The sequence below is a fragment of the Roseomonas nitratireducens genome (genome assembly GCF_017813355.1).
In the GTDB taxonomy this organism is placed as follows: domain Bacteria; phylum Pseudomonadota; class Alphaproteobacteria; order Acetobacterales; family Acetobacteraceae; genus Neoroseomonas; species Neoroseomonas nitratireducens.
Genome location: NZ_JAGIYZ010000016.1, coordinates 1 through 53,805, shown reverse-complemented (window position 1 = coordinate 53,805; position 53,805 = coordinate 1). Strand labels below are relative to the sequence as shown.

56 protein-coding genes (1 of these 56 only partly in view) are annotated in these 53,805 nt (G+C 72.8%); 29 read left to right on the top strand and 27 right to left on the bottom strand.

What is annotated here, in order from left to right; translation table 11 throughout:
• Nucleotides 1-537, bottom strand: the 5' end (the start) of a protein-coding gene (locus tag J5Y09_RS16375) for a mandelate racemase/muconate lactonizing enzyme family protein (protein WP_209352890.1). Its footprint begins 537 nt before the window's first position; only the first 537 of its 1,074 coding nucleotides appear in the window; its start codon is at nt 535-537; its stop codon lies beyond the left edge, outside the window.
• An 83-nt stretch (nt 538-620) separates the two neighbouring features.
• Here J5Y09_RS16375 and J5Y09_RS16370 point away from each other — a divergent pair, with 83 nt between their 5' ends.
• Together J5Y09_RS16370 and J5Y09_RS16365 are read left to right on the top strand one after the other, a co-directional pair.
• Nucleotides 621-1,589 (top strand): Bug family tripartite tricarboxylate transporter substrate binding protein, encoded by a 969-nt coding sequence (locus J5Y09_RS16370; RefSeq protein ID WP_209352889.1) that lies wholly within the window; start codon nt 621-623, stop codon nt 1,587-1,589.
• Nucleotides 1,586-2,602 (top strand): hypothetical protein, encoded by a 1,017-nt coding sequence (locus J5Y09_RS16365; protein ID WP_209352888.1) that lies wholly within the window; start codon nt 1,586-1,588, stop codon nt 2,600-2,602. Before J5Y09_RS16370 ends, J5Y09_RS16365 begins: the two co-directional genes overlap by 4 nt.
• Here J5Y09_RS16365 and J5Y09_RS16360 read toward each other — a convergent pair.
• On the bottom strand, nt 2,589-3,014 hold the full coding sequence (locus J5Y09_RS16360) for a WapI family immunity protein (RefSeq protein WP_209352887.1): 426 nt from the start codon (nt 3,012-3,014) through the stop codon (nt 2,589-2,591). The genes J5Y09_RS16365 and J5Y09_RS16360 overlap by 14 nt on opposite strands.
• Nucleotides 3,004-4,407 carry a glutamate--tRNA ligase gene (gene gltX / locus J5Y09_RS16355; protein ID WP_209352886.1) on the bottom strand — a complete coding sequence of 468 codons (1,404 nt, stop codon included), beginning with the start codon at nt 4,405-4,407 and terminating at the stop codon, nt 3,004-3,006. The genes J5Y09_RS16360 and gltX overlap by 11 nt, the downstream gene beginning before the upstream one ends.
• Nucleotides 4,408-4,648: 241 nt before the next feature.
• Between gltX and J5Y09_RS16350 the strand changes: the two genes are divergently transcribed.
• Nucleotides 4,649-6,766 (top strand): ComEC/Rec2 family competence protein, encoded by a 2,118-nt coding sequence (locus J5Y09_RS16350; RefSeq protein ID WP_342451493.1) that lies wholly within the window; start codon nt 4,649-4,651, stop codon nt 6,764-6,766.
• A 9-nt stretch (nt 6,767-6,775) separates the two neighbouring features.
• Here the strand turns inward: J5Y09_RS16350 and lexA are convergent, their stop codons facing one another.
• A complete protein-coding gene (gene lexA / locus J5Y09_RS16345) occupies nt 6,776-7,492 on the bottom strand; it encodes a transcriptional repressor LexA (RefSeq protein WP_209352885.1) in 717 nt (238 codons plus the stop codon).
• A 197-nt stretch (nt 7,493-7,689) separates the two neighbouring features.
• Between lexA and J5Y09_RS16340 the strand changes: the two genes are divergently transcribed.
• Entirely contained in the window at nt 7,690-8,529 is an 840-nt protein-coding gene (locus J5Y09_RS16340; RefSeq protein WP_209352884.1) for a glycosyltransferase, read from the top strand.
• 3 nt (nt 8,530-8,532) lie between these two features.
• On the opposite strand, the gene J5Y09_RS16335 is transcribed toward J5Y09_RS16340, so the two are convergent.
• The gene (locus J5Y09_RS16335) at nt 8,533-8,748 is read right to left on the bottom strand and encodes a hypothetical protein (RefSeq protein WP_209352883.1); all 216 of its coding nucleotides are present in this window, start codon (nt 8,746-8,748) and stop codon (nt 8,533-8,535) included.
• 199 nt (nt 8,749-8,947) lie between these two features.
• Between J5Y09_RS16335 and rpsD the strand changes: the two genes are divergently transcribed.
• The 6 genes from rpsD (at nt 8,948) to J5Y09_RS24640 (ending at nt 14,697) form a co-directional block, all read left to right on the top strand.
• A complete protein-coding gene (gene rpsD / locus J5Y09_RS16330; protein WP_209352882.1) occupies nt 8,948-9,565 on the top strand; it encodes a 30S ribosomal protein S4 in 618 nt (205 codons plus the stop codon).
• 303 nt (nt 9,566-9,868) lie between these two features.
• Nucleotides 9,869-10,597 carry a cysteine dioxygenase family protein gene (locus J5Y09_RS16325; RefSeq protein WP_209352881.1) on the top strand — a complete coding sequence of 243 codons (729 nt, stop codon included), beginning with the start codon at nt 9,869-9,871 and terminating at the stop codon, nt 10,595-10,597.
• Between the two features lie 86 nt (nt 10,598-10,683).
• Nucleotides 10,684-11,574: a DMT family transporter gene (locus J5Y09_RS16320; protein ID WP_209352880.1), complete on the top strand. Its 891-nt coding sequence runs from the start codon at nt 10,684-10,686 to the stop codon at nt 11,572-11,574.
• Nucleotides 11,571-12,878, top strand: coding sequence for an NAD(P)/FAD-dependent oxidoreductase (locus tag J5Y09_RS16315; protein WP_245217181.1), 1,308 nt, complete (start codon nt 11,571-11,573; stop codon nt 12,876-12,878). Before J5Y09_RS16320 ends, J5Y09_RS16315 begins: the two co-directional genes overlap by 4 nt.
• The gene (locus J5Y09_RS16310) at nt 12,865-13,722 is read left to right on the top strand and encodes a hypothetical protein (protein WP_209352879.1); all 858 of its coding nucleotides are present in this window, start codon (nt 12,865-12,867) and stop codon (nt 13,720-13,722) included. The genes J5Y09_RS16315 and J5Y09_RS16310 overlap by 14 nt, the downstream gene beginning before the upstream one ends.
• Nucleotides 13,723-13,728: 6 nt before the next feature.
• Nucleotides 13,729-14,697 carry a hypothetical protein gene (locus tag J5Y09_RS24640; RefSeq protein ID WP_209352878.1) on the top strand — a complete coding sequence of 323 codons (969 nt, stop codon included), beginning with the start codon at nt 13,729-13,731 and terminating at the stop codon, nt 14,695-14,697.
• Nucleotides 14,698-14,731: 34 nt separating this feature from the next.
• Here the strand turns inward: J5Y09_RS24640 and cysN are convergent, their stop codons facing one another.
• Nucleotides 14,732-16,582 carry a sulfate adenylyltransferase subunit CysN gene (gene cysN / locus J5Y09_RS16300; RefSeq protein WP_209352877.1) on the bottom strand — a complete coding sequence of 617 codons (1,851 nt, stop codon included), beginning with the start codon at nt 16,580-16,582 and terminating at the stop codon, nt 14,732-14,734.
• Nucleotide 16,583: 1 nt separating this feature from the next.
• Complete coding sequence (cysD, locus tag J5Y09_RS16295; RefSeq protein ID WP_209352876.1) at nt 16,584-17,507, bottom strand: sulfate adenylyltransferase subunit CysD; 924 nt, start codon at nt 17,505-17,507, stop codon at nt 16,584-16,586.
• Between the two features lie 110 nt (nt 17,508-17,617).
• Here cysD and cysQ point away from each other — a divergent pair, with 110 nt between their 5' ends.
• The gene (cysQ, locus tag J5Y09_RS16290) at nt 17,618-18,400 is read left to right on the top strand and encodes a 3'(2'),5'-bisphosphate nucleotidase CysQ (RefSeq protein WP_209352875.1); all 783 of its coding nucleotides are present in this window, start codon (nt 17,618-17,620) and stop codon (nt 18,398-18,400) included.
• Here cysQ and J5Y09_RS16285 read toward each other — a convergent pair.
• Nucleotides 18,369-18,809 (bottom strand): PaaI family thioesterase, encoded by a 441-nt coding sequence (locus J5Y09_RS16285; protein ID WP_209352874.1) that lies wholly within the window; start codon nt 18,807-18,809, stop codon nt 18,369-18,371. The two genes, cysQ and J5Y09_RS16285, sit on opposite strands and share 32 nt — an antisense overlap.
• A 90-nt stretch (nt 18,810-18,899) precedes the next feature.
• On the opposite strand from J5Y09_RS16285, the gene J5Y09_RS16280 reads away from it, so the two are divergent.
• From J5Y09_RS16280 to J5Y09_RS16270, 3 genes are all read left to right on the top strand, one after another.
• On the top strand, nt 18,900-19,649 hold the full coding sequence (locus tag J5Y09_RS16280) for an SDR family NAD(P)-dependent oxidoreductase (RefSeq protein ID WP_209352873.1): 750 nt from the start codon (nt 18,900-18,902) through the stop codon (nt 19,647-19,649).
• Nucleotides 19,650-19,669: 20 nt separating this feature from the next.
• A complete protein-coding gene (locus J5Y09_RS16275) occupies nt 19,670-20,494 on the top strand; it encodes a GNAT family N-acetyltransferase (RefSeq protein ID WP_209352872.1) in 825 nt (274 codons plus the stop codon).
• A gap of 82 nt (nt 20,495-20,576) precedes the next feature.
• Nucleotides 20,577-22,070, top strand: coding sequence for a hypothetical protein (locus tag J5Y09_RS16270; RefSeq protein ID WP_209352871.1), 1,494 nt, complete (start codon nt 20,577-20,579; stop codon nt 22,068-22,070).
• An 8-nt stretch (nt 22,071-22,078) separates the two neighbouring features.
• On the opposite strand, the gene J5Y09_RS16265 is transcribed toward J5Y09_RS16270, so the two are convergent.
• The gene (locus J5Y09_RS16265) at nt 22,079-22,609 is read right to left on the bottom strand and encodes a lipocalin family protein (protein WP_209352870.1); all 531 of its coding nucleotides are present in this window, start codon (nt 22,607-22,609) and stop codon (nt 22,079-22,081) included.
• Nucleotides 22,606-23,505: a polysaccharide deacetylase family protein gene (locus tag J5Y09_RS16260; RefSeq protein WP_209352869.1), complete on the bottom strand. Its 900-nt coding sequence runs from the start codon at nt 23,503-23,505 to the stop codon at nt 22,606-22,608. Before J5Y09_RS16260 ends, J5Y09_RS16265 begins: the two co-directional genes overlap by 4 nt.
• A 95-nt stretch (nt 23,506-23,600) precedes the next feature.
• Between J5Y09_RS16260 and cydD the strand changes: the two genes are divergently transcribed.
• Entirely contained in the window at nt 23,601-25,277 is a 1,677-nt protein-coding gene (cydD, locus tag J5Y09_RS16255; protein WP_209352868.1) for a thiol reductant ABC exporter subunit CydD, read from the top strand.
• Nucleotides 25,277-26,947, top strand: coding sequence for a thiol reductant ABC exporter subunit CydC (gene cydC, locus J5Y09_RS16250; protein WP_209352867.1), 1,671 nt, complete (start codon nt 25,277-25,279; stop codon nt 26,945-26,947). Before cydD ends, cydC begins: the two co-directional genes overlap by 1 nt.
• An 8-nt stretch (nt 26,948-26,955) precedes the next feature.
• Here cydC and J5Y09_RS16245 read toward each other — a convergent pair whose 3' ends face one another.
• A complete protein-coding gene (locus J5Y09_RS16245) occupies nt 26,956-27,354 on the bottom strand; it encodes an Hsp20/alpha crystallin family protein (protein WP_209352866.1) in 399 nt (132 codons plus the stop codon).
• A gap of 201 nt (nt 27,355-27,555) precedes the next feature.
• Between J5Y09_RS16245 and J5Y09_RS16240 the strand changes: the two genes are divergently transcribed.
• The 3 genes from J5Y09_RS16240 to J5Y09_RS16230 all read left to right on the top strand — a co-directional run bounded on the left by J5Y09_RS16240 (nt 27,556) and on the right by J5Y09_RS16230 (nt 31,212).
• Nucleotides 27,556-28,515 carry a radical SAM protein gene (locus J5Y09_RS16240; RefSeq protein WP_209352865.1) on the top strand — a complete coding sequence of 320 codons (960 nt, stop codon included), beginning with the start codon at nt 27,556-27,558 and terminating at the stop codon, nt 28,513-28,515.
• 246 nt (nt 28,516-28,761) lie between these two features.
• Nucleotides 28,762-30,555, top strand: a complete 1,794-nt coding sequence (gene recQ / locus J5Y09_RS16235) for a DNA helicase RecQ (protein ID WP_245217179.1) — start codon at nt 28,762-28,764, stop codon at nt 30,553-30,555.
• Between the two features lie 87 nt (nt 30,556-30,642).
• Nucleotides 30,643-31,212, top strand: coding sequence for a hypothetical protein (locus J5Y09_RS16230; RefSeq protein ID WP_209352863.1), 570 nt, complete (start codon nt 30,643-30,645; stop codon nt 31,210-31,212).
• Nucleotides 31,213-31,280: 68 nt separating this feature from the next.
• Here J5Y09_RS16230 and grxD read toward each other — a convergent pair whose 3' ends face one another.
• From grxD to purB, 11 genes are all read right to left on the bottom strand, one after another.
• Nucleotides 31,281-31,619, bottom strand: a complete 339-nt coding sequence (grxD, locus tag J5Y09_RS16225) for a Grx4 family monothiol glutaredoxin (RefSeq protein WP_209352862.1) — start codon at nt 31,617-31,619, stop codon at nt 31,281-31,283.
• Nucleotides 31,616-31,864, bottom strand: a complete 249-nt coding sequence (locus tag J5Y09_RS16220; RefSeq protein WP_198376500.1) for a BolA family protein — start codon at nt 31,862-31,864, stop codon at nt 31,616-31,618. The genes grxD and J5Y09_RS16220 overlap by 4 nt, the downstream gene beginning before the upstream one ends.
• A complete protein-coding gene (gene purL / locus J5Y09_RS16215; protein WP_209352861.1) occupies nt 31,864-34,086 on the bottom strand; it encodes a phosphoribosylformylglycinamidine synthase subunit PurL in 2,223 nt (740 codons plus the stop codon). The genes J5Y09_RS16220 and purL overlap by 1 nt, the downstream gene beginning before the upstream one ends.
• 43 nt (nt 34,087-34,129) lie before the next feature.
• Nucleotides 34,130-34,690, bottom strand: coding sequence for a transposase (locus J5Y09_RS16210; RefSeq protein ID WP_209352860.1), 561 nt, complete (start codon nt 34,688-34,690; stop codon nt 34,130-34,132).
• Between the two features lie 161 nt (nt 34,691-34,851).
• Entirely contained in the window at nt 34,852-35,547 is a 696-nt protein-coding gene (gene purQ, locus J5Y09_RS16205) for a phosphoribosylformylglycinamidine synthase subunit PurQ (protein ID WP_209352859.1), read from the bottom strand.
• Between the two features lie 119 nt (nt 35,548-35,666).
• Nucleotides 35,667-35,885, bottom strand: a complete 219-nt coding sequence (locus J5Y09_RS16200; RefSeq protein ID WP_209352858.1) for a hypothetical protein — start codon at nt 35,883-35,885, stop codon at nt 35,667-35,669.
• 1 nt (nt 35,886) lies between these two features.
• Nucleotides 35,887-36,126: a phosphoribosylformylglycinamidine synthase subunit PurS gene (gene purS, locus J5Y09_RS16195; protein ID WP_209352857.1), complete on the bottom strand. Its 240-nt coding sequence runs from the start codon at nt 36,124-36,126 to the stop codon at nt 35,887-35,889.
• Nucleotides 36,127-36,157: 31 nt separating this feature from the next.
• Nucleotides 36,158-36,922 (bottom strand): phosphoribosylaminoimidazolesuccinocarboxamide synthase, encoded by a 765-nt coding sequence (gene purC / locus J5Y09_RS16190; RefSeq protein WP_209352856.1) that lies wholly within the window; start codon nt 36,920-36,922, stop codon nt 36,158-36,160.
• A gap of 112 nt (nt 36,923-37,034) precedes the next feature.
• Nucleotides 37,035-37,784 (bottom strand): NRDE family protein, encoded by a 750-nt coding sequence (locus J5Y09_RS16185; RefSeq protein WP_209352855.1) that lies wholly within the window; start codon nt 37,782-37,784, stop codon nt 37,035-37,037.
• A 43-nt stretch (nt 37,785-37,827) separates the two neighbouring features.
• Nucleotides 37,828-38,130 (bottom strand): hypothetical protein, encoded by a 303-nt coding sequence (locus J5Y09_RS16180; RefSeq protein ID WP_209352854.1) that lies wholly within the window; start codon nt 38,128-38,130, stop codon nt 37,828-37,830.
• An 83-nt stretch (nt 38,131-38,213) separates the two neighbouring features.
• Nucleotides 38,214-39,551 (bottom strand): adenylosuccinate lyase, encoded by a 1,338-nt coding sequence (gene purB / locus J5Y09_RS16175; protein ID WP_209352853.1) that lies wholly within the window; start codon nt 39,549-39,551, stop codon nt 38,214-38,216.
• A 157-nt stretch (nt 39,552-39,708) separates the two neighbouring features.
• Between purB and J5Y09_RS16170 the strand changes: the two genes are divergently transcribed.
• Together J5Y09_RS16170 and J5Y09_RS16165 are read left to right on the top strand one after the other, a co-directional pair.
• Nucleotides 39,709-40,527 (top strand): TerC family protein, encoded by an 819-nt coding sequence (locus J5Y09_RS16170; RefSeq protein ID WP_209352852.1) that lies wholly within the window; start codon nt 39,709-39,711, stop codon nt 40,525-40,527.
• A gap of 136 nt (nt 40,528-40,663) precedes the next feature.
• Nucleotides 40,664-41,185, top strand: coding sequence for a hypothetical protein (locus J5Y09_RS16165; RefSeq protein WP_209352851.1), 522 nt, complete (start codon nt 40,664-40,666; stop codon nt 41,183-41,185).
• 15 nt (nt 41,186-41,200) lie between these two features.
• Here J5Y09_RS16165 and J5Y09_RS24635 read toward each other — a convergent pair whose 3' ends face one another.
• The 4 genes from J5Y09_RS24635 to J5Y09_RS16145 all read right to left on the bottom strand — a co-directional run bounded on the left by J5Y09_RS24635 (nt 41,201) and on the right by J5Y09_RS16145 (nt 44,943).
• Nucleotides 41,201-42,259: a S1C family serine protease gene (locus J5Y09_RS24635; RefSeq protein ID WP_209352850.1), complete on the bottom strand. Its 1,059-nt coding sequence runs from the start codon at nt 42,257-42,259 to the stop codon at nt 41,201-41,203.
• A 76-nt stretch (nt 42,260-42,335) separates the two neighbouring features.
• Nucleotides 42,336-43,094 (bottom strand): RadC family protein, encoded by a 759-nt coding sequence (gene radC / locus J5Y09_RS16155; RefSeq protein WP_209352849.1) that lies wholly within the window; start codon nt 43,092-43,094, stop codon nt 42,336-42,338.
• A gap of 61 nt (nt 43,095-43,155) precedes the next feature.
• Nucleotides 43,156-43,968 carry a type I methionyl aminopeptidase gene (gene map / locus J5Y09_RS16150; RefSeq protein ID WP_209352848.1) on the bottom strand — a complete coding sequence of 271 codons (813 nt, stop codon included), beginning with the start codon at nt 43,966-43,968 and terminating at the stop codon, nt 43,156-43,158.
• An 87-nt stretch (nt 43,969-44,055) separates the two neighbouring features.
• Nucleotides 44,056-44,943: a methyltransferase domain-containing protein gene (locus tag J5Y09_RS16145; protein ID WP_209352847.1), complete on the bottom strand. Its 888-nt coding sequence runs from the start codon at nt 44,941-44,943 to the stop codon at nt 44,056-44,058.
• Nucleotides 44,944-45,044: 101 nt separating this feature from the next.
• Between J5Y09_RS16145 and J5Y09_RS16140 the strand changes: the two genes are divergently transcribed.
• The 5 genes from J5Y09_RS16140 (at nt 45,045) to J5Y09_RS16120 (ending at nt 49,936) form a co-directional block, all read left to right on the top strand.
• Nucleotides 45,045-46,634 (top strand): rhodanese-like domain-containing protein, encoded by a 1,590-nt coding sequence (locus J5Y09_RS16140; RefSeq protein ID WP_209352846.1) that lies wholly within the window; start codon nt 45,045-45,047, stop codon nt 46,632-46,634.
• Nucleotides 46,635-46,638: 4 nt separating this feature from the next.
• A complete protein-coding gene (locus J5Y09_RS16135; RefSeq protein ID WP_342451492.1) occupies nt 46,639-47,430 on the top strand; it encodes a double zinc ribbon domain-containing protein in 792 nt (263 codons plus the stop codon).
• Between the two features lie 31 nt (nt 47,431-47,461).
• Complete coding sequence (gene grxC, locus J5Y09_RS16130; protein WP_209352844.1) at nt 47,462-47,719, top strand: glutaredoxin 3; 258 nt, start codon at nt 47,462-47,464, stop codon at nt 47,717-47,719.
• Nucleotides 47,720-47,803: 84 nt separating this feature from the next.
• A complete protein-coding gene (locus J5Y09_RS16125; RefSeq protein ID WP_209352843.1) occupies nt 47,804-48,319 on the top strand; it encodes a DUF1178 family protein in 516 nt (171 codons plus the stop codon).
• Between the two features lie 75 nt (nt 48,320-48,394).
• A complete protein-coding gene (locus J5Y09_RS16120; protein WP_209352842.1) occupies nt 48,395-49,936 on the top strand; it encodes an autotransporter outer membrane beta-barrel domain-containing protein in 1,542 nt (513 codons plus the stop codon).
• A 13-nt stretch (nt 49,937-49,949) separates the two neighbouring features.
• On the opposite strand, the gene ubiG is transcribed toward J5Y09_RS16120, so the two are convergent.
• Nucleotides 49,950-50,675 carry a bifunctional 2-polyprenyl-6-hydroxyphenol methylase/3-demethylubiquinol 3-O-methyltransferase UbiG gene (gene ubiG / locus J5Y09_RS16115; protein ID WP_209352841.1) on the bottom strand — a complete coding sequence of 242 codons (726 nt, stop codon included), beginning with the start codon at nt 50,673-50,675 and terminating at the stop codon, nt 49,950-49,952.
• A 136-nt stretch (nt 50,676-50,811) separates the two neighbouring features.
• Between ubiG and J5Y09_RS16110 the strand changes: the two genes are divergently transcribed.
• From J5Y09_RS16110 to J5Y09_RS24855, 3 genes are all read left to right on the top strand, one after another.
• Complete coding sequence (locus J5Y09_RS16110) at nt 50,812-52,035, top strand: aspartate kinase (protein ID WP_209352840.1); 1,224 nt, start codon at nt 50,812-50,814, stop codon at nt 52,033-52,035.
• A 50-nt stretch (nt 52,036-52,085) separates the two neighbouring features.
• Nucleotides 52,086-53,078 carry an NAD(P)H-dependent flavin oxidoreductase gene (locus tag J5Y09_RS16105; RefSeq protein WP_209352944.1) on the top strand — a complete coding sequence of 331 codons (993 nt, stop codon included), beginning with the start codon at nt 52,086-52,088 and terminating at the stop codon, nt 53,076-53,078.
• 78 nt (nt 53,079-53,156) lie between these two features.
• Nucleotides 53,157-53,805, top strand: a 649-nt coding sequence (locus J5Y09_RS24855; protein WP_209352839.1) for a helix-turn-helix domain-containing protein, incomplete at its 3' end; no start/stop codon positions are given.

Below are 53,805 nucleotides of genomic sequence, written 5' to 3'. Positions count from 1 at the left end.
GGCGGCGCGGATGCAGGCGAGGTCGACCTCGTGCAGCTTGATGTGCCGGTAGCCCAGCGCCAGCGCGCGTTCGACGTTGCGCGCCACGTCGTCCGGCCGGCCATAGCGCAGCAGGCTTGCATAGGCCGGCACGGCAGGCCGCGCGGCCGGGCCGAGCAGCGCGTGCAGCGGCTTGCCCGCCGCCTTGGCGCGGATGTCCCACAGCGCGATGTCGATCGCCGAGATGCCGAAGGTGACCGGCCCGTTGCGGCCGAAATTGTGGAAGCGGCGCGCGAGCATGCGCGTGAGGCCGGCGATGTCGCCCGCATCCTGCCCGATGCAGGCCGGGCCGATCAGCCGGTCCACCGCATCCTTCGTCGTCTCGGCCACCGTGAAGCCGAAGCCTTCGCCCCAGCCATGGATGCCGGCATCGGTCTCGACGCGCACCAGCAGCGTGTCCATCGCGCGCAGATGCAGGTTGCCGCCCGCGCCCTGGGTGCTCGCGCCGAAGGTGAAGCCGGTGCGGTGGTGGTGCGTGGTGACGCGGGTGATCTTCATGGGCGTTCCCTTCCGCGCGCGGCGCGTTCGGCCGATACTGCCCCTTCGCCGCGGCGCGCAGAAGCCGGGCAGGGAGAAGACGGATGGATCGCAGGACGCTTCTGGGTGGACTCGGCGCGCTGCCGCTCGCCGCGCCGGCGCTGGCGCAGGCGCCGTTCCCGGACCGGCCGCTGCGCGTCATCGTGCCCTTCGCGGCCGGCGGGCCGTCGGACATCGTGGTCCGCCTGATCGCGCCGAAGCTGACCGCGACGCTGGGCCAGCCCGTGGTGGTGGAAAACCGCGCCGGGGCGGGCGGGGTGACGGGCGTGGACGCGGCGGCCAAGGCCGCGCCGGACGGGGCGACCATCGCGCTCGGCAGCGCCGGCGGGCTTGCCATCTCGCCGCGGCTCGACCGCGGCACGCCCTATGACCCGCTGCGGGACCTCGCGCCGCTGACCCTCGGCGTGCTGGTGCCCGAGCCGCTGGTCGTGCCCGCGGCGACGCCCTTCCGCACGGTGGCCGAGCTCGTCGCCGCGGCGAAGGCTAGCCCCGGCCGGCTGAACTACGGGTCGGCCGGATCGGGCAGCATGCCGCACCTCGCGGGCGAGTTGTTCCGCCTGGCCGCCGGCATCGACATCACTCATGTCTCCTATCGCGGGGGCGCGCCGCTCGCCACCGCGCTGCTGCAGAACGAGGTGCAGCTCGGTTTCGCGGACCTGCCGATCCTGCTGCCGCATATCCGCTCCGGCGCGCTGCGCGCGCTGGCCGTCGGCACCGAGCAGCGCCTGCCCTGGATCGCGGAGGTGCCGACCATGGCGGAGGTCGGCCTGCCGGGCGTGGATGCGAACAACTGGCACGGCTTCGTCGCCCCCGCCCGCGTGCCGGAACCGATCCTGGAGCGCTGGCACGCCGCGCTGGCCGGCGCGCTTAACGACCCCGAGATCCGCCGCGCGCTGCACGAGCAGGGCGCGATCCCGGGCGGGGATTCGCGGGCTTCCTTCGGCGCCTTCCTGCGGCGCGAGAACGAGAAATGGGGCGAGGTGATCCAGCGCGCCGGCGTGCGCGCGGATTGAGCGCGACCCCGCCGGCATCCGCCGCCGCCTCGGACGCGGTGGGCGAGTGGTACCACGCCTGGTTCACCGGGGCCGTGCTTTCGGCCGTCATCCGGCGCGGCGAAGCGGATGCCGCCGCGCTGGTGTTCCGCGTCTTCCGCCGCCAGCAGGCCGAGACCTTCCTGCCCGGCCTGCGGAAACTCGGGCTGGATGGCATGCCGCCGGCCATCGCCGCGGCCCGCTACCACTACCTGTCCAACTTCATCGGCGGCGTCGGCGTCGAGTATGTCGAGGAAGGGCCGCGCAAGGCCTGGATCCGCTATCCGCCGCCGCGCTGGATCTGGTCCGGCACCGCCATCTGCGGCATCCCGCGCGTGGTGAACGAGGCGATGCTGCGCGGCTGGCACGCCAACAACGGGATCATGCTCGGCTGCGCGCGGCTCGCCTTCGTCTGCACGGGCCAGACGGTGGCCGGGGATCCGGGGCTGGAGGGATACTTCACCGAGGATGCGCGCGACCTCGATGAGCCGGAGCGGCTTCGCTTCGCGCCCGGCGAGGCCATGCCACGCTTCGACCCCGCCGCCGCGCCGCGCCTGCCCGCCGCCGATTGGCCGGCCGAGCGCGTGGCGCGTGCGAAGCGCAACTACGCCATGACCTATTGCCGCACGCTGCTGCGGGAAGCCGTCGCGCTGTTCGGCGCGACGGAGGGCGGCACGCTGCTCGGCCATGCGGCGCGGCTCGTCGGCATGCAGCATGTCCATGCGACGGCCGCCGCGCTCGGCGCGACGGGCTTCGCGGCATTCATGGTCGCGCTGGCCCAGGCGGAAGGCGACGAGGCCGAGGCCGCCGCGCAGGACGATGGCAGCGTGATCGTCACGCGGCGGGGCTGCGCGCTGCTCGACGGCATCGCGGAGGCCGATCCGGCGATGCACGAGGCCTGGGAGGGCCTGCTGGCGGGCGGGCTCGCCGCCTGGGATCGCTTCGCGCGGCTGGAACCGGTGGCGCCCTGCGCCTGGCGCGTCATCCCGGGCTGACGGGCGGAACGCGGCGCAGGATGCGCCGCAGCCCGGCCAGCGCCGGCGGAAGGTCGCTCTGGTCGATGGCGAAGTCGAAGCGGTGCGCCTGGGTGGACGGGTCCGGCGTGATCTCGACCGTCATGGCGATGTCCCCGCGCGGCCCGCAGCGCATGTCGATCCGCAGCATCGGCTCGATGCAATGCAGCGCGGCCGTGCCGCGCAGGTCGCGGTGCATCAGCGCCAGGTCGTGCAGCAGCGCGCCCAATTCCGCGGCGCGCAGCCAGGTGCCGCGCACTTCCACCACGGCGCCAGGGGCCTCGACGCGCGCATGGGCGTCGATCCAGTCTTCGTAGGGCGCGCTGCCCGCGACGCCGAAGGCGCGCAGCGTCAGCCCGCCGAGGCGGACGCCTGGCGCGTCCTCATCCTCCATCGGCCGCCGCCGCGGTGATCCGCAGCAGGCTCTCGTCGCGCCCGAGCGCCCAGAGCACGGCGTTGATCGGCGGGCTCGTCGTGCTGCCCGAAAGGGCGACGCGCAGCGGCTGCGCCACGTCCTTGAGCTTCGTCTGCTTCACATCCGCGTAGTCGCGCAGCCATTGCTCGAGGTCCGCCTTCTCCCACGGCGCATCCGCGAGGAACTCGGCGAGGTCGGCGAGCCGCGCCTTGGCCTCGGGCGTCAGCAGCGCGAGCGCCTTCGCCTCCATCGCCGGCGGGCCTTCATGCGCGGCGAAGGCGGCGGCCCCCGCCAGTTCCTCGATCGTGCGCGCGCGCTCCTTGAGGTCGGGCATCAGCATCCCGACGCGCGCCGCGCCATCCGTGCCGAACAGCACGCCGCGCCGGCCAAGGATCGTCAGAACCTCCCGCGTCAGGCGCGCATCGTCCGCCTGGCGTAGATAGACGCCGTTCACATGGGTGAGCTTCGCGTAGTCCATCCGCGACGCGGCGCGGCCGACATCCTTGATGTCGAACAGTTCGACCGCGCGGTCGTGCGGGACGATCTCCTCGTCGCCATGGCCCCAGCCGAGGCGGAGGAGGTAGTTGCACACGGCCTCCGGCACGTAGCCCTGCTCGCGGAAGTCGAGCACCGAGACGGCGCCGTGCCGCTTGGACAGCTTCGCGCCGTCCGCGCCGTGGATCAGCGGGATATGCGCGAAATGCGGCCGCCGCCAGCCCATCGCGTCATAGACCATGCACTGGCGGAAGGTGTTGGTCAGGTGGTCGTCGCCGCGGATCACGTGGGTGATCTGCATGTCGTGGTCGTCCACCACGACGGCGTGCAGGTAGGTGGGCGTGCCGTCGCTGCGCAGGATGATCATGTCGTCCAGCTCGCCGTTGGCGACGCGGACTTCCCCCTGCACGAGGTCGGCGACCACCGTCTCGCCCTCGAGCGGCGCCTTGATGCGGATGGCGAAGGGCTTGCCCTCCTGCTCCGGGCCCGGCTCGCGGTCGCGCCAGCGGCGGTCGTAGCGGGGCGGGCGGCCCTCGGCGGCGGCGCGCTCGCGCATCTCGGCCAGTTCCTCGGGCGTCGCCCAGCAGCGATAGGCCTTGCCCATGGCAAGCAGGGCCTGCGCGATCTCGGCGTGCCGGGCTTCGCGGCTCGCCTGGAAGACGGGGGGCTCGTCCGGGGACAGGCCGAGCCAGGCGAGGCTTTCGAGGATCTGGTCCACCGCCGCCTGGGTGGAGCGTTCCTTGTCCGTGTCCTCGATGCGCAGCAGGTAGGCGCCCTTGTGGTGCCGCGCGAACAGGTAGTTGAACAGAGCGGTGCGCGCCCCGCCGATGTGCAGGTAGCCGGTGGGCGAGGGGGCGAAGCGGGTGCGGACGGACATCGTGCGTTCCATGAGCCTGGCGCCCGCTTCCTAGAGCAATATCCGATCGGGCGAAATCACCTGATCGGATGTCCTGTTCTTGAAACCATTGATTCTACAGCACGAAATCCGATCGTGCGGGGTCCGCGCGATCGGGTGGCGCCGCGGGGCAGTGACCTGCCGGGAGGAACAGCCGCCCTGGCCGGGATGGCGGATGCGCCGATGATTGTTGTTGCGACACCGCGACGTTAGGCTCGGCGCCGTGGCGGCCCTTTCCGAACCCGCGCCGCCTTCGCCGCTGGCGGCGCTGCTGCTGGCCGAACGGGGACGCCTCGCGCCCTGGCTCGCCGTCGCGATGGCCTTCGGCGTGGCCGGCTATTTCGCGCTGCGGGCGGAACCTTCGACATGGTTCGTCGCGGCGGCGCCGATCCTGCTGGCGATGGCGCTGATGCTGGCGCCGCGACATGCGCATGCGGCCTGGGTCGTCGGCCTCGCGGCGGCGGCGGCGCTCGGCTTCGCATCCGCCCTGCTGCACGCCCGCGCCGCTCCCCCGCCGCTCTCGCCGCCGACCCGCGCGGTGATGCTCAGCGGCATCGTGCAGGATGTCGACCTGCTGCCCGAGGGGCGGCGCGTGACGCTCGGCGAGGCACGCTTCGGCCCCGATGAGGCGCCGCAGCCGCGCACGATCCGGCTGCGCCTGCGCGCGAGCGACCCGGCGCGGCCCGCACCGGGGGACAGGATCAGCGTCCGCGCCCTGGTCCGCCCGCCATCGGCGCCGGCCTATCCGGGCGCCTGGGATTTCCAGCGCGCCGCCTTCTTCGCGGGGCAGGGCGGATCGGGCTTCGCGATCGGCCCGGCCGAGCTGCTGCCCGGTGCGGGCGAGGCGCCGCCGCTCGCTGCCACCCGCTCGCTGATGGAAGCGCGGGTCGATGCCGCGCTGCCCGGCGCCGCGGGCGCGGTCGCCGCGGCGCTGCTGACCGGCGGGCAAAGCGCCATCCCGCGCGAGGACCTGGTCGCGATGCGCGATTCCGGGCTGGCGCACCTGCTCTCCGTCTCCGGCCTGCACATCGCGATCGTGATGGGCGTCTGCTTCTGGGTGGTGCGGCTGCTCATCGCCGGCATCCGGCCCATCGCGGTCCGCACCGACGGCAAGGTGGCGGCGGGCTTGGCGGCGCTGGCCGCCGGCGGCTTCTACATGCTGCTGACCGGATCGCAGGTGCCGATGCAGCGCAGCTTCGCGATGGCCACGCTCGTCACGCTCGCGCTGCTGGCCGGGCGCAACGCCATCTCAATGCGCGGCCTCGCGCTCGCCGCGGCGGCCGTCATGCTGGTCGATCCCGCCGCGCTGCTCGGGCCGTCCTTCCAGATGTCCTTTGCCGCGGTCATGGCGCTGATCGCGGGGTGGGAGAGCCTGCGCGGACCGCTGCGGCGCCTCGCCGGGGATGGCAGCTGGTGGCGCCGGGCGCTGGTGGCCGCGGCGGGGCTGGTCCTCACCTCCCTGCTGGCGGGTGCGGCGACGGCGCCCATCGGCCTCGCGCATTTCGGGCGGCTGCAATGGTACGGCGTCATCGCGAACGCGATCGCCGTGCCGCTGACCTCGGTCCTCGTCATGCCGGCCGGCATGGTGGCGGCCGTGGCGATGCCGCTCGGGCTGGAGGCACCGGCGCTCGCGGTGATGGGCTGGGGGGTGGAGGGGGTGCTCGCCGTGGCGCGGGAGGTCGCATCCTGGCCCGGTGCCGCGACCGGCGCGCGGCCGCTGCCCGGCTGGGGGCTGGTGGCCTTCATGTCCGGGCTGACCTGGCTGTGCCTCTGGGCGCGGCGCTGGCGGCTGCTGGGGGTGCCGCTGATGCTGCTCGGCATGGCCAGCGGGGCGCTGCACCGGCCGCCGGACCTCCTCGTCTCGGGCGATGCGCGGCTGATTGCCGTCGCCGCGCAGGACAGGTTGTGGCTGCAGCGCCAGCCCGGTGCCTCGGCCTTCCTGCGCGACCAGTGGCTGCGCGCCCATGGGCTGGCCCAGGCTGACGCGCTGCCGGCATCGGGGGAGGAAGCCGGCGGCGCGATCCGCTGCGACGCCGCCGCCTGCCTGCTGCGCCCGCACGCCGATGGCGCCGTCGCGCTGCTGCTGCGCCGCCCGGCCGAGGCTTCGCCCTGCGGGCGCGCGGCGCTGCTCGTCGCCGCGGAGCCGATCCGCCTGCGCTGCCCCGACACCGTCGCGATCGACCGGTTCAGCGTGTGGCGGGATGGGCCGCATGCCGCCTGGCTCGGCCCGGAGGGCGTGCGCGTGGTCTCGGACCGCGCCTGGCGCGGCGCGCGGCCATGGGTGCCGCCGCCGCCGCGCCCCCGTGTGCGGGAGGAGATGCCGCCCGCGCCGGTGGAATAGGCGGCCTTTTCAGTACCGGCGCAGCAGCCCCACCAGCTGGCCCTGCACGCGCACGCGGTCGGGCCCGAAGATCCGCGTCTCATGCCGCGGATTGGCTGGTTCCAGCGCGATCGAATTGCCGCGCCGGCGGATGCGCTTCAGCGTCACCTCGTTCTCATCCACCAGGGCGACGACGATGCTGCCGTTCTCGGCGGTGTCGGACCGGCGGATGATGACCGTGTCGCCGTCGAGGATGCCGGCATCGACCATCGAATCCCCGGCGACCTCGAGCGCGTAGTGCTCGCCGCCGCCGAGCAGGGCGGCCGGAACCTCGATGTTCGCGCCCTGGTCGCGCAGCGCCTCGATCGGCAGGCCGGCCGCGATCCGGCCGAACAGCGGCAGGGTGACGGGGGCGGCTTCCGGCGGCGGGGCAGGGCGCGCCTGCGCGCCGCCGAAGGGCCCGCGGATGACGTTCGGCCCGAGCGGGGCCTCGGGCGCCTTGGGCGGCGCGGCACGTGGCCTCGGCGCCAGGTTCTCGGGCAGGCGGATGACCTCGAGCGCCCGGGCGCGATGGGCGCGGCGGCGGAGGAAGCCGCGTTCCTCGAGCGCCGTGATCAGCCTGTGGATGCCGGATTTGGAACGGAGGCCGAGGGCGCCCTTCATTTCCTCGAAGGATGGCGAGAAGCCCGTTTCGCGCAGGTGGCGATCGATGAAGATGAGCAGCTCGTGCTGCTTGCGCGTGAGCATCCGTTCCCCTCCAGGGCCGGTCCACGAGCTCCTTGGGGACAACCACGAGTCCCTTGGAACAAACCGGCAACCTCGCTGGTGTTCTACTTAGGTTCCTGAGTCACGGTCAAACGCTTTCCGCTGTGGATGTTTCTGTGGATGAAAGGTGTTGCCGCCCTGCATCGCCTCGCCGGGAGGTTCCTGGCAGCATGGGTCTGATGACGCCGCCCGACCTGTCGATCCTGATCGCCGCATACCGCCTGCGCGACGAGGTGCCGGTCGCCGTCGCCTCCGCCCTGGACCGGGCCGCGGGGGCAAGCGTGGAGGTCATCGTCGCCTCCGACGACGGCACCGACTACGCACCGCTGCTGCCGGCCGACCCGCGGCTGCGGTTCACGGCTGTGGGGCCGGTCGCGACGGGCGCATATGCGGCGCGCAACCGGGCGCTGGCCATCGCGAAGGGGGATTTGGTCCTGATCCTCGACGGCGACGACGCGCTGGAAGGGCCGCCGGATGCCGTCGCGCGCGCGGTCAGCGCGGCACGCGGCGCCGGCGCGGTCGTGGTGCCGAGCCTGGTGCGCGACCCGGATGGCAGCCTGGTGCGGCGTGTGCCCGCGCCCGGCGCGGCACGCTTCGGGCTGGCCGAGTGGCGGGACGCCTTTGCCTCGCTCCATGTGCTTGCGCCGCGCGGCCGTGCGGCGCCGTTCCGGCCCTTCCGCCTGCTCGACGACGTGCTGTTCGACCTTGCCGCCCTGGCGGCGGCGGGCGGGGTCGCGCCGGTCGCGGAGGCGCTCTGCTACCGCTACCAGCTCCGCCCCGGCCAGGCGACGGACACGGCCGGGGCGCGCTTCGACGCGGAGTATGCGGCGGCGCTGGAGATCGCAGGGGCGGGCGGCTTCGGCGGGGCCTCGGCCGCGGTCGCGGCGGTGCTGCGGCGCTGGCGGGCGATGAACCGGCTGGTCGGCGGCGGGGGCGGCCGGCCCGGCCTTGGCGACTACCACCGCGCCGTCGCGGCCTATCTCGATGGCGCCTGGCCGGCCGGTCGCCGCCGGGCGTGACCTTCAGCCGCCTTCCGGGCCCGCCTTCGCGGCGAGGCGGCGCGCCAGCAGCAGGCCGAGCCCGCCGCCCGCCGGGGCCGCGGGCAGGGCCAGCAGCCAGCCCGCATGGCTGCCCGCCATGACCAGCGCGAGGCCGGCATAGAGGAGGAGGCCGCCCACGAGGCTGCCCACGATGCCGGCCGTCAGGCCGAGGACGAGGATGTCGGAACGGGAGACCATGGCGCGCGAGTAGGGGCGTGTGCCGTGGTTTGACAAGCCCGGCCCCGCGCCTTATTGCGCCGCCACCTTCCGGGAACGAGGACGGGCCTTCGGGGCCTGCGCCCGCCCCAGCCGGCGACCGGCCGGGGCCTACCGGGACAACAGCCCTCCGGGGCACAGCGAAGAAGGGCCGCGGCCGAAGGGCAGCGGCGAGCAGCGCATGACGAAGCGCGCCGAAAGCAAGTACAAGATCAATCGCCGCCTGGGCGTCAACCTGTGGGGCCGCGCCAAGTCCCCGGTCGCCAAGCGCGAATACGGCCCGGGTCAGCATGGCCAGCGCCGCAAGCAGAAGCCGACCGACTTCGGCGTCCAGCTGATGGCCAAGCAGAAGCTCAAGGGCTACTACGGCAACATCGGCGAGAAGCAGTTCCGCAAGTACTACGAGGAAGCGGTGCGCCGGAAGGGCGACACCTCGGAGAACCTGATCGAGCTGCTCGAGCGTCGCCTCGACGCCGTCGTCTACCGCATGAAGTTCGCGGTGACCCCCTTCGCCGCCCGCCAGTTCGTCAACCACGGCCACGTGACCGTGAACGGCAAGCGCGTGAACATCCCCTCCTACCTCGTGAAGGACGGCGACCAGGTCGAGGTGAAGGAGAAGTCGAAGCAGCTCGCGGCCGTGCTCGACGCGGCGCAGAGCGGCGAGCGCGACGTGCCGGAGTACGTCGAGGTCGACCACCGCGCGATGCGCGGCAAGTTCCTCCGCGCGCCGAAGCTGACCGACGTGCCCTATCCGGTGCAGATGGAACCGAACCTCGTGGTCGAGTTCTACAGCCGCTGATCGTCGGACGGGCCACGCCGGCCCCGTGTTGGAAGCGCCGCCCCGCAAAGGGCGGCGCTTTCGCGTTTCGGGGGGCGGCGCGCGCACCGGCGATGCCGCCGCGCCAGTCGATCGGATGTGGCGGCGTCACCGCGCCTGACCGCCTCGCGGCACCGGTGCCTGCTTCGCGATCCGGTCGTCCGATGCGGTCTGACTGAACCTTGCGCCCCTGGACAGAAATCGTTATCGCGTCCGTTATGACCGGCAGGGATCCGGCGTGAAGCGTGGGCAGGGCGAGCATGACGCGGTGGCGGCGCGTCGCCCTTGCTTGCCCTGCGCAAGCGTCGTCGAAGCGCCGGGCGCGTTCCGCATGGAAGGGATCAGGCGGAACAACCATCAAGGCTGACGGAACGCGCGGCGCTTGCGCGACCACAAGGGGCGGTTCCGGCAATCGTGGTATCGAAAATCCTCAGCGAGGCAAGGCACGGAAAGTGCCGGCAGGTGAGGGTCGGGCAGCAAGGGGCGACGTCGGTGGAACCAGTGGCGGATCGTGGCGGCTTGCAGCCGATGATCGACGCGATTTCGTCGGCGATCGCCGCGGGGAAGGCTTCGCCGGCCGCTGGCGTCGCCGCCGCGATGGCGCCGTTCCTGGGCGACCCGTCGCTGCTCGCCGGGCGCTCCTGCCCAAGCGCCCCGGACACCTATGTGCGCCACATGATCCACGACGATGCGGCGGGCGGATGGTCGCTCGCGGCCCTTGTCTGGCGGCCCGGGCACATGTCGCCGATGCACGCGCACCGCGCCTGGTGCGCGATCGGCTTCTACCGGGGCAGCCTGACCGAGGTCGGCTATCGGCTTCCCGAAGGCGGCGGCGCGCCCGTTCCGAACCACACGGCCCTGCGCCGGTCCGGCGATACCAGCCACACCGGGCCCGATCCGGGTGCGATCCATCGCCTCGTGAACATCGGCAGCGAGACGGCGATCAGCCTGCATGTCTACGGCCTGCCCTTCGACCGCCTGGGCACCGACCTCAACACCGTCTACGCGGACTGAGCGCGCGCCGCGCCTCCCTTCCCGCCGGACCCAGACAGGCATCTTCGGCATACCCGGCGGCGGCCGGAGCGTGCAGGGTGGGCGGGATGAATCCCAAGATCGCGCTCGGCCTCGCCCTCGGCGTCGCTTCCTCCGTCATCTGGGGCGGGCATGCCGTCGTCGCGCGGCCCGCGCTGGCCGGCCAGGGCTTCCATCCGCTCGACCTCGCGGCCTTCCGATACGCACCCGCGGCGCTGATCCTCGCGCCGCTCGCCTGGGCGGCGCGGGATGCGCTGGCCCGCATCGGCTGGAAGCGGATGGTGGTGCTCGCGCTGTTCGGCGGCGCGCCGAACCTGCTGCTGTTCCTCTGGGCGCTCGTCTACGCGCCGGCTTCCCATGGCGGGACGATCGCGCCGATGACGGTGCCGATCGCGGGCGCGCTGCTCGCCATCCCGATGATCGGCGAACGGCCGAGCCGCGGGCGCGGGCTCGCGCTGCTGGTGATGGCGGCGGGCGTGCTGATGATCGGCTGGGACGGCGTCGCGGGCGCGCATCCGGGCGCCTGGCGCGGCGACATCCTGCTGCTGCTCGCCGGATCGACCTGGGCGGTGTTCACGCTGCTGCTGCGCCGCTGGCAGGTGCCGGCGATCCCGGCGACCGCGGCGGTGACGATCGTCTCGGCGCTCGCCGTGCTGCCGCTGTGGCTGCCGCTGCGCGCCGCGACCGTCGCCGAACTGCCGACCAGCGCGATCCTGCTGCATGTCGCGACCCAGGGCCTGGTGCTCGGCGCGCTGGCGATGTTCCTCTACGCGCGCGCCGTTGAGTTGCTCGGGCCGACGCGCGCGGCCACCCTGTCGATCATGGTGCCCGTGACTGCATTGCTGCTGGCGGCGCTGCTGCTGCGCGAGCCGATCTCCTTCCTGCAGGGGATGGGGGCGAGCCTCGCCGTCGGCGGCATGCTCGCCGCCGTGTTGTTCACCGGAAGGAAGTCCGCATGAACGCCATGACTCCGCCGATGCCGCCGAGCCTGTGGGCCGCGACCGCCCCGCCGGCCCCGCCGACCGCCCCGCTTCAGGGCGCGGCGCGCACCGGCGTCGCCGTGGTGGGCGGCGGCTTCACCGGGCTTTCGACGGCGATGCATCTCGCCGAGGCCGGCGTGCCCGTGACGCTGCTCGAGGCCGCGGAGATCGGCTGGGGCGCCTCCGGCCGCAACAACGGGCAGGTGATCCCGACGCTGTCGCGGCTCGACCCGGACCAGATCGTTGCCGCCGTCGCGCCGGAGCATGGCGGCCGCGACAAGGGCGAGGAACTGGTCGCGCTGATCCGCGACAGCGCCGCACTCACCTTCGACCTGATCCGCCGCCACGGCATCGAGGCCGAGGCGGTGCAGAATGGCTGGATCCAGCCCGCGCATCGTGAGGCGCGGCTGCGCCTTTCGGAAGCGCGCGCCGAGCAATGGGGCCGCCGCGGCGCGCCGGTGCGGCTGTATTCCCGTGCCGAGATGGCCTCGCTGACCGGCACCGACCATTGGTTCGGAGGCTGGGGCAATGCGACGGGCGGGCGGATCAATCCGCTCGGCCTCGCGCGCGGGCTCGCCGCGGCGGCGATCCGCGCCGGGGCGACGCTGCACACGGGCAGCCCCGTCACGGCGATCGAGAAGGGCCCCGGCGGCTGGGTCGTGACGACGCCGCGCGGCACGCTCGAAGCCGAGCGCGTCGTGGTCGCGACGCATGCCTATACCGGGGATTTCTGGCCCGGGCTGAAGCGCACCATCGTGCCCGTGCGATCCTACCAGATGGCGACGTCGGTCCTGTCGGACAACATCCGCAAGACCATCCTGCCGGAAGGCCATGCGCTGTCTGACACGCGCGGCGACCTGTACTTCTACCGCTTCGACGCGAATGGGCGGCTCGTGACCGGCGGCGGGCTGATCGTGCCCTTCGGCTGGGAGGGGCGCATCCGCGCGCGCATCACCGAGCGCGTGCGGCGCGTCTTCCCGCAGATCGGCGAGGTCCGCTTCGACTACATCTGGTGGGGCTATGTGGCCGGCACGGCGGACCGCATGCCGCATGTCTACGAACTCGCGCCGGGCGTGCTCTCCTGGACCGGCTGCAACGGGCGCGGCGTGGCGCTGGGCATCGCACTCGGGCGCGAACTCGCGAAGGCGTCGAACGGCACGGCGCTGCGCGACATCGCTGCCCCGGTCGAGACACGCCTGCGCACGATCCCCGGGCACGCCTTCCGGTCCGTCGGCATCGCCTGGAACGTCGCGAGGATGCGGCGGCTTGATGCGCGTGACTGAGGTCGCGCTCGCCACCTCGGTCCCGCCGGCGATGCGCCGGCCCGGTCCGGGCGGGCAGGATGCCGGGCCCGGCTGGCGCGATGCGTGCCTCGCCTCCTGGCCGGCGCCCGGCTGGCGCGTGCTGGCCCTCACGCCGCCAGAGGAAGCCGGGGACGCGCCCGCGCTGCCGGCCCAGGTCGAGCCCGTGCGGGCCGCGCCGGGCGTCGCGGCCCGCTACGGCCGGCCGGGCGTCTGGCTGTCGGACGCGCTGGCCCGCGCCGCGGGAACGGGGGCGGAGGTGGTCGGCATCGTCAACGCCGACATCCGGCTCGACCTTTGTGCCGCGCGGCGCGCGGCGCTGGCGGGGCTGGCGCGGGACGGCCTCGTCGCCTGCCATCGGATGGAGGTGGCGCACGCCGCCCAGGCGGAAGGCCCCTTCTACCGCTACGGCTTCGACCTGGTGCTGATGCCGGCCGCGATCGCGCCGCGGCTCGACCTTGGCGCCTTCGCCTTCGGCGTGCCCTGGTGGGACTACTGGATCCTGCTCGACGCGAAGATGTTGGGCATCGAGGTCTCGGTGGTCGAATGCCCCGGCGTGCGGCACCTGACGCATGCCGCGGCGTGGCGCAGGGAGGCCTGGCTCGCGGCGCTGAGGGAGGTCGCGGCACGCATCGCACCGCGCCGCGACGCGCTGGCGCCGCTCGGCCTCGGCCCGGTCGCGGCGGCGACGGGGGAGATGCTGCTCGCGCTGCCGGACCCGGAGCATGAGGGCTACGGCCTGTCGGAACTGGTCGAACTGGCCGGCACGCGCTTCGGGCTCGAGATCGTGCGCGCGGCACAGCGCCGGGCCTTCCGGCTGGACTGACGCGCCATGGACATCGCCACGCCGCGCCGGCGCATCGTGCACGACATGCTGTTCGGCATCGACGGCAGCGGCTGGCATCCGCCGGAACTGCGCGACGGCATCGGCTTCCGCCGCAGCGGCCCTGGCCGGCTGTCGATCCTGCGCGTCGCGCTGCCGGCCGGCGCCGGGCGGGGGGAAGCGCAACTCCTCCTGCTGGCCGACGAGGCGATCCCCGCGCCGGCGCTGTTCCTCAACGGCCATGCGCTGGACACGGCGTCCCGCCGCGTGGGCCCCGGCGCGGTGCTGGACTTCACCTGGGGCGAGGATGCGATGCCCGAGCCTGGGCTCGCCGAGTTCTGGTTCCTGGCCGACCGGATGGAGCACGTCCCCGCCTCGGGCGGCGGCATGCGCAGCATGGGCTTCCGCCTTTGCGCCCTCGGCCTCGAAACCGCCGAGGCCGGCCCGACGACGGCGCCGGACGCTGTCGCGCGCATCGCGGGCGAGCGCTTCCTGCGGGAGATCCTGCCCGTGGCGCCGGGGCGGCTCCGCCTCGCCTTCCGCGAGACCGAGGGCGCGAGGGTGGTAGAGGCGGTCACGGAAGGCGCACGCCTCGGGCCGACGCCCGTGCCGGGCCTCGCCATCGGGCTGCGCGCCGATGGGAATGCGCTGCATGTGCGGCTCGGCGCGCCCGGCGGGGCGCTGCTGGCCGCCACCTTGCGCGGGGCTGGGCCGCTCGTGCTGCCCGGCGCCCTGGCGCCGCGCGACGCGCTGCTGATGGCGCGTTTCCTCGCGGCGCTGCCCTCGGCCTATGGCGCCTGGCTCGATACCGCGATGCGCGGGGCCGCGCCGGATGCGGCGCTGCTCGGCGCATGGCGGCGTGACGTGGCCCGGCTGGCGCGGGCCGCGGAATGCGCGCTCGCGGTTGCACTCGCGGATGGCCCGTCGGTCTTCGGGGCGGATCCCGCCGCTCCCTTCGCCTGGCCGGTGGTCGGCTGAGGCCAGCGGGAGCCTCGTCGCGCTGCGTGTGTCGTCAGCAGGCGATGCCGCGTGCGCGCAGCGCGACCAGGATCTCCTCGGCGCATTCGGCCGGCGTGCGGCCTTCGGTGCCGATGCGCAGTTCCGGCGCCTCGGGCGACTCGTAGGGGCTGTCGATGCCGGTGAAGTTCTTGATCTGCCCCGCCTGCGCCTTGGCGTAGAGCCCCTTCGGGTCGCGCGCCATGCAGGCCTCGATCGTCGTGTCGACGAAGACCTCGACGAATTCGCCCGGGCCGAGCAGGTCCCGCACCATCCGCCGTTCCGCCCGGAAGGGCGAGATGAAGGAGCAGAGCACGATCATGCCGGCATCGACGAAAAGCTTCGCCACCTCGCCGACGCGCCGGATGTTCTCCACCCGGTCCTCGGCGGTGAAGCCGAGGTCCCGGCACAGGCCGTGGCGGACATTGTCGCCGTCCAGCGTGTAGGTCGGCCGGCCGGCGCGATGTAGCGCCTGCTCGGCGATGTTCGCGATGGTCGACTTGCCCGAGCCCGACAGGCCGGTGAACCACAGCACGAGCGGCGCGTTGCCCAGCAGCGCCGCACGCGCGCTCTTGTCCACCGTGAAATGCTCGTGGTGGATGTTCGATGCGCGGCGCAGCGGGAAGGCCACCATGCCCGCCCCGGCGGTGCGGTTGGTGAAGCGGTCCACCAGGATGAAGGCGCCGGTCGCGCGGTTGTCCGCATAGGGGTCGAGCGGCACTTGCTGCCCGGCCGAGAAGTTGCAGAAGCCGATCTCGTTCAGCGACAGGCGCCGCGCCGCGTGTTCCTCGAGCGTGTTAACGTCCACCCGATGGCGGATGGAGGTGACCGAGCAGGGCGTCCAGACATTGCCGATCCGCATCATGTAGGACCGGCCGGGGAGCATCGCCTCCTCGTCCATCCACAGCAGGTGGCCGGCGAACTGGTCGGCGACCTGCGGGCGGTCGGCGGCGGTGGACAGCACGTCGCCGCGTGCGACATCGACCTCGTCCTCGAGCGTCAGCGTTACCGCCTGCCCGGCCTCCGCCGCGGCAAGGTCGCCATCGGCGGTGACGATGCGCGCGACGCGCGACGACTTGCCGGACGCCGCGACGACGACCTGGTCGCCCGGCGCGATCCGCCCGGCCGCGACGGTGCCGGCGAAGCCCCGGAAGTCGAGGTTCGGGCGGTTGACCCACTGCACCGGGAAGCGAAAGGGGCGCGCCGAGAGGTCCTGGCCGACATCCACCGTCTCAAGATGCTCGACCAGCGACGGGCCGTGGTACCAGGGCGTGTTGCCCGATCGTGTCGTGACGTTGTCGCCGAAGCGCGCGCTCAGCGGGATCGGCACGATCGACCGGAAGCCGAGGCCCGCGGCGAAGGTGGCGTAGTCGCCGACGATGCGGTCGAACACATCCTCGTCGAAGCCGACCAGGTCGATCTTGTTCACCGCGACGACGATGTCGCGGATGCCCATCAGCGAGCAGATGTAGGAATGCCGACGGGTCTGGGTCAGCACGCCCTTGCGCGCGTCGATCAGGATGACGGCGAGCGAGGCGCTGGAGGCGCCGGTCGCCATGTTGCGCGTGTACTGCTCGTGCCCCGGCGTGTCGGCGACGATGAAGGACCGCCGCGGCGTGGCGAAGAAGCGGTAGGCGACGTCGATGGTGATGCCCTGCTGGCGCTCGGCCTCCAGCCCGTCGACGAGAAGGGCGAGGTCGATTTCCTCCCCCGTCGTACCGTGCTTGCGGCTGTCCTTCGCAAGCGTGGCCAGCGTGTCCTCGAAGATCAGCTGGCTGTCGTACAGAAGGCGGCCGATCAGCGTCGACTTGCCGTCGTCGACCGACCCGCAGGTGAGGAAGCGGAGGAGTTTGCGCGCGCCGTCCATGTCAGAAATACCCCTCGCGCTTCTTCTTCTCCATGGACGCTTCCTCGTCCGTGTCGATCAGGCGGCCCTGGCGCTCGCTGGTCTTCGCGGCGCGCATCTCGGCGATGATCTCGGGCAGCGTCGCGGCGGTGCTCTCGACCGCGCCGGAGAGCGGGTAGCAGCCGAGCGTGCGGAAGCGGACCATGCGCATCTCCGGCATCTCGCCGGGGTTCAGCGGCAGGCGGTCGTCATCGACCATGATCCAGGTGCCGGCGCGCTTCACCACCGGCCGCGGCTTCGCGAAGTACAGTGGGACGACCGGGATGTCCTCGGCCAGCACGTAGTCCCACACGTCGTATTCGGTCCAGTTGGACAGCGGGAAGACGCGGATGCTCTCGCCGTCTCGTATGCGCGTGTTGAACAGGTTCCACAGTTCGGGCCGCTGCGCGCGCGGGTCCCAGGTGTGGCCGGGGCCGCGGAAGGAGAAGATGCGTTCCTTCGCGCGGGACTTCTCCTCGTCCCGCCGTGCGCCGCCGAAGGCCGCGTCGAAGCCCCATTTGTCGAGCGCCTGCTTCAGCGCCTCGGTCTTCATCACCTGGGTGTGCAGCGCCGAGCCGGAATCGATCGGGTTGATCCCGCGCGCGATGCCCTCGGGGTTGGTGTGGACGAGCAGTTCCATCCCCACCTGCTTCGCCATGGCGTCGCGGAAGGAGATCATCTCCCGGAACTTCCAGGTCGTGTCGATGTGCATCAGTGGGAAGGGCGGCTTGCCCGGCGCGAAGGCCTTCAGCGCCAGATGCACCATCACGCCGGAATCCTTGCCGATGCTGTAGAGCATGACGGGCTTGCGGAAGGAGGCGGCGACCTCGCGGATGATGCCGATCGATTCCGCCTCGAGCCGCGCGAGGTGCGGGGTGAGGCGGCTCTTGCCTGATGTTGTCGTCACGTGTTCTTCCGGCCGAGATAACGTTCCGAAATCGGATCGGTCTAACCTCTTCTCATGCGGGCCGAATGCGCGCAAGTTGCGATATCGGATTGATCGGAGTCCGGCTGCCCATGGGGTTTTCGCCAGGCGAGCGCGCTGCCCTTGCGGACGCCTTCACCTCTGCTGCCGAGGCTGCCGCCGCCGGGATCCTCTCGGTATACGGTGTGGCGGACTCACGTCCGAAGGCCGATGGCAGCCCGCTGACCGAGGCCGACCTCGCCGCCCATGACGCGATCGTCGCGGCGCTGGCGCAGCGCTGCCCCGGGATCGCGGTCGTGTCGGAGGAGGACGCCGCCGCAACCGCCGTGCCCCCGGGCGCGGCCTTCATCCTGGTCGATCCGCTGGACGGCACGCGGGAATTCCTCTCCCGCAACGGGGAGTTCACCGTGAACATCGCCCTGGTCGAAGCCGGCCGGCCCGTGGCCGGTGTCGTCCTTGCGCCCGCCCTCGGCTGCGCATGGCTTGGCGTGCTGGGCGCAGGTGCGCGCAAGCGCGGTCCCGGCTCAGCGCCCTGGCGGCCGATTTCTGTTCGCCGGCCGGATCCGGCGGGCATCGTCGCCGTCGCCAGCCGGTCCCACCGCGACGCCGCCACCGACGCCTTCCTGGCCGCCCATGGCGTCGCCGGGCTGCGCGCCGTCGGGTCCTCCCTGAAATTCTGCCTCGTCGCGGAAGGGGAGGCCGACGTCTACCCGCGCTTCGGCCCGACCATGGAATGGGACACGGCGGCGGGCCAGGCGGTGCTGGAAGCGGCGGGCGGCAGCGTCCTGGCGGCGGAAGGCGGGCCCTTCGCCTACGGCAAGGAAGGCTGGCGCAATGGTCCCTTCATCGCGTGGGGGGCGCCGCCCGCGGCGTGACCGCGGCCCAGGAGGTCGTCACATGCGCGGCGATCTCCTCCTGCCCCTCAGAACGGATCAGCACCTCCCCGTAGATCAGCCGCCCGCGCTTGAGCAGCCGCGCCTGCGCCAGCACGGCGCCGGGCGATAGGCGACGGAGGAAGTGGATCGTCAGGCTCGTCGTCAGGCTTTCGTCGCGCCCGCCCGTCACGCCGAGCAGCGCGGCCCACATCGCGACATCCGCGAGACCCATCAGCGCCGGGCCCGACACGGTGCCGCCCGGGCGCAGCAGCGCCTCCTGCCAGGGCAAGCGGCAGGTCGCGGTGCCGCCCGCGGCCGCGACCACCTCGATGCCCCAGGCGGCGGCAAGCGGCACGCCGGCATGGACGATCGCCTGGATCTCGGCGGGGGCCGGCGGGTCGACGTCCATACGGTGATGCTCCACGATGCTGCGCGCCGATGCTGCCTGACCCGCGGCGCGCGCGCCACGCCGCCCCCCATCCGCGAAGGAGAAGACCCGATGACCGACCTCGCAGGACGCGTCGCGATCGTGACCGGCGGCAGCCGCGGCATCGGGGCCGCGATCTGCCTTGCCTTCGCCCGCGCCGGCGCCGACGTCGCCTTCTGCCATCTCGACGACGCGGCGGGTGCTGAGGAGACGCTCGCGGCCATCGCCGCGGCGGGGCGGCGCGGCCACGCCGAATCGCTCGACGTCGCCGACAGCGCGCGGCTGGCCGCCTTCATCGCGGCCTCCGAGGCCGCGCTCGGCGCGCCCGACATCTTGGTCACGAATGCCGGCATGAACATCCGCGGCCCCTTCGAGACCCTGCCCGAGGCGACCTTCCGCCGGCTGATGGACGTGCACTTCTTCCACACCGTCGTCGCGGCCCAGGCGGTGCTGCCGGGAATGAAGGCGCGCGGCCGGGGGCGGATCATCACCATCTCCTCCCAGCTCGCCTTCAAGGGATCGTCCAACATCGTTCCCTATTGCGCGGCGAAGGGGGCGATCCTTTCGCTCACCCGCGCGCTCGCGCTGGAAGCGGCGCCGCATGGGGTCCGGGTGAACAGCATCGCGCCGGGGCCGGTCGATACCGACCTGACGCGCGCGCGCGGCGCCGAATGGCGCGCGGCGATCGAGGCGTCCCTGCCGTCCGGCCGGCTCGGAAGGCCGGAGGAGATCGCGGAGACGGCGTTGCTGCTCGCCGGTCCGGGCGGTGATTTCTACGTGGGCGCCTGCCTGTCGCCGAATGGCGGGGACGTGATGCATTGAGCAGCGCGGCGATCCGGCCTATGCGGCGCGAGGAGATCCCCCTCGCGCTCGACTGGGCGGCGGCGGAGGGCTGGAATCCGGGCCTCGCCGACGCCGATTGCTTCTCCGCCGCCGACCCCGAGGGCTTCCTTCTCGCGGAACTGGATGGCGTGCCGGTCGGCTGCATCTCGGCTGTGCGCACCGGGCGGGATTTCGGCTTCATCGGCTTCTACATCGTCCGCCCGGCCCATCGCGGGGCGGGGCATAGCATCGCGCTCTGGCGTGCGGCGATGGCGCGGCTCGCGGGCCGGACCATCGGGCTGGACGGCGTCGTCGCGCAGCAGGCGAATTACCGGCGATCGGGCTTCGTCCTGGCGCACCGCAACGTCCGCTACGGCGCGCCGGCGCCACGGCCACCCATGGTTTCCGATGGACCGGAGGTGGTCGCGGCCGCGGATCTGCCCTTCGCGGCGCTGGCCGCCCTGGATCGCCACGTCTTCCCCGTCGCCCGCGATGCGTTCCTCCGCACCTGGCTGGCCGCGCCGGGCCATGTCGCGCTGGCGGCGCGCGGGCCGGGCGGCCCGGCCGGCTACGGGGTGCTGCGCCCCTGCCGGGAGGGGTCGAAGATCGGGCCGCTTGTCGCGACCGATCCTCGGGCGGCGCGCGCCCTGTTCGCCGCGCTGCTGGCCGCCGCGCCCGCGGGGCCGGTCTTCCTCGACATGCCCGAGCCGAACGCCGATGCCGTCGCCATGGCCGTGGCCGCCGGCATGTCGCCCGCCTTCGAGACGGCGCGGATGTATGCCGGCCCCGATCCGGCCCTGCCGCTTCCGGCGATCTACGGCATCACGAGCTTCGAACTCGGCTGAGCCCTGCCACGCCCGCGCGGTTGACCGGCGCGGGGCGGAGGGTCTAGCGCTGCCCCGAAGTTTCGCGAGGGGAGCGAGTTCCATGGCGACGAATTCCGGCCGGCCGCTGCGCCTTGCCGTCCTCTTCGCCGCGGCGGCGCTGCTCGCCGCGCCGGCGCTGGCCCAGACCGCCGCGCCGCAGCCCTTCGCGCTCGACCTGCGCGAGGCCGCCGGCCGGCCGGCGCTGCTCCCCGGCGCGACGGTCACGATCCGCCTCGGCCGTGGCGAGGCGGCGCATATCCGCCTGCCGGAGGGCGCGGGCGACCTCGTCGCGCAGACCCGTCGCCTCGGACGCGACATCGACACCGTCTTGGCGCTTGTCGATTCGCAGGGCCGCGTGCTCGCCGAGGATGACGACGGCGGCGACGAGGACCTCGCCTCCCGCATCGAGATCTTCGGCGACCAGGCGGGGCCGCTCTTCCTCCGCGTCGGGTTGCTGGACCAGGCGAGCGGGACCTTCGACCTCGAACTCGCCGCCGCGCCGCCGCGCGCGCCGGATGCGCCCGCCGCGACGCTGGTCGAGGCCGTCGCGCGGCCGCCGCTCGAGGTCGGCCAGGGCGTCGCGGTGCGCCTCGCGGCGCGGCAGGAGGCCTGGTTCCGCCTGCCGGCCGGCGGGCAGGACCTCGTTGTCGTCACGCGCAACCTCGGCCGCGGCACCGACACCGTGCTTGTGCTGCACGACGCGAATGGCCGCGAGATCCAGGACGACGACGATGGCGGGGACGAGTTGCTCTCCTCGCGGCTCGAAATCCCGTCCGGCCAGCGGCGCCCGCTGTTCGTCCGCGCGCGCAACCTCTCCGGCGCCGGCAACTTTGAGATCGCGGTGCTGCCCGACACCGCCCCGCCCGCGCCGCTCTTCCCGGGCAGCCTGCGGGAGGCCGCGGCGGCGCCCGCGCTCGCGATCGGGCAGTCCATGCCGCTGCGGCTGCGCCGCGGGCAGGTCGCCTTCTTCCGCCTGCCCGATGGCGACCTTGCCGTCGAGACGCGCAACCTGCGCCGCGGCGCGGACACGGTGCTCGCGCTGCTCGACGCCAATGGCGAGGAACTGGCCGAGGACGACGATGGCGGCGGCGGCCTTGCCTCGCGGCTCGAGGTCGCGGCGCACGACCGCAGGCCGCTGTTCGTCCGCGCCCGGCTGCTGGGCCCCGGCGGCGGGGAATTCGACCTGGTGGTGGAGGCCGATTCGCCCGTCGCGCCGACCTTCCCGACCTCGATCGAGGCCGCGCGGAACGCTGCGCCGCTGCAGCCGGGCACGCCCGTGCAGATCCGCCTCCGCCGCGGCCAGGCGGCAGTCTTCGCGCTGCCGTCGGGCTCCTACGTCGCGACGACGCGGCGGCTCGTCGAGGGCACCGACACCGTGCTCGAGTTGATCGAGGCGGATGGCCGCGTGATCGCCGAGGACGACGATGGCGGCGAGGAGGCGCTCGCCTCGCGGCTCGTCATCGACGCGGCCCGCAAGGGCGATGTGTATCTCCGCGCCAGCGTGCTCGGCGGCGGGCGCGGCGGCTTCGACCTGGTGATCCAGCCGGGTCGCTGACCCGGCCGTCAGCCCCCCTGCCGCGTCCGGCGCAGGCGCGAGGTGTCGAAGCCTTCGCGCGCCGCGATCGCCAGCGCGGCGGCGTAGTCGACGTCCGACATCCGGCGTTCGCGGGACAGGACCCACAGGTAGTCCCGCCCCGGGGCGCCGACGACCGCCCAGCGGTAGTCGGGATCGAGCCCGATCACCCAGTAATCCCCGAAGAAGGGCCAGAAGAAGGACACGCGCAGCCGGTCATTGCCGGGCGACACGCTGCGCGCGACGCCCTCGGCCACGCGTTCCGCGCCGCCATCGAGCGCGTTGCTGCAGCGATTCACCACGCCGATCCCGCCATCGGGCCGGCGGGAATAGGTCGCGCTGACCTCCTCGCACCGGACGCGCGCGCTGTCCTGGAACGATGTCGGGAAGCGCGCGGCCTCGAACCAGAGGCCCTCGTAGCGGACGAGGTCCACCTGTCCGACGGTCCGCGGCGTGCCGGGGCCGGGTTCGGTCGCGCAGCCGGCAAGCAGCAGCGCGGCGGCGAGCAGGGCGCGCCTCATGCGTCGTCTCCCGGGATGGTGCCGGCGGGCAGGGCCAGCGCATGGTCCAGAACGCCGCCGGCGATCGTGATCCACACCGTCCCGCGCCGTGCCGCGACATGCGCCAATGCCCGTCGCAGATGCCGCAGCCGATAGGGCTGGCCGACGAGGTAGGGATGCAGCGCGATGCCCATCACCTGCGGCATTCCGTCCTCCACCTGCCGCAGGCGTTCCTCGAAATCGTCCACGATCATGTCGGCGAACTGCTCCGCGCCGTCCTTGCGGCCCACGATGGCGGGGATGTCGTTGACCTCCTGCGGGTAGGGGATGGCGAGCAGCCGGCCGGCGCGGGTGCGCATCCAGACCGGCGCATCGTCGGCGCACCAGTTCAGCGTGTAGGCGTAGCCGGCTTCCGCCAGCAGGTCGGGCGTCGTGCGGCTCTCGGCGATCCAGGGGGAGAGCCAGCCGCGCGGCGGAGTGCCCTCATGGCGCGCGATCGCTGCGGTGCTCTCGGCGACCAGGGCGCGTTCCTCGGCCTCGGGCAGGACCGACTGGCGCTCGGAATTGGTCCGGCCATGGCCGGCGATCTCGTCGCCCCGGGCGCGATGCGCCGCGACCAGCGCCGGGGCGTAGTCGTACATGGCGCTGTTCAGCAGCACGGTCGCCGGGAAGCCGAGTTCATCCAGCAGCCCGATCAGCCGCCACGCGCCGACCCGGTTGCCGTAGTCCCGCCAGGCGAAGTTCATCACGTCCGGCTGCGGCCCGCCCGGGGCGAGCTCGGCCCCCAGCCCCTCCCCGAAGGCGAAATGCTCGAGGTTGACGCCGAGATAGACCGCGAGCCGCGCCCCATCCTTCCACGCATAGGGCCGTCGCCCCGGCCAGGGGTGGTAGTCGTATCGGCCATGGGTCGGCAGCATCGGCGTCTCCTGTCACCCCGGTGATGGGGCCGGCCTGTCCGAACGACAAGACAGTCCCGGTGGCGGGACGGTCAACGATCCCTTACAAGGTCGGCATGGCTGCCGTTCCGCCGGGTTCGGAGACAGGTGCCGCCACCCTCCTTGCGGGGGAGGCGCGTGCCACTCGGGCCCGCCTGATTCCTCCCATCCTGCTTGGCCTCGGCATCGCGGCCTGCGGTGTCGCGCAGGCCTTCCTGATCGCCCGCCTGCTGGCCATGTTGCTCGGCCATGGCGCGGCCGGCTGGCCGGACCTCGCCGCCGCGGCCGTGCTCGCCCTGCTGATGGCCGCCCTGGGCATCGCGCAGGAACGCACCCAGCAGGCGGCAGGGGAGGAAGCGAAGGCGCGGCTGCGCGACCGGCTCTTCGCCCGCCTCCTCGCCGCCGGCCCCGCCGATGAGCGCGCCGTGGGGGAAAAGAGCGCCCTGGTCGTCGAGCGCGTCGAGGCCATGGAGGGCTATTTCGCCCGCTGGATCCCGGCCGCGATGCTGGCCGTGCTGGCCCCGCTTCTCGTGGCCGGCGTCGCCGCGGCGGCGGATCCGCTGAGTGGCCTGATCCTGCTCGGCGCGGGGCTTCTCGTGCCGATCGCGCAGGCCGTCTCCGGCATCGGCGCGGGCCTTGCCAGCCGCCGGCAGTTCGCCGCGCTGCAGCGCCTGTCGGGCCGCTTCCTCGACCGCATGCGCGGCCTGCCGATCCTGGTCCTGCACAACCAGCAGGACGCGGAGGCCGGCAGGCTCGGCGCCGCCGCCGAGGAACTCCGCGCGCGGACCATGCGCGTGCTGCGACTCGCCTTCGTCGCGACTGGTGCGATGGAACTGATCGTCGGCATCGCGCTCGCCTCGCTCGCCTACCGGCACGGGCACTTGGTGTCCGGTACGCATCCGGCGCCGGTCGAGGCGCTGTTCTGCCTGCTGCTCGTGCCGGTCTTCTTCGTGCCGCTCCGCGCCTTCGCCGGCGCCTATCATGAGCAACTGGCCGCGCGCGGGGCCGCCGCCGACCTCGCGCCGCTGCTCGCCGCGCCGGAGCCCGAGGGCCTGCTGCTCGAGGAAGTGCCGCCCAAGGTGACGGTCACCTTCCACGAGGTGCGCCTGACCTACGACGCGTCGCGCCCGCCGGCGCTCGATGGCCTGTCCTTCCGCGTCCTGCCCGGCGAGACGCTGCTGCTGACCGGCCCGTCCGGGTCAGGCAAGACGAGCGTGCTGCGCCTGCTGATGGGCTTCCGCCGGCCCGATGGCGGTCGCATCGCGATCAACGGGCATGACGTGACGCTGCTGCGGCCCGCCGAACTCCGCCGCCTGTCCTCCTATGTCGGGCAGCGCGCGCACATCTTCCGCGCCACGATCCGCGAGAATATCCGCTTCGCCCGGCCGGACGCCGACGACGCGGCGGTGGAGGCCGCGGCCCGCGCCGCGCAGGTGAGCGATTTCGCGGCCGACCTGCCGCAGGGGCTCGACACGCTGGTCGGTGATGGCGGCTTCGGCCTTTCGGGCGGCCAGGCGCAGCGCGTCGCGGTCGCGCGCGCCTTCCTGCGCGACAGCCCGCTCGTCCTGCTGGACGAGCCGACCTCGCATCTCGACCCCGGCACGGAGGCCGCGGTGCTCGACGCGCTGCGGCGGCTCTGCGTCGGGCGGACCGCGATCGTCGCGACGCATGCCCGCGCCGCGCGCGGCTATTTCGGGCGCACGCTCGACCTTGGCGCCATGGGCGCCTCGGCCGACCGCATGGCAGGGAATTGATGGCGCGCGACCTGATCCGCATCCTCGGCTTGTGGCCCGCGCGGCGCGGCTGGCTGCTCGCGGGCGTGGTGGCAGCGATCTGCTCGACGCTGGCCGGGCTTGCGCTGCTGGTCCTTGCGGGGCGCGTCATCGCGGGCGCGGTGGTGGCCGGGCAGGCGGGGGCGGCGCTGCTGACCGGCATCGGCCTCGCCGCGCTGGTCTGGCTGCGGCCGGTGATGCTGTTCCGCCCCGTCGCGCGCTACCTGGACCGCCTCGTCACCCATGAAGCGACGTTCCGCGCGCTCGCCGACATGCGGGTCTGGTTCTTCCGGCGCCTGGCGGAGCGGCTGCCAGCCGGCCTCGGCCTGCGGGAGGCGGGCGACCTGCTCGGGCGCCTCGTCGCCGACGTCGAGTCGCTGGATGGGCTCTACCTCCGCGTCATCGTGCCCGCGGCCTCGTCGCTGGCCGTCGTCGTCGCCATGGCGCTGGTGATCGGCGCGGCCGATCCGGGGTTGGCGGCGCTGCTTGCCTTGCCGCTGGTCGCGGCCCTCCTGCTGCCGCTGGTGCTTGCCCCGGCCGCGGCGCGGGCGGGGCAGGACGCCGCCCGGGCGCAGGGCGCGCTGCGCAGCGCCGTGGTCGACCCGCTGACGGGGCTCGAGGACACGCTCGCGGCCAATGGGGAAGGGCGTGCGGCGGCCCGCGTTACGGCAGCGGGGGCCGCGCTGTCAGCGGCGCAGCGGGCGCTCGCGCGGCGGTCCGCGCTGGGTGGCGCGTCCGGCGCGCTGCTCGTGCAGGCGGCGCTGCTCGGGAGCCTCGCCTGGGCGCTCGGCGCGGGCCAGGACGGGCTCGCGGCGGGGCTGATGGCGGTCTTCCTCGCCATCGCGGCGGCCGAGGCGCTCGGCCTGATGCCGCGTGCGGGGACGTCCCTGGCCGCCGCCTCCGCCGGCGCGCGGCGGCTGTTCGAGGCGGCGGACGCCCCCGCGCCCGTGGCCGAACCCGCGCGGCCGGTGGCGGCGCCCGCTGGCCACGCCATCCGCCTCGCCGGCGTCGGCTTCGCCTGGGCGCCGGACCGCCCGGCGGTCTTCGACAATCTCGATCTCGACGTGCCGGAGGGGGCGCGCATCGCGCTGCTCGGGCCGTCCGGGGCGGGCAAGTCGACGCTCGCCGCGCTGCTGCTGAAGTTTGCCGCGCCGCAGGCGGGCCGTATCACGCTCGGCGGGGTCGATATCGCCGACCTTCCCGCGGCCGAACTGCGGCGGCGCGTCGCCTGGCTGACCCAGGATGCGCGGCTGTTCGACGACAGCATCGCCGCCAATCTCCGCCTTGCCGCGCCGGAGGCAAGCGAGGCGGAGTTGTGGAAGGCGCTCGATCGCGCGCAGGTGGGCGACCTGGTCCGTGGCCTGCCGGAGGGTCTCGAGACGCAGTGCGGGGAAGGGGGGCTGCGCTTCTCGGGCGGACAGGCGCGTCGGCTCGCGCTCGCGCGCACGCTGCTGTCGCCCGCGCCGGTCCTGATCCTGGACGAGCCCGCCGCCGGTCTGGATGCTGACACGGAACGCGCCTTCCTCCAGACGTTGGACGAAGCCACGGCCGGGCGCAGCGTCATCCTGATCCTGCACCACCTGACGGGCGTCGAGCGGCCGAGCCGCATCCTGCGCCTGGTCGGCGGCCGGGCGATTCCGGCCGCCGGATAGGCGACGCGTCAGCCGGCCGGCTTGGCGCTGCCGATCGGAATGCGGTTCACGCTCGGCTTCGCCTGGGGCGGGCGGGGCAGCGTCACGCTCAGGACACCCTTGTCGAAGGCTGCGGCCACCTGCGCCGGGTCGGGCGCCCAGGGAAGGCGCAGCGTGCGGCGGAAACTGCCGTAGCTGCGCTCGGATATGTGGACGCCTTCCTTGTCTTCCGTCTTCTCGGCGCGCTTCTCGCCCGACAGGGTCAGCAGGTCGCCATCGAGCGAGATCTCGATGTCCTTCTCCGCGAGCCCCGGCAGCTCGGCCGTGACGACGACGCCCTGCGCTGTCTCCTTCATCTCGACGGACGGGGCGAAACCGGCGGAGGGTGCGAGCGCGCCACCGAACATCTGGTCGAAGACCCGATTCACTTCGCGCTGTAACGTCCCGAACAGGTCCGGCGAAGACTCCGGACGCGGGACAGGCATACGAGGACCCATGACACTCTCCCTTGCTGCGAAGAGGCCCGGCGGGATGCCGCCCGGCCAGGCCGGACGGCACGCTTCTATGCAGGCTGGCGGTGGCATTCCTTGCGCCGGATCAAGGCCATCACATCTCGTTGAGACGCCCCGATGACAAACCTTTCGACCACCCTGCCGCGCCGCCTTGATCCCGCGAAGTTCCGCGACCCCGCGACCACCGCGAAGGGGGAAAGGCGCGCGGTCGTCGCGTTCGGCGGGCTGCGGACGCTTTGGGTGAATACCGGGACGCTCTGCAACATCACCTGCCGCAACTGCTACATCGAGAGCAGCCCGCGAAACGACGCTCTGGTCTACATCTCCGCCGCCGAGGTCGCGACCGCGCTGGATGAGGCGGCCGCCCTGGCCGCGCCGATCGAGGAGGTCGGCTTCACCGGCGGCGAGCCTTTCCTCAACCGCGACCTGCCCGCGATGCTGCGGGATGCGATGGGGCGCGGCCTGCGTGCGCTGGTTCTTACCAACGCGATGAAGCCGATGACGAACTACGCGCAAGCCCTGCTGGCGCTGCGGGAGGATTTCGGCCCGCTGCTGACGCTGCGCGTTTCGCTCGATCATTTCGAGCCGGCCTTGCATGATCTCGAGCGCGGCGAGGGCACCTTCGCCAAGACGCTGGAGGGGCTGGGCTGGCTCGCGGAAAACGGGTTCCAAATTCATGTGGCGGGCAGGGCCGGCTTCGGTGCCGGTGACGAGGCAGCGATGCGCGATGGCTACGCCGCCCTGTTCGCGGCGCATCGGATTCCGGTGGACGCCGCCGATCCCGTGGCGCTGATGCTGTTCCCCGAGATGGATGCCGGCATCGACGTTCCCGAGATCACCGAGGCGTGCTGGGACATCCTGCGCAAGTCGCCGGACTCGATGATGTGCGCGTCGTCGCGGATGTTGGTGAAGCGGCGCGGCGCGGATCGGCCGGCCTTCGTCGCCTGCACGCTGCTGCCCTACGATCCTGGGTTCGAGATGGGATCGACGGTGGCGGAGGCGGCGCGGCCGGTCGCGCTGAACCATCCGCATTGCGCGAAGTTCTGCGTGCTCGGCGGCGCCGCGTGTTCGAGATGAGGAGTCCGGCCAGCCGTTGACGCGGGGCAGGGCTTCGCGCGACCAAGGCGCACCGCCGCTGCCGGAGTCGCGCCTCATGCCTCGCCTGCCACTCGCCAGACGCCTGCGCCGCGGGCCTCCGGTGAGCCGGGCAGGTTGGTCCGCCATCGGTCCGTGGCGCCGCCAGCGAGGCGAAGCGCGTCGAACGGCGCATGCTCCTCCCGCGCGAAACGCCGCAAGCCGGCTGGGCGCCGCATGAGCGCCGCGATGGAAGATCCGCGCGACCTGCTGCGCCGCGTCTTCGGCCATGAAGCGTTCCGCGGACGGCAGGAGGAGATCATCCGCCACGCGACCGAAGGCGGATCAGGCCTCGTGCTGATGCCCACGGGCGGCGGCAAGAGCCTCTGCTTCCAGGTGCCGGCACTTTGTCGCCAAGGCGTCGGCGTGGTGGTGTCGCCGCTGATCGCGCTGATGGAGGACCAGGTCGCGGCACTCCGCCAGCAGGGCGTGGCCGCCGCCGCGCTGCATTCCGACCTGCCGCCGGACGAAGCGCGCACGGTGCTGCGCGACCTGCATGGCGGGCGGCTGAAGCTGCTCTACGTCTCGCCGGAACGGCTGACGCTGGATGGCACGCTGCAGCGGCTGGACGAGATGCCGATCGCGTTGTTCGCGGTGGATGAGGCGCATTGCGTCAGCCAGTGGGGCCATCACTTCCGGCCCGAGTATCGCGGCCTCGGCGTGCTGGGGGAGCGCTTCCCGGGCGTGCCGCGTCTGGCGCTGACCGCGACCGCCGACCCGCGCACGGTCGACGACATCCGGCTGCAACTCGGGCTCGGCGATGCGCCGGTGTTCCGCGCATCCTTCGACCGGCCGAACATCTTCATTCGCGCCGAACCGCGGGAGAGCGAGCGGTCCCAGCTGCGCGGCCTCGTGCGCGAGGTGGGCGGTTGCGGCATCGTCTATTGCGGCAGCCGCGCACGGACCGAGAGCACGGCGGAGTGGCTGCGCGCCGACGGGCATGACGCGCTGGCCTTCCATGCCGGCATGGATGCCGGGGCGAAGCGGGACGCGCATCGCCGCTTCGCCCGCGGCGACGACGTGATCATGGCGGCGACCATCGCCTTCGGCATGGGCATCGACCGGCCCGACGTGCGCTGGGTGGCGCATCTCGACCTGCCGCGCAGCCCCGAGAGCTGGTACCAGGAGATCGGCCGCGCCGGCCGCGATGGGCTGCCGGCCACGGCGCTGCTGCTGTACGGCGCGGGCGACATCGCCATCGCCCGCCATCGCATTGCCGAAAGCCCGGCGGGGGATGACCAGAAGCGCGTCGAGCGCAGCCGGCTCGACGCCATGATCGCGATCGCCGAAGCCGCGACCTGCCGCCGCGCGCTGCTGCTTCGCTGCTTCGGCGAGGAACCCGCGCAGCCCGCATGCGGCGCCTGCGATGTCTGCCGCAACCCGCCGCGCCTGGTCGACGGCACCGTCGCCGCGCAGAAGCTGCTCTCCGCCGTGGTGCGCACGGGCCAGCGCTTCGGCGTCGGGCATGTGGTGGACGTGCTGCGCGGCCGGCTGACGGACAAGGTGGCCCAGTTCGCCCATGACAAGCTGCCGACCTTCGGAATCGGCAAGGACCTGCCAGACGCCACCTGGCGCGGCGTGGCGCGGCAGCTTGTCGCGCGCGGCGCGCTCGATGTCGCGGTCGAGAACCATGGCGAACTGGTCGCGACCGAGGCCGCCCGCCCCGTGCTGCGCGGGGAGGAGCCGGTGATGCTCCGCCAGGATGCGGTGCAGCCGGCCAGCCGCCGCGCGACCGCGAGCGAACCCGTCGCCGCGTCCGGGGAGCCCTGCTTCGAGGCGCTGCGCGCCTGGCGGCGGTCCGTCGCGCAGACGCAGTCTGTGCCCGCCTATGTCGTGGCGGATGACCGTACGCTCGCCGGCATCGCCTCGCGTCGGCCGTCTACGATCGATGCGCTGTACGAGGTGCCGGGCATGGGCCGGTCGCGCGTCGAGCGCTACGGCGCCGAGATCCTGCGCGTCCTTGCCGAGTGCGCCGAGGCCTGAGCGGCCCCCACCCGGCCGATGCATCGCATCGTGGGCCCGGGCGCGCCGCGCCGCTATGCTGGCGCTGCCATGCCGGAGACGATCGCCATGCGCCGTTCCATCCTTCTCGCCACAGCGCTCGGGACACTGGTCGCCGCCGCGCCGGCCCGGGCCGATGAGGTCTCGGACGCGATCGCCGAGGCGCAGCGCGCCTATGCCGCGGGCCGCATCCCGGCAGCCCAGACCGCGTTGCAGGAGGCGTTGCAGCTCCTCGCCCAGCGCGCCGCCGCGGGCCTTGCAGGCGCCCTGCCCGCCGCGCTGCCGGGCTGGACCGCCGAGGAAGCGCAGTCGAACGCGGCCGGGATCTCCGGGATCTTCGGCGGCAGCTCCGCCTCCCGCCGCTATGCCAATGCGCAGGGGCAGTCCGTCGAGATCCAGGTGATGAGCGACAACCCACTCATCGCCCAGCTCGCCGCCGTGCTGGCGAACCCGATGCTGGCCGGGGCGATGGGGCGGCTGGTGCGCGTGGGCGAACAGCGCGCCATCCAGTCGAACGACGGGAACATCCAGATGCTGGTGGACAACCGCATCCTGGTCCAGGTGCAGGGGGATGCCGGGCCGGAGGCGAAGCTCGCCTACGCACGGGCCATCGATATCGCGCGCCTGACGGGGCGCTGAGGCACCTTCCGGACGAACCCGCCGGGGGATCCGGGACCGCGCCGTGGGGCACGGTCCCGGACTTCGCATCAGGCCTCGGCCTTGTGGGCCACGCCCTTCTCGTTCAGCAGGGTCGAGAGCTCGCCCGACTGGAACATCTCCATCACGATGTCGCAGCCGCCGACGAACTCGCCCTTCACGTAGAGCTGCGGGATGGTCGGCCAGTTGGTGAAGGACTTGATGCCTTCCCGGATCTCCATGTCCTCGAGCACGTTCACGCCCTTGAAGGGCACGCCCATGTGGCTGAGGATCTGGACGACGCGGGCCGAGAAGCCGCATTGCGGGAACACGGGCGTCCCCTTCATGAAGAGCACCACCGGGTTCTCGGTGATGTCGGCCTGGATGCGCTCGAAGGTCGGGTTGCTCATCGCACGGGGTCCTGTTCCGGGGCTGAGGTCTGGAGCGCCAGCGCGTGCAGCACGCCGCCCATGCGGCCCTGCAGCGCGGCGTAGACGATCTGGTGCTGCTTGACGCGGGAGAGGCCGCGGAACGCCTCCGAGACCACCTTGGCGGCGTAGTGGTCGCCGTCCCCGGCCAGGTCCTCGATGGTCACCTCGGCATCGGGGAGCGCCGCCTTGATCAGCGCCTCGATCTCCGCCGGTTGCATCGCCATCAGACCTGCCTCCCCTGCATCAGCGCGGGGAGGGTTGCTTCATGCGCCCCCCGCAGCGCTTCCACCGATATGGACCGGCCGCCGGCGAGAACCAAGTCCCCGCCGCCGGACCGCCCCAGCCGCGTCGCCGGCACGCCGGCCGCCGACGCCGCGGCCAGCAGCGGCGCGGCATCGGCCACGGCGAGCACGTAGCGGCCCTGGTCCTCCCCGAACCAGAAGGCGTGCTCCGGCAGCCCCTCCGGCGCCGGGGCCAGGGTCGCGCCCACGCCCGTCTCCATCGCCATCTCGGCCACCGTCACCAGCAGCCCGCCATCGGCGCAGTCGTGGCAGGCGAGCACTTCGCCCGCGAGGATGCGTTCGCGGACAAAATCCCCGGTCCGGCGCTCGGCCGCGAGATCCACGGGCGGCGGCGCGCCGTCCTCCCGGCCCGCCACTTCCCGCAGCCAGATCGACTGGCCGAGCCAGCCCTTCGTCACCCCGAGCAGCACGAGGTCGGCGTTCGCGGGCAGGCCGAGCCCGATCGCGCGGCGCGCGTCGTCGAGCACGCCGACGCCGCCGATCGCCGGGGTGGGCAGGATCGCGCGGCCTTCGGTCTCGTTGTAGAGCGAGACGTTGCCGCTGATGACGGGGAAGTCGAGCGCGGTGCAGGCGGAGGCCATGCCGCGCACGGCGGCGGCGAACTGCCCCATGATCCGCGGCTTCTCGGGGTTGCCGAAATTCATGTTGTCGGTGATGGCGAGCGGCAGGGCACCCGTCGCGGTGATGTTCCGCCAGGCCTCGGCCACCGCCTGCCTGCCGCCTTCCTCGGGATCCGCCACGCAGTAGCGCGGCGTGCAGTCGGTCGTCATGGCGAGCGCGCGGTCATGGTCCTCGATCCGCACGATGGCCGCGTCCGCAGCACCTGGGCGCTTGACCGTCTGGCCGTTCACCAGGCTGTCGTACTGGTCCCAGATCCAGCGGCGGGAGCAGAGGTCCGGGCAGGCCACCAGGCGCATCAGCGCCGGCGCGATGCCGATCGGGTCGGCGACGGTCGCGGCGTCGACCACGGGCTGCTTCGGCGTTTCTTCTGTGGGGCGGCGATAGAGCGGGGCTTCCGATTCGAGCGGCGCGAGCGGGATGTCGGCCTCGATCTGTCCCTTGTGGCGGATGACGATGCGGCCCGTGTCGGTCAGGTGGCCGATCACGGCGAAGTCGAGTTCCCATTTGCGGAAGATCGCCTCCGCCTCGGCTTCCCGGCCGGGCTTGAGGACCATGAGCATCCGCTCCTGGCTCTCGCTCAGCATCATCTCATAGGCCGTCATGCCTTCTTCGCGCTGGGGGACGTGGTCCAGCACCAGCTCGACGCCCATGCCGCCCTTGCCGGCCATCTCCACGCCGGAGCTGGTGAGGCCGGCCGCGCCCATGTCCTGGATGGCGACGATGGCGTCGGTCGCCATCAGCTCCATGCAGGCCTCGATCAGCAGCTTCTCCGCGAAGGGGTCGCCGATCTGGACGGTGGGGCGCTTTTCCTCGCTGTCCGCGCTGAACTCGGCGGAGGACATGGTGGCGCCGTGGATGCCGTCCCGGCCGGTCTTGGACCCCACATAGACGACGGGGTTGCCGACGCCGGTCGCGGCCGCGGTGAAGATGCGGTCGGCCCTGGCGATGCCGACCGTCATGGCATTGACCAGCGGGTTGCCGTTGTAGGCCGGGTGGAAGTTCACCTCCCCGCCCACGGTGGGCACGCCCACGCAATTGCCGTAGCCGCCGATGCCGCGCACCACGCCGTCGATCACCTGCTTCATGCGCTGCGCGTCGGGGGACCCGAAGCGCAGCGCGTTGAGGTTCGCGATCGGCCGCGCGCCCATGGTGAAGACATCGCGCAGGATGCCGCCCACGCCGGTCGCAGCACCGTTGTAGGGCTCGATCCAGGACGGGTGGTTGTGGCTTTCCATCTTGAAGACCGCGGCCAGCCCATCGCCGATCGCGATCACGCCGGCATTCTCCCCCGGCCCCTGGATGACCCAGGGCGCCTTGGTCGGCAGTTCCTTGAGCCAGATGCGGGAGGATTTGTAGGAGCAGTGCTCCGACCACATGACCGAGAAGATGCCGAGCTCGGTCAGGGACGGCGTGCGGCCGAGGATGGCCAGCGCGCGCTGGTATTCATCCGGCTTCAGTCCGAATTCGGCCGCGAGCTGGGCGGCGCGGGCGGGGTCGAGCGGGGTGGGGGCGGCAGCGGTCATGGCGCCTTGTCGGCAGGGCGCGCGCCGCTGTCCAGAGGCGCCGTCACGACCAGGCCAGGCGCGTGGCGCGCGGCAGGCGCAACACGCCGCCGGCCTTGCGATGCAGCCGCTTCAGCAGGCGGATGATGTCGAGGAAGATCTCGTCCTGCCGGGGGCCGGTCGGCGCCGGGGGCATGTCGAAGCGCTTGAGCCAGGTGAAGATGGCGGGGTTCGGGACCTTGTCCGGCGGGCCGTTCAGCGCATCGATGAAGCCCAGGCGGCGGATGAGCATGATGAAGCGCAGCCCGCGCAGCCGGACGGCGCGGCGGCAGGCGCGGAAGATTCCCTTGGCGATCTCCCACAGCGGATGCGTGGGATTGCAGTCCTTGAGTGCCACGAGCAGCCTTTCCCACAGACCGGCCTGGGTGAGGCGGCGGAAGTAGCGGCAGACCGTGTCCGGCTTGCCGTAGCGTTCGGGCAGGCAGCGCCAGGGATCGGCGCCGGAGGCCACGTGGAATATGCCGTTCATCCGTTCCCGCAGGTCCGAGATGCGGCGACCCTGGGGGGAGGGGGGGAGGATGAAGGGGAGGAGGGCGTGGAATTGGAGGGGGGTGAGGTCGGGCATGGGGTTTAGTAGCAGGGCGGAATGAAATAGTCAAATTTTCCTATTTTGTGCCGCTGCCCGATCGTCACGCCCGACTCGGCGGGTAGGGCTGACGGGTTCGGAAGGTGCAGGAAACTCAGTTTCCTGCCTGGGTGCAGGGGCGGCGCCCCTGCCTCTCCGCGTCACGCCGCGGCGAAGGCTTCGGCCAGGCTTTCGAACATCGGCAGCCCGTCCGTCCCGCCCATGAGGTCGTCGACGAGGTCCTCCGGGTGCGGCATCAGCCCGCAGACGCGCAGGTTGGGCGACAGGATCCCCGCGATGTTGCGCACCGAACCGTTGCGGTTGGCGGCTTCCGTCGCCTCCCCCCGCTCGTCCACGTATCGGAAGGCGACGAGGCCTTCGCCTTCCAGCCGGTCGAGCGTCGCGTCGTCGGCGAAGTAGTTGCCGTCCCCATGCGCCATCGGCGCGCGGAAGGTCGCGCCCTTCTGCCAGCGGCTGGTGAAGGCGGTGCCGGCGCGTTCCACGCGCAGCGTGCAGTCCATGGACAGGAAGCGCAGCGTGCGGTTACGCAGCAGCCCGCCCGGCAGCAGCCCGGCCTCGATCAGGATCTGGAAGCCGTTGCACACGCCAAGGACGTGGCCGCCCTTGGCCGCGAAGTCCTTCACGTCCCGCATGATGGGCGATTGCGCCGCCATGGCGCCGCAGCGCAGGTAGTCGCCGTAGGAAAAGCCGCCCGGCAGGACCACCAGGTCGAGCCCCTGGGGCAGCGCGTCGCGGTGGAACAGCATCAGCGGGTCGCGGCCCGTGGCGCGCTTGAGGGCCACGCGCATGTCGCGTTCGCGGTTGGTGCCGGGGAAGGTGACGATGGCGGCCTTCATGGGCGGTTCCCTAAAGCATTTTCAAGCCGGGCGGAAACGCCCGGCGACTCGGAAAATGCGTTCAAATACATCGTTGGACCCGCTTCGCCGCGCGCGGACGCGGTCAAGCGGGTCCAACGTCAGCTGAGGGACAGGCGCAGCCAGTGCAGCCCGCCCGTGATGAGGAGTGTCGCCGCGGTCGCGATGGCCGCGGCGGTCACCCAGCGGTTCACCGTGCGCTTGCCGCGTGCGACGAGGTTCAGCCGCGGTTGCGCCGCCAGCCGGTCCTCCCGCCAGCGCAGCCCCATCGCGATCAGGACGGTGAGCACCGCCATGGCGATGAGGCTCGCCTTCACCATGTCAGGCGATCTCGACGCGGAAGGATTCGATCACGGTGTTGGCGAGCAGGCGGCGGGCCATGTCCTCGGCCGCGGCCTTCGCGCGGGCGGGGTCGGTCTCGGCGAGGTCGAGTTCGATGACCTTGCCCGCGCGCACGTCGTTGACGCCGCCGAAGCCGAGGCCTTCGAGCGCGTGGGAGATGGCCTTGCCCTGCGGGTCGAGCACGCCGGCCTTGGGCATGACGTAGACGCGCGCCTTCATGCGCTCTCGCTCCGGTCTGTGGCGGGGGCGATCACTGCATCGCCTCCGGCCCCTTCATGTCGCGCACGCCGGCCTCGGGCAGGATGCCGAGTCGCCGGGCGACTTCCTGGTAGCCTTCCTCGACCTTGCCGAGGTCGCGGCGGAAGCGGTCCTTGTCCATCTTCTCGCCGGTCTTGGCATCCCACAGGCGGCAATTGTCGGGGGAGATCTCGTCGGCGAGGACGATGCGCATCTCCTCGTTCTCCCACAGCCGGCCGAATTCCAGCTTGAAGTCGACGAGGGTGATGCCGACGCCGAGGAAGAGCCCGGTGAGGAAGTCGTTCACGCGGAGCGTGAGCGCGACCATGTCGTCGAGGTCCTGCGTGCTCGCCCAGCCGAAGCAGGTGATGTGCTCCTCGGCGACCATCGGGTCACCGAGCTGGTCGTTCTTGTAGTAGTACTCGATGATCGAGCGCGGCAGGCGCTGGCCTTCGGGGATGCCGAGGCGGGAGGAGAGCGAGCCCGCGGCGACGTTCCGCACGACGACCTCGAGCGGGATGATCTCGACCTCGCGGATCAGCTGCTCGCGCATGTTCAGCCGGCGGATGAAGTGCGTCGGCACGCCGATCTCGGCCAGGCGCGTCATCAGGTATTCGCTGATGCGGTTGTTGAGAACGCCCTTGCCGGTGATGGTGCCCTTCTTCTGGGCGTTGAACGCGGTGGCGTCGTCCTTGAAGTACTGGACCAGGGTGCCGGGTTCCGGGCCCTCGAACAGGATCTTGGCCTTGCCCTCGTAGAGTTGTCGGCGTCGCGCCATGGCGGGAGGAATCCTTCGTACCGTCGGGACGGACGCCGCCCGGCGGGGGAGGGGCGCATATAGCAAGCACGCCCCGGCAGGGCCATCGCCCGCGAAGGGAGGCAGCCCGGCGTCAGGCGGGGGGCGGCAGGTCCAGCGGGCGGAAGGGCGCGGTGCCCGGCGCGCCGGCGCAGAACAGCCAGTGCCGCGCGCCATCCCGGCCGAGGGCGAGCAGGCTGGAGCAGACCGTGCCGAAGCCGCCCATGGGCGGAACGTTCAGGGTCTCGGCCGGGCCGATCTCCGGGTCGAAGTCGGAATCCGCGAGCAGCCCAGCCCAGCGGTCCCAGTCGCCGGCCGCGGGATCGGGCGGCGGGGTGGCGCGGAAGCGGGGCAGGTGGCGGCGGGTGCGGGGACTCGTCGGGTCGTTGGGGTCATGGGCCGTGACCATCGACAGGCCCTCCGGGAGCGGATGGGCCTCGATCGCGCCTTCGCCGAGGCCGCGCAGGAAGAAGGCGGCGTGCCGGTCGGCGATCACCATGTTGAAGGGCCGCCAGGCGGTCGCGGGCAGGTCGGCGATGCCGGAGGCGGCCTCATGCGCGGTGGCGGCGCCGGCGGCGGCGAGCGGCAATTCGCCGCGGGAGCGCTTGCCGGCCTCCGGCCCCAGGCTGCCCGGGCGGTTGAGCACGGCGGCGAGGACCCCGGCCGGGCCGAGCGCCATCCAGGTGCCGCCCGCGCTGCGGTCCCGGCCCCCGGTCACGCCCGGCGCGTCGTCCCACCAGGTGCGGGGCGGGTCCCAGGCGCGATCGACGCGCTCGTCGCGATTCGCAGCGACCAGGCAGGGCCAGTCATGCCCGGGGCGATGCAGGATGATGAGGGTGCACATGCCTGTCACGCTGCGGCCGCGCGACGCGGCCGGCAATGGCGCGTCAGAAGCGGAAGTTCAGCGAGACGCCCGGCGGGCCGTAGTAGTAGGCCGGCGGCGGCGCGTAGTAGACCGGCGGCGGCGGCGCGTAATACACGCGCGGCGGCGGCGCGTAGTAGTAGCGCGGCGGCGGCGCGTAGTAGCCGCGCGGCGGGCCGTAGCTGTAGTGGCGCTGATGCGGCGGCCCCCAGCCGCGGCCGGGGTGTCCCCAGCCGTGCCGGTCGCCGGCCTCGGCGCTGCCGGGCAGGGCGATGGCCCCCGCGAGGGCGGCGAGGCCAGCCAGGGCAAAGCTGCGGATCCGGCGCATGGTTGGGTCACTCCTCAATATGACCAGAACGTTAACGCCTTCTTTTGACCGAAAGACGGCGACGGCGCCACGGTTTCGACGAGTTAGCCTTCCCCGAAGACGCGCCTGAAGATCGTATCGACATGGGCGAAGTCCCGCCGCGGGTCCATCGCCGCATCGAGCGCGGGGCCATCGAGCAGCGCCGAGACCGTCGCATCGGCGAGCAGGTTGTCGCGGAAGCCGCGCGCGGCGGGCGTGCCCAGCGCCTCCCAGGTCGCCATCGCCGCGCGCTGGACGGCGCGGTAGGCGTCTTCCCGGCTCATCCCCGCCTGGGTCAGCGCGAGCAGCACCTTCTGGCTGTGCACGACGCCGCCGAGGCTTTCGAGATTCGCCGCCATGCGCGCGGGGTAGACGGTGAGCTTTTCCATCATCCCGGTCAGGCGCATCAGCGCGAAGTCGAGTGCGATCGTGGCATCCGGGGCGATCACGCGCTCCACGCTCGAATGGCTGATGTCGCGCTCGTGCCACAGCGCGACGTTCTCGAGCGCGGGGACGGCATAGCCGCGGACCAGGCGGGCGAGGCCGGTCAGGTTCTCGCTCAGCACCGGGTTCCGCTTGTGCGGCATGGCGCTGCTGCCCTTCTGGCCGGGGTGGAAGAATTCCTCGGCCTCGCGCACCTCGCTGCGCTGCAGGTGGCGCACCTCGGTGGCCAGTCGCTCGATCGCGCTCGCCACCACGGCCAGCGCGCAGAAGAAGGCGGCGTGGCGGTCGCGCGGGATCACCTGCGTGCTGACGGGTTCGACCGCGAGGCCGAGGCGGTCGGCGACGAAGGCCTCCACGCGCGGATCGACGGAGGCGAAGGTGCCGACGGGGCCCGAGATCGCGCAGGTCGCGACTTCCGCCCGCGCCGCGACCAGCCGCGCCCGGCCGCGCGCGAATTCCGCGTGGTGGCCGGCGAGCTTCAGCCCGAAGGTGGTGGGTTCGGCGTGGATGCCGTGGCTGCGCCCGACGGTCGGCGTCATGCGATGTTCCATCGCGCGCGCCTTCAGCGCCGCGAGCAGCGCGTCGAGGTCGGCGATCAGCAGGTCCGCCGCGCGCGCCATCTGCACCGCGAGGCAGGTGTCGAGCACGTCCGACGACGTCATGCCCTGGTGCATGAAGCGCGCCTCCGGCCCGATGCCCTGCGCCATCCAGGTGAGGAAGGCGATGACGTCGTGGCGCGTCTCGCGCTCGATCGCGTCGATCGCCGCGACGTCGGCGTCGGAGATCGCGGCGGCGCGGGGGGCGCCCTTCTCGCGGATGATGCGCGCGGCATCGGCGGGAATGGTCCCGATCGATGCCATGGCCTCGGCCGCGAGGGCCTCGATCTCGAACCAGATCCGATACCGCGCGGCGGGCGACCAGATCGCCTCCATCTGCGGGCGGGAATAGCGCGGAACCATGGCGGGCGCTCCGAAAGCGGTTTCGGTTAGCGTTTCGCGCGGGCGGGGCCGCGGCGCAAGGCGGGCGCCCGAACGCTCCGGGGTTGCCGCCGGCGGGCCCGGCGGCTAACGCTACCGGCCTTAATTCGACCCACTACGCTCCGGGAACGTCCACATCATGTTGGAAATGCTGCCTGAATGGTTCCAGCCACTGGCAATGGTGCTGTTCATCGACGTCGTCCTCGCCGGTGACAACGCCATCGTCGTCGGCATGGCCGCGGCCGGCCTGCCGGCCGACCAGCGCAAGAAGGCGATCTTCTGGGGCATCATCGCCGCCACCGTCATGCGCATCGCCTTCGCGTCGATCACGGTGCAGCTGCTCTCGATCGTCGGCATCGTGCTCGCGGGCGGCGTTCTGCTGCTCTGGGTCTGCTGGAAGATGTACCGCGAGCTGCGCGACGGCGGCGGCCATGGCCACGCCGACACGACCGAGCAGCACGAGGGCGTCGAGGCGCTGGACGGCGCCGAACCCGGCGTGCCGCGCAAGACGCTGCGCCAGGCCATCACGCAGATCCTCGTCGCCGACGTGTCGATGAGCCTCGACAACGTGCTCGCCGTCGCCGGCGCGGCGAAGGACCATCCCTATATCCTGATCATCGGCCTTGCCGTGTCGGTCGTCCTGATGGGCGTCGCCGCGACGCTGATCGCGCGGCTGCTCGACAAGCATCGCTGGATCGCCTGGATCGGCCTGCTCGTGATCCTCTACGTCGCGTTCCAGATGATCTACGAGGGCACGCACCAGGTCGCGACCGCGGTGCCGGAGGCCTACGCCTACCTGTTCCTGCCGCTCGGCTTCCTCGCGCCCGCCATCGCCGGGGTCTTCCCGGTCTGGCTCTGGGTGGGTGCGACCTTCCTCCAGCTGGTGATCTACACCTCGGTCATCACGCTGGTGGCGGGCGCCGTCCGCGACGCGACCCGCCGCGGGGCGCATGCCTGAGGCCCCGCGCGAGGCGCCCGCCGGCCACGATACGGCCGGATTCCGGTGCGCTTCTTCCCCCCGCCATGACAGGGCGGGGCGGGGCATGACGGCACGGACGTGGCGCAGGGCGGCCCGATGGGGCGCGGCGGCGGGCATGCTCGCCCTCGCCGGCTGCGCCGCCCTCGAGGAAGCGGGCCGGCCATCCCTCGACACGATCGCGCAACGCATGCCGGCCCAGCTGGCCGGCTTCATGCTCGGCGAGACCGCGCGGCGGCCCGGGCCCGCGCTCGCGCTCGACTACGCCACGGCGAACCGCAGCGCGGTCGGCGCCATCCTCGTCTATGAGGCGCCCGGCGGCGCGGCGCCGTCCGACCCGTCATCGCCGGTCATCGAGCGCGAACTCACCTCCGCCGTCGCCGAGGTCAGCGAGGCGCCCTACGGCCGCGGCGGGCGCCGCCTGACCGAGCGCGAGCGCATCACCATCGCCGATCCCGGCCTGCGCTGCGCGATCATGACCGGCGCCTTCGGGCGCGCCGCCGTGGTGCGCCACGTGTGCATCGGCGCGGCGCAGGGCCGCTTCGTGCGGGTGCAGGTCACCATGGCCGACCGCAACCCGCCGCCCGCCGACGCCGCCGCCTTCGCCGCGGCGGCGCTGAGGGCCGTCCGCGGCGGCTGACGCCGTCCCGACGACCTAGCGCATGCAGCGCAGGAAGACGGTCGAGATATGGGCGAGCTCGCCGATCTCGGCCGCGCTGCGCGGCTGGCCGGTGGGGTCTTCCAGCTGCGGCTGAACGCCGTGTTCGCGCATGAAGTCCACCGCCTCGGTGTGCTTCACGGCGAAGTTCACGTTCTGCGGGATGTCGCCGGTGCGCTCGGCGATCCGCTGCGCGTTCAGCTTGGAGACGATGACGCCGACGACCTGGCCGCGCAGGTCGAGCAGCGGCCCGCCGGAATTGCCCTGCTGCACCGGCGCGCTGATCTGGATCTGGCGCGGATTGTCGCCCAGCCCCGCGAGGGCCGAGACGTCCCCCGTCGTCAGCGTGGGGCCGGAGGACAGCAGCCCCGCGAGCGGGAAGCCGTAGGTGACGACGCTCTCGCCGCGCCGCACCTCCGCCGCGCGGCGGAAGGCCAGGACGGGGCCGGGGTCGCTTTCCGTGCGCAGCAAGGCGAGGTCGCGCTGCGCGTCGGCGGCGATGATGGTCGCCGGGATCTCCTGGCCGTTGGACAGCCGCGCGCGCATCGCCGTGCAGCCATCGACCACGTGCTGGTTGGTCATGATCTGGCGCGGCGCGACGACGAAGCCGGTGCCGGAGGAGACCATGCGCTGCGCCCCGCCATCGCCCGCGCCGCCCGGCGCCCCGCCGGGGCGGCCGGGCGCCGCCGCGCCGAGCGGCGGCGGCTTGTCGCGCGGCAATTGCGCCACCTGCCCGGGCGCGGGCCCGCCCGGCCGCGGTCCCGGCTGGCCGAAGCCCTGCCCTGGCTGGGGAACCTGGCCCGGTCCGGGGCCCTGCGGCCGCGCCTGGCCCATGCCGGGTCCGGGCAGCGGCGGCGGCTTGTCGCGCGGCAGCGCCATCTGCGGTCCGGCATTGCCGCGCGGCCCGAGGCCCTGCGGCCCGAGGCCCTGCGGGCCCTGCGGGCCCTGGGACGGCGGCGGCGGCGGCATGTTGCCGAGCGAGCCGCCCTTCTGCGCGGCAGCCGGGCTCGCCGCCGCGGCAAGGGCAAGCAAAACGACGAGGGGTGCGTGACGCATGCCGGCAGCGTGCCGGCAGGCCGGGCAAGCGGTCAACGGCCGGCGCGCGCCGGTGCGCAGCGTGCCGCGAAATCCTTCACAGCAGCCCCTCCCGCCGGAAGGACAGGTGCCGCCCGTTGCCGATGATGAGGTGGTCGTGCAGCGCGATGCCGAGCATCGCCGCCGCGCCCTTCACCTCCTGCGTCATCTCGAGATCGGCGCGCGACGGCGTCGGGTCGCCGGAGGGATGGTTGTGCACCAGGATCAGCGCCGTCGCCTGCAGTTCGAGCGCCCTGCGCACCACTTCCCGCGGATAGACGGGGGTGTGGTTGACCGTGCCGCGCGCCTGCGGCTCGTCGGCGATCAGCCGGTTCCTGGTGTCGAGGAACAGCACGCGGAACTGCTCGACCTTCTCGCGCGCGATGGCCGCCGAGAGATAGGCCAGCAGCCGGTCCCAGTTGTTGAGCACCGGACGGTCCATCACCTCGGCGCGCACCAGGCGGAGCGCCGCCGCCTGCACGGTGCGCAGCGCCGCCGCGCCGGCCTCGCCGAGCCCCTCGACGCCGCGCAGGTCCTGCAGTGGTGCCGCGATGGCATTGGCGAAGGACCCGAAGCGGGCGAGCAGCGCGCGCGCGATCGGCTTGGTGTCCCGCCGCGGCAGCGCCAGGAACAGCACCATTTCCAGCAATTCATGGTCGAGCAGCGCGTCCGGCCCGGCGCCGAGGAGCTTCTCGCGCATCCGGGCGCGGTGGCCGAGATGGCCCGGCGCGGCCTCGCTCGCCGGCGTCTGATCCGGCGGCAGCAGGTCGAACACCGCTCCCGGTCCCGCCTCGGCCAGATGACGCGGCTTGCCCATGCATTCCCGTCCGGAACTCAACCCAAGGTGGATCGTTCCGGAAAAGAATTCAATGGTGGGTTCAGGCGCCGCCCGGCACGTGCGGGCGATGCATCCCGGCGGGGGAGAGGGTGAAGATCTCCACCCCGGTCTCCGTCACGCCCACCATGTGCTCGTACTGGGCGGACAGGGACCGGTCGCGCGTCACCGCCGTCCAGCCATCGTCGAGGATCTTCACCTCGGGCCGGCCGGCATTCACCATCGGCTCGACGGTGAAGAACATGCCCGGCTTCAGGCGCGGCCCTTCGCCGGGGCGGCCGTAATGCAGCACGTTCGGCGGTTCGTGGAAGTTGCGGCCGATGCCGTGGCCGCAGAAGTCGCGCACCACGCTGAAGCGGTGACGTTCCACATAGGCCTGGATGGCGTGGCCGACATCGCCGAGCGTCGCACCGGGGCGGATCGCGCCGATGCCGCGCATCATCGCCTCATAGGTCACGTCCATCAGCAGCCGCGACTTGGTGGACGGCGTGCCGGCGACGAACATGCGGCTGGTGTCGCCGTACCAGCCATCGAGGATGACGGTGACGTCGATGTTCACGATGTCCCCGTCGGCCAGGACGCGGTCGCCCGGGATGCCGTGGCAGACAACGTGGTTGACCGAGGTGCAGGAGGATTTCGTGTAGCCGCGGTAGCCGAGCGTCGCGGGCACGGCGCCGTTGGCCACCATGAAGTCATGGCAGATCTGGTCGATCTCGCCCGTGGTGATTCCGGGCAGGACGTGGGCCGCGATCATGTCCAGCGTCTCGGCGGCGAGGCGGCCCGCCTTGCGCATGCCCGCGAAATCCTCGGGGCGATGGATGGTGATGCGGCGGGCTTCGCCGCCCTGCTGCTCCATGAACCTGCGTGCCGTCGTCTTGTGTGAGTGGTGAAGATGCGCCCGGGAACCTGGGGTTGCAAGCGCGCGGGCGTCGGCGGGCTGCGGTCAGGCCCCCGGAGCTTCGCCGGTCCCGTGTTCCACGGTGCCCAGCGCGTCCGCCAGCCGGGCGGTGGCCGAGCCGGGGCGCGCGGCCCGCGGCTGGTCGGGGCCGGGCGCCCAGCCGGTCAGCATGACCAGGCGCAGCGTCGCCGGGATGCCTTCCTCCCCGCGCGGCAGGCGGGCGGCGGCCAGCGGGAACAGCGCGCGGGGCGGCGTGCGCCGGTCGCGCGCGAGCACCGCATTGCCCTCGCCGGCCGCGCGCAGGTCGGCCAGCAGCGCGAAGGGGTCGCGATAGAGCAGGGGGATGTCCTCGGCATCCGCCACCGGCAGGGCGAAGCCCGCGCGCTGCAGCAGCCCCGCCCCGTCGCGCAGGTCGGGGAAAGGGGAGACGCGCGGGGCGAGGCCGTCGCGCAACTCGCTCTCGGCCTGTCCCAGCGCGGCGCGGAGCTCGCCCAGCGTGGGCAGGCCCGGCAGGGCGGCGAGGAACAGCCCGTCCGGCGCCAGCGCGCGGCGGATCTGCACCAGCGCGCCCGGCAGGTCGTTCACCCAATGCAGCGAGAGGCAGGCGACGACGAGGTCGAAGGCGCCCTCGGCGAAGGGCAGCCATTCCTCGTCCGAGGCGACCGGATGCGGCCCGGCGGCGCGCGCGAGTGCCGGGGAAAGGTCGGCCGAGACGACGAAGGGCACGCCGCGGGCCGCGAGGCGCGGCGCGACATGGCCGCGGCCGCCGATCTCGAGCGCGCGGGAGAAGCGGCGCGTCGTGTCGTCCAGCCGGTCGAGCAGCCGGTCCGCCGCCTCGGAGAGGATCGGCGCGACGCGATCCTGCGTCGCGGCGGCGCGGTCGCGGCGGCGGCGCACCAGGCGACGGTCGAAGATCTCGACGGGGCTGCTCATGGGCGGGAGATGCGCCCGCCGCGCGGCCGGGGCAAGCGTCGCGGTTTCCCTCCACCGGCAAAGGGTTCTAGCGTCCGGCCGTTCGAGGGGAGGAGGCAGGCATGCCGAAGCAGGTCGATGCGGCGACGCTCAAGGGCTGGATCCGCGATGGGCGTGAACTCGCCATCCTCGATGCGCGGGAGGATGGGGAGTTCGGGCGCTCCCACCTGTTCTGGGCGGTGCCCTGCGCGCTGTCGAAGGCCGAGGCGCGGGCCCGGGCGTTGCTGCCCCGGCGCGACGTGCGCGTGGTCTGCGTCGATGGCGGCGAAGGCCATGCGGCGCGACTCGCCGCCTTCCTCGAGGGCATCGGCTGCGGCGACGTCTCGGTGCTGGAGGGCGGCACGCCGGCCTGGGTGGCGGCGGGCTACGTCGCCTTCTCGGGCGTCAACGTGCCCCCCAAGGCGTTCGGCGAATGGGTCGAGCACCACTACCACACGCCCTCGGTCGATCCGGCCGAACTGAAGGCGATGATGGAGGCGGGCACGGACATGGTCGTGCTCGACAGCCGTCCGATCGACGAGTTCCGCCGCATGACGATTCCCGGCGGCATCAATGTCCCGGGCGGGGAGCTGGTGTACCGGGTGGGGGACATCGTGACCCGGCCGGAGACGACGATCGTCGTGAACTGCGCGGGGCGGACGCGCTCCATCCTCGGCGCCGAATCGCTGCGCAGCGCCGGCGTGCCGAACAAGGTGGTGGCGCTGCGCAACGGCACGATGGGCTGGGAACTGGCGGGCTTCGCCTGCGATCGCGGGCGGACGGTGCGGTATCCCGAAGGCACGCCCGCGACGATCGAGGACGCCTTCGCCCGAGCCGACCGCTTCGCCCGTCGGCATGGCGTGAAGACCGCGACGCGCGCCGACCTCGAGCGCATGCGCGGCGAGGCCGGGCGGACGACCTATGTGCTCGACGTGCGCGACCCGTCGGAATTCGCGGCGGGGCATCTCGGCGGCAGCCGTTCCGCGCCGGGCGGGCAGCTTGTGCAGGCGACGGACCAATGGGTCGCGGTGCGGGAAGCGCGGATCGTGCTGGTGGACGACACCGGCGTGCGCGCCCGCATGACCGGCGGCTGGCTCCGCCAGCTGGGGGGCTGGGAGGTCTTCGTGCTGACCGACGGGCTGGATGGCAGGCTGGAGGAAGGCATGGCCCCGCCGGAGGTGCCGGAATCGACCGCGATCCGCGTGCCGCACATCGCCCCCGCGGAACTCGCCGCATTGGCCGGGGAGGGCGCGGTGCAGATCGTCGAGCTCACCCGCTCCATCGACTTCCGCGACGGGCACATACCCGGCGCCGTCTGGGGGATCCGCACCCGCCTCGCCAGGCTCGCCGGCCGGCTGACGGGCGACCGCCATGTCGTGGTCGCGGCGGCGGAGGAATGGCAGGCGCGGCTCGCGGCCGAGGAACTGCGCGGGATCGTCCAGGCGCCGCTGAAGATCCTCGCCGGCGGCACGGCGGCGTGGAAGGCCGCGGGCTTCCCGCTGGCGGCCGACCGGCGCGACCCGCCGGATGCCGACTGCGTCGACTTCTACCTCCGGCCGTATGACCGGAATGATGGGGTGGAGGCGGCGATGCGCGAATACCTCTCCTGGGAGATCGACCTGGTGCATGAGGTCGAGAAGGACGGGGACGCGCCCTTCGGCGCCTGGGTCTAGCCGGGTGCAGCCGGCGCTGCGGCGCCTGGCGGGGGGCGTCCGTCGCGCCTCCGCCGGGCTGCTCGACGCGCTGTTGCCGCCGCGCTGCCTCGGCTGCGCGGAGGAGGTCTCGGCGCAGGGGACGCTGTGCGCCGCCTGCTTCGCATCGCTCAAGTCGGTCACCGAGCCCTTCTGCGCGCGCTGCGGCGTCCCCTTCGCCCATCCGGGGCAGGCGGCCGATCGCGATGCGGATGGCCTGTCCTGCGCACCCTGCGCGCGGCGTCCGCCATCCTTCCGGCGCGCACGTGCCGCGCTGCGCTACGACGATGGCGCGAAGCGGCTGATCCTGCCCTTCAAGCACGCGGACCGGACGGAACTCGCGCTGCCCCTGGCGCGGCAGATGGCGCGCGCCGGCGGAGCACTGCTCGCCGAGGCCGATGTGATCGCCCCGGTGCCGGCGCATTGGCGGCGCCTGCTGGCGCGGCGCTACGACCAGGCGGCGCTGCTGGCGCTGGCGCTGGGGCGGATCGCGCGGCGCCCGGTCGTGCCGGACCTCCTCGCCCGACGGCGCCGCACGCCACCGCTCGGCGACAAGGGGGCGGCGGAGCGGGCTGCGGCTGTCGAGGGCGCCTTCGGCGTGCCGCCGCGCGCGGCGCGGCGAATCGCGGGCCTGCGCGTGCTGCTGGTCGACGATGTCATGACCTCCGGCGCGACGGCCGAGGCCTGTGCCCGCGCGCTGCTGGACGCCGGCGCGGCCGCGGTCGACGTGCTGGCCGCGGCGCGGGTGCCGGATCCGCGGCTCGCCGCGGGCGCTTGATCTCCGGCCGCGCCTCGCCAAGTCTCGGCGCATGGCCAAGGTCGACATCTACGTCCAGGATTTCTGCCCCTATTGCGCGCGCGCCAAGGCGTTGCTCGACCGCAAGGGGGTTCCCTACAACGAGATCTACGCGCCGAACGGCTCGGCCGCGCGGCAGGAGGCGATCGCCCGCTCCGGCGGGCGGACCACCGTCCCGCAGGTCTTCATCGATGGCCAGCCCGTCGGCGGGTCGGACGACCTTCACGCGCTCGACCGGGCCGGGCGCCTGGACGCGATGCTGGCGGCGTGAGCCAGGGTCTGGCACTCTTGGATCGAGAGTGCCAAATCAGGGGAGCTGGTCCGCCAGGGGAGGCAGGGCCGGCATGAAGGACCGATGATCCACTACCAGCTCCGCTGCACGAGCACCGCGACCGAGCACGCCTTCGACGGCTGGTTCAAGGACAGCGCCGGCTTCGAGGCGCTGGCCAAGGCCGGTCTCGTCGAATGCCCGGTCTGCGGCGGCACGAACGTCGCGCGCGCGCTGATGGCCCCCGCCATCCCCAAGAAGGGCCGCCCGGCCCGCAATGCCGCGCCGCCGCCGGAACCCTCCGCACCGGCCGCGCCTGCCCCCGCGGCCCAGGCCGAGCCGCCGCGGCCCGCCGGCGCGCCTGGCATGGCCGGGCCTATTCCGGCCGAACTGCGCGCCATGCTCCAGCGCCTGCGCGCCGAGGTCGAGAAATCCTGCGACTACGTAGGCCCCGATTTCGCCGAGGAGGCGCGCCGCATGCACCGCGGCGAGACCGACCGGCGCGGCATCTTCGGCGAGGCCTCCGATGCCGAGGCGGAGGCGCTGCGCGACGAAGGGATCGAGGTCTCCCGCATTCCCTGGGTGCCGCCCTCGGACGCCTGACCGGCGCCGCCATTGCTGCTTGCGTCGTGGTAACTTTTCACACGAAAATGTGAGGTCTCAGGAGGGGCTGAGACCATGGGTCTCCGATTCGTCGTCGCGGCACTCGGCGCCTCGCTCGCGCTGCCGTCGGCCGCGCTCGCGCAGACCGCGCCGCTCGACCTTTCCTCCTCCTCCTTCACCCGCAGCGTCCAGACGGACCCGACGCCGCAGGTGCGGATCGACGGCATCCTCGGCTCCGGCCCGTCGCCGCTTGTTTCGCTGTTCGCGACGGGTGCCTTCGGCAGCCCGGCCTCGAACGCCGCGGTCGCCTCGGTGGGTCTGGCGCTGACATCGGCGGCCGCGCCCGTCCGCGTCCAGCTTTCGGCGCCCCGCCTCGTCGGCCGCGCGCCGACCGAGCGCATCGTCAACGGCACGCCGTTCGACGTCGTGATCACGGGGGAAGGCACCGCGACGATCCCGACCGGCGCGCGCGGCGTCTGCGCCACCGCCGGCACGAGTGGCCTGCTCGGCGATGGCGGGGACCTGCCGGCAGGCTGCCAGAACGCCGGCACGGCCGTCGCGGTCGCGCCGGGCCAGTCCTTCGTGCTGACCAACACCAACACGCCGCAGCTCGTGCTGGCGGGCTCGGCCGACGTCTATGCGGTCACGGCGACCCCGATCGTGCAGATCGGCACCGGCCACACGATGACCCGCATCGGCACCTTCCAGGACCTGGACCGGATGGCCGACCGGCTGTTCGAGGACATGGGCGACCCGGGCTTTGCCGGCGGCGGCGACCGTCCCTGGGCGGTCTTCGCCGAGGCCTTCGGCGGCTTCGGCCGGCTGAACGCGGACCCGTCCCGCTACCTGCCCGGCGCGCGGACGGAGTTCGGCGGCATCTCCAGCGGCATCGCGGGCGTGCCCCTGCCGGGGATCGTCGCCGGCTGGATCTTCGATGCGAGCCGCGTCGAGATGGCGACGAACGATCCCTTCGCGCCGGAATCGAGCCGCATGGACCTGGTGAAGACCGGGCCCTTCGGCTCCTTCCGACTGGGCGACTTCACGATCTCGCTGCTCGCGGTCGGCGGCCGGGGCGACAGTGCGACGCGCAGCGGATCCGCCGCGGCCGGCGGCGTGGCTTCGGCCGGCTACGGCATGACGATGGCGACCGGCGGCGGCGAGGTCGCGATGAACCTCCGCCAAATCCTCGGCATCCCGCTGACGCCGCAATTCGGCTACCAGTACGCCCGGGTCGAGACCGAGGGCTTCACCGAGACCGGAAGCCCCTTCGCCCTGCGCGGCCAGGGGGGCGCCTCCGAACGGCAACGCATGTGGGTCGGCGCGATCTGGAGCGACAGCTACGAGGTCGGGCCCTTCCGCGTGGAGCCGCGCGCCTATCTGCGCGTCGTCAACCTCTGGGGCGATACGGACGGGGCGTCCAACGCGGTCTTCGCCGGGTTTCCCCAGGCCGGGCAGGTGAACCTGGCCGGGCCGCAGGTGGCGGGCTGGGCCGCGCAATGGGGGCTGCGCGCCCGCATCCCGCTGCTCGCCGGCGTCGCGCAGGTCTCCTGGGACGGGCAGACGGGCGCGGGCTACGACGCCCAGGTCTTCGCCGCGCGGTTCCGCCTCGCCTTCTGAGCCCCGCCCGCCGTCAGGGCGCGCGCGCCATCAGGATGTAGTTCACCCCGACATCCCGCGTGGCGCGCCAGCGCCCGGTCAGCGGGTCCATCGACATCCCCGCGAGGTCGGCGACGGTGAGCCCGGCGCGGCGCAGCCCGGCCCCGAGTTCGCCCGGTGTCACGAACATCCGCCAGTCATGCGTGCCGACCGGCAGAAGCCGCAGCACGTATTCGGCGCCTACCTTCGCCATCAGGAAGGACCGCGCCGTGCGGTTCAGCGTCGAGAGGAACAGCAGCCCCCCCGGCTTCAGCGCGCGCGCCAGCGCGGCGAGGAAAGCGTCCCGGTCGGCGACATGCTCGATCACCTCGAGCGCCACGACCGCGTCCCAGCGCTCGTCCTCGGGCAAGTCCTCCGGCAGCCCTTCCCGGTAGTCGATATCGAGCCCCGAGGCCGCGGCATGGGCGCGGGCGGCGGCCAGCGCCTCCCCCGCCGCGTCGAGGCCGGTGACGCGCGCGCCGCGCCGGGCCAGCGCCTCGGCGGCCAGGCCTGCGCCGCAGCCCACATCCAGCACCGTCACGCCATCGAGCGCCGCCGCATCCCGTCCATGGGCGCGGGCGATCCGGTCCGCGATCCAGCCGGTCCGCAGCGGGTTCATCCGGTGCAGCGGCTTCATCGGGCCGTCGGGGTCCCACCAGCGCGACGCCAGGGCGTCGAACTTGGCGACCTCCTCGCCGCGGAGCGTGCCGGATGCCGCCATGGGGAACCTTTCCTTGGGAAGGGGCTGCGCCGGGTTGCGCAGCCGCCGGCCGCTCTGTATCTGTCGCGCCCCGCCGCCGGGCGCAACCGCCCAGGCGCCCCTTTTTCCGCCCGGCCCCAGGACCCAGACGCCGCCGATGGCCCGCATCGTCATGAAGTTCGGCGGCACCTCCGTCGCCGACCTCGACCGCATCCGCAACGTCGCCCTCCGCGTGAAGCGGGAGGTCGATGCCGGCCACCAGGTGGCCGTCGTCGTCTCCGCCATGTCCGGCGTGACGAACCAGCTTGTGAAATGGTGCCAGGACCTTTCGCCGCTGCATGACGCGCGCGAATACGACACCGTCGTCGCGACCGGCGAACAGGTGACGACGGGCCTGACCGCCATCGCGCTGCAGGCGATCGGCGTCGAGGCGCGGTCCTGGCAGGGCTGGCAGGTGCCGATCGTGACCGACCAGGCGCATGGCAAGGCGCGCGTGGAACGCATCGACGGCGCCCTGCTGATCGAGCGGATGGAGGCGGGCCAGGTGCCCGTCATCGCCGGCTTCCAGGGCATCGAGCCGACGCGCAACCGGATCACGACGCTCGGGCGCGGGGGGTCGGACCTCTCGGCCGTCGCCGTCGCCGCGGCCGTGAAGGCCGATCGCTGCGACATCTATACCGACGTGGACGGCATCTACACGACCGACCCGCGCATCGTGCCGCGCGCGCGGAAGCTCGAGCGCATCTCCTTCGAGGAGATGCTCGAACTCGCCTCGGTCGGTGCGAAGGTGCTGCAGACCCGGTCGGTCGAACTGGCGATGAAGCTCGGCGTGCGGGTTCAGGTGGTGTCGAGCTTCGAGGACAAGCCCGGCTCACTCGTGGTGGATGAGGACGAGATCGTGGAACAGCCCGTGGTTTCCGGCATCGCGTATTCCCGCGACGATGCGAAGGTGACGCTGCGCCGTGTGCCGGACCGGCCGGGCGTCGCGGCGAACGTGTTCGGCGCGCTGTCCAAGGCGAACGTCAATGTCGACATGATCGTCCAGAACATCGGCGCGGACGGCACGACCGACATGACCTTCACGGTCGGCAAGGCGGACCTCGCCCGCGCGCAGGACGTGCTGGAGAAGGCGCGTCCCGAGGTGGGCTTCGAGGCGCTGCTGGCCGACCCGGAGGTCGCCAAGATCAGCGTCGTGGGCATCGGGATGCGCAGCCATGCGGGGGTGGCGAACACCATGTTCCGCGCGCTGGCCGAGAAGGGGATCAACATCCAGGTGATCTCGACGAGCGAGATCAAGGTGAGCGTCCTGGTCTCGGCGGACTACACCGAACTCGCCGTGCGCGCGCTGCACACCGCCTACGGCCTGGACGCGCCGGCGTGACCGACGCCCCGGGCGCGCCCGACTGGGCCTTCGCCGAGCTCGACCGGCTGATGGCGCGCGGCGCCGGCTTCCTCGGCAGCCGCTGGGCCATCCTGGGCGGCGCCATGTCCTGGGTCAGCGAGCGGCATCTGGTCGCCGCGCTGTCCAATGCCGGCGCCTTCGGCGTGATCGCCTGCGGCGCGATGGAACCGCCGCGGCTGGCCGAGGAGATCGCCGGCACCCAGGCGCTGACGACCAGGCCCTTCGGCGTGAACCTCATCACCATGCATCCGCGGCTCGATGCGCTGGTGGACACCTGCCTGGCCGCGAAGGTCGGGCACATCGTCTTCGCCGGCGGCATCCCGCCGGGCAGCGCCATCAAGAAGGCGAAGGACGGCGGGGCGAAGGTGATCTGCTTCGCCCCGGCGCTGGTCCTGGCCAAGCGCCTGGTCCGCAGCGGCGCCGACGCTCTGGTGATCGAGGGATCGGAGGCCGGCGGGCATATCGGCCCGGTATCGCTGAACGTGCTGGCGCAGGAGATCCTGCCGCACATGCGCGACGTGCCGGTCTTCGTCGCCGGCGGGATCGGGCGGGGGGAGGCGATCCTGTCCTACCTCGAGATGGGCGCGGCCGGCGCGCAACTCGGCACCCGCTTCGTCTGCGCCAGCGAATGCGTCGCGCACCCGGCCTTCAAGCAGGCCTTCGTCCGCGGTCAGGCGCGCGACGCCATGCCGACGATCCAGCTGGACGACGCCTTCCCGGTCATTCCGGTGCGCGCGCTGCAGAACCAGGGCACGAAGCGCTTCCTGGAGCACCAGGCCGATACGATCCGCCGCTTCCGGGCCGGCGAGCTCGACAAGGAGGCCGCCCAGCTCGACATCGAGCATTTCTGGGCCGGCGCGCTGCGCCGCGCCGTGATCGACGGCGATGTCGAGAACGGGTCGCTCATGGCCGGCCAGTCGGTCGGGATGGTGACGAAGGAACAGCCGGCGGCCGAGATCGTCGCCGAACTCATCGGCCAGGCCGCTGCCGCGATCGCGGCGCGCCGGGGCAACGCGGCGTGATCGGCCCCTTCGCCGGTTGGCCCTTTGCGCGCGGGGGAGTGCGGGGGTAGAAGCCCCGCTGCCAACGCCATGCCGCCCATGAAGCGCCAACCCCGTCCCGAGATCACCGCCGCGGAGGCCGCCCGCGTGGGCGAGGACCTGCGCGAGGCCCGCATCACGCTCGGCGCCAGCGTCGAGGACATGGCCGAGCGGCTGCGCATCAACCGCCGCTACATCCACGCGCTCGAGGAAGGGCGCATCAAGGACCTGCCGGGGCCGGCCTATGCGGTCGGCTTCGTTCGGTCCTACGCGACGGCCCTCGGGCTCGACCCCGACGAATCCGTGCGCCGCTTCCGCGACGTGACGGGCGGCGCGGCGACGAAGAACGGCGACCTGGTGTTCCCCGAGCCCGTGCCGTCGCGCGGCGTGCCGGCCGGCGCGCTGGTCGCGGCGGGCGTGGTGCTCGCGATCGGCGCCTATGTCGCCTGGTACAATTGGAGCGGTTCGGGCGACCGGGTCGTGGATGCCGTGCCGCCGGTGCCGCCGCGGCTGGAAGGCGCCGCCCCGGCGCCTGCGCCGCGCACGCGGGATGCCGCCGCGACCGGGCAGGGCGCCGCACCCGGCACGACCCCGTCCCAGGCCGCCGCCGCGCCGGTCCGCCATGGCGCAGAGCGCTTCCGTCACCCAGGCGAAATCCGCTTCCCGCACGCGCAGCTGCGCCAGCGGGTCGGCGGCGTGCGCGTCGAAG

Excerpts from the sequence above, each read along its gene's own strand:
- J5Y09_RS16110 (WP_209352840.1), top strand. The coding sequence starts at position 50,812 with ATGGCCCGCATCGTCATGAAGTTCGGCGGCACCTCCGTCGCCGACCTC.
- J5Y09_RS16370 (WP_209352889.1), top strand. The coding sequence starts at position 621 with ATGGATCGCAGGACGCTTCTGGGTGGACTCGGCGCGCTGCCGCTCGCC.
- purS (WP_209352857.1), bottom strand. The coding sequence starts at position 36,126 with ATGAAGGCGCGCGTCTACGTCATGCCCAAGGCCGGCGTGCTCGACCCG.
- J5Y09_RS16320 (WP_209352880.1), top strand. The coding sequence starts at position 10,684 with ATGAATCCCAAGATCGCGCTCGGCCTCGCCCTCGGCGTCGCTTCCTCC.
- grxD (WP_209352862.1), bottom strand. The coding sequence starts at position 31,619 with ATGAGCAACCCGACCTTCGAGCGCATCCAGGCCGACATCACCGAGAAC.
- purL (WP_209352861.1), bottom strand. The coding sequence starts at position 34,086 with ATGACCGCTGCCGCCCCCACCCCGCTCGACCCCGCCCGCGCCGCCCAG.
- J5Y09_RS16240 (WP_209352865.1), top strand. The coding sequence starts at position 27,556 with ATGACAAACCTTTCGACCACCCTGCCGCGCCGCCTTGATCCCGCGAAG.
- J5Y09_RS16270 (WP_209352871.1), top strand. The coding sequence starts at position 20,577 with ATGGCGACGAATTCCGGCCGGCCGCTGCGCCTTGCCGTCCTCTTCGCC.
- J5Y09_RS16185 (WP_209352855.1), bottom strand. The coding sequence starts at position 37,784 with ATGTGCACCCTCATCATCCTGCATCGCCCCGGGCATGACTGGCCCTGC.
- J5Y09_RS16230 (WP_209352863.1), top strand. The coding sequence starts at position 30,643 with ATGCGCCGTTCCATCCTTCTCGCCACAGCGCTCGGGACACTGGTCGCC.
- J5Y09_RS16220 (WP_198376500.1), bottom strand. The coding sequence starts at position 31,864 with ATGGCGATGCAACCGGCGGAGATCGAGGCGCTGATCAAGGCGGCGCTC.
- recQ (WP_245217179.1), top strand. The coding sequence starts at position 28,762 with ATGGAAGATCCGCGCGACCTGCTGCGCCGCGTCTTCGGCCATGAAGCG.
- J5Y09_RS24640 (WP_209352878.1), top strand. The coding sequence starts at position 13,729 with ATGGACATCGCCACGCCGCGCCGGCGCATCGTGCACGACATGCTGTTC.
- J5Y09_RS16145 (WP_209352847.1), bottom strand. The coding sequence starts at position 44,943 with ATGAGCAGCCCCGTCGAGATCTTCGACCGTCGCCTGGTGCGCCGCCGC.
- J5Y09_RS16165 (WP_209352851.1), top strand. The coding sequence starts at position 40,664 with ATGCTCGCCCTCGCCGGCTGCGCCGCCCTCGAGGAAGCGGGCCGGCCA.
- cysN (WP_209352877.1), bottom strand. The coding sequence starts at position 16,582 with ATGGACGGCGCGCGCAAACTCCTCCGCTTCCTCACCTGCGGGTCGGTC.
- J5Y09_RS16265 (WP_209352870.1), bottom strand. The coding sequence starts at position 22,609 with ATGAGGCGCGCCCTGCTCGCCGCCGCGCTGCTGCTTGCCGGCTGCGCG.
- J5Y09_RS16140 (WP_209352846.1), top strand. The coding sequence starts at position 45,045 with ATGCCGAAGCAGGTCGATGCGGCGACGCTCAAGGGCTGGATCCGCGAT.
- cydC (WP_209352867.1), top strand. The coding sequence starts at position 25,277 with ATGGCGCGCGACCTGATCCGCATCCTCGGCTTGTGGCCCGCGCGGCGC.
- J5Y09_RS16360 (WP_209352887.1), bottom strand. The coding sequence starts at position 3,014 with ATGGAGGATGAGGACGCGCCAGGCGTCCGCCTCGGCGGGCTGACGCTG.
- J5Y09_RS24635 (WP_209352850.1), bottom strand. The coding sequence starts at position 42,259 with ATGCGTCACGCACCCCTCGTCGTTTTGCTTGCCCTTGCCGCGGCGGCG.
- J5Y09_RS16335 (WP_209352883.1), bottom strand. The coding sequence starts at position 8,748 with ATGGTCTCCCGTTCCGACATCCTCGTCCTCGGCCTGACGGCCGGCATC.
- J5Y09_RS16210 (WP_209352860.1), bottom strand. The coding sequence starts at position 34,690 with ATGCCCGACCTCACCCCCCTCCAATTCCACGCCCTCCTCCCCTTCATC.
- radC (WP_209352849.1), bottom strand. The coding sequence starts at position 43,094 with ATGGGCAAGCCGCGTCATCTGGCCGAGGCGGGACCGGGAGCGGTGTTC.
- J5Y09_RS16125 (WP_209352843.1), top strand. The coding sequence starts at position 47,804 with ATGATCCACTACCAGCTCCGCTGCACGAGCACCGCGACCGAGCACGCC.
- J5Y09_RS16200 (WP_209352858.1), bottom strand. The coding sequence starts at position 35,885 with ATGGTGAAGGCGAGCCTCATCGCCATGGCGGTGCTCACCGTCCTGATC.
- J5Y09_RS16120 (WP_209352842.1), top strand. The coding sequence starts at position 48,395 with ATGGGTCTCCGATTCGTCGTCGCGGCACTCGGCGCCTCGCTCGCGCTG.
- J5Y09_RS16260 (WP_209352869.1), bottom strand. The coding sequence starts at position 23,505 with ATGCTGCCGACCCATGGCCGATACGACTACCACCCCTGGCCGGGGCGA.
- J5Y09_RS16105 (WP_209352944.1), top strand. The coding sequence starts at position 52,086 with ATGGCGCGCGGCGCCGGCTTCCTCGGCAGCCGCTGGGCCATCCTGGGC.
- J5Y09_RS16180 (WP_209352854.1), bottom strand. The coding sequence starts at position 38,130 with ATGCGCCGGATCCGCAGCTTTGCCCTGGCTGGCCTCGCCGCCCTCGCG.
- purB (WP_209352853.1), bottom strand. The coding sequence starts at position 39,551 with ATGGTTCCGCGCTATTCCCGCCCGCAGATGGAGGCGATCTGGTCGCCC.
- cysQ (WP_209352875.1), top strand. The coding sequence starts at position 17,618 with ATGGGGTTTTCGCCAGGCGAGCGCGCTGCCCTTGCGGACGCCTTCACC.
- J5Y09_RS16285 (WP_209352874.1), bottom strand. The coding sequence starts at position 18,809 with ATGGACGTCGACCCGCCGGCCCCCGCCGAGATCCAGGCGATCGTCCAT.
- purC (WP_209352856.1), bottom strand. The coding sequence starts at position 36,922 with ATGGCGCGACGCCGACAACTCTACGAGGGCAAGGCCAAGATCCTGTTC.
- J5Y09_RS16275 (WP_209352872.1), top strand. The coding sequence starts at position 19,670 with ATGCGGCGCGAGGAGATCCCCCTCGCGCTCGACTGGGCGGCGGCGGAG.
- gltX (WP_209352886.1), bottom strand. The coding sequence starts at position 4,407 with ATGTCCGTCCGCACCCGCTTCGCCCCCTCGCCCACCGGCTACCTGCAC.
- map (WP_209352848.1), bottom strand. The coding sequence starts at position 43,968 with ATGGAGCAGCAGGGCGGCGAAGCCCGCCGCATCACCATCCATCGCCCC.
- J5Y09_RS16315 (WP_245217181.1), top strand. The coding sequence starts at position 11,571 with ATGAACGCCATGACTCCGCCGATGCCGCCGAGCCTGTGGGCCGCGACC.
- cydD (WP_209352868.1), top strand. The coding sequence starts at position 23,601 with ATGGCTGCCGTTCCGCCGGGTTCGGAGACAGGTGCCGCCACCCTCCTT.
- purQ (WP_209352859.1), bottom strand. The coding sequence starts at position 35,547 with ATGAAGGCCGCCATCGTCACCTTCCCCGGCACCAACCGCGAACGCGAC.
- J5Y09_RS16340 (WP_209352884.1), top strand. The coding sequence starts at position 7,690 with ATGACGCCGCCCGACCTGTCGATCCTGATCGCCGCATACCGCCTGCGC.
- grxC (WP_209352844.1), top strand. The coding sequence starts at position 47,462 with ATGGCCAAGGTCGACATCTACGTCCAGGATTTCTGCCCCTATTGCGCG.
- J5Y09_RS16310 (WP_209352879.1), top strand. The coding sequence starts at position 12,865 with ATGCGCGTGACTGAGGTCGCGCTCGCCACCTCGGTCCCGCCGGCGATG.
- J5Y09_RS16280 (WP_209352873.1), top strand. The coding sequence starts at position 18,900 with ATGACCGACCTCGCAGGACGCGTCGCGATCGTGACCGGCGGCAGCCGC.
- ubiG (WP_209352841.1), bottom strand. The coding sequence starts at position 50,675 with ATGGCGGCATCCGGCACGCTCCGCGGCGAGGAGGTCGCCAAGTTCGAC.
- J5Y09_RS16170 (WP_209352852.1), top strand. The coding sequence starts at position 39,709 with ATGTTGGAAATGCTGCCTGAATGGTTCCAGCCACTGGCAATGGTGCTG.
- rpsD (WP_209352882.1), top strand. The coding sequence starts at position 8,948 with ATGACGAAGCGCGCCGAAAGCAAGTACAAGATCAATCGCCGCCTGGGC.
- lexA (WP_209352885.1), bottom strand. The coding sequence starts at position 7,492 with ATGCTCACGCGCAAGCAGCACGAGCTGCTCATCTTCATCGATCGCCAC.